Raw genomic sequence first — 55541 nt, forward strand, 5'->3', positions numbered from 1 at the left:
CGGCATCGACAATCCGCTGTTCTATCGCGACAACACCATGATGCTGCTCGGCGACGCCAAGAAGGTCACCGAGAACATCGTCAAGGCGATGTAGCGCGGAGGCAAGCGGGCCATTGCCAAAGCGACGCGCGAGCAGCGCGTCGTATGGCACACCGCTCACTGGGCGGCGTGCGGCCGGCGCGCCTCCCGCGAGGTCATGAAATTGCTGCGGAGCCGGTGCAAAGCCCTGACGGGGGCCGGGCCGTGTCATCATGACCATCGTCAAGTGGATCGCCATCCTGCTCGTGACCGTCTATTGCGCCGGTCTCCTCGTGCTGTATGTCAGGCAGCGCGAGATGCTGTTTCCGATCCCGCCCGTCGGTCGAACCGCGCCGGATGCCGCAGGCCTCCCTGAGGCCGAAGAGCACGTCCTGACCACCTCTGATGGCGAGAAGGTCATCGTCTGGCACGTGCCGGCGAGGCCCGGCCGCCCCGTGATCCTGTATTTCCCAGGCAATGGCGATTATCTCGCCGGTCGCGTCAGCCGTTTCAAGGCCATGACGGCGGACGGCACCGGCCTCGTCGCGCTGTCCTATCGCGGCTATGCCGGCTCGAGCGGGGCGCCGAGCGAGGCGGGCCTGCTGCGCGATGCCGCGGCCGCCTACGCCTTCACCACTGCGCGCTACGCGGCGGAACGAATCGCCGCCTGGGGCTTTTCGCTCGGGACAGGCGTGGCGGTCGCGATCGCCTCGGAGCATCGTGTTGGAAAACTCATCCTGGAAGCGCCCTATACATCGACGGCCGACATTGCAGCATCATCGTTCTGGTTCGTTCCGGTGCGTCTGCTGATGCGCGATCCCTTTCATTCCGACGAGCGCATCCCGCGCGTCACTGTGCCGCTATTGGTGATGCATGGCACCAATGACCTTGCCATTTCGATCGTGTTCGGAGAGCGTCTGTTCGCGCTTGCGCATGAACCGAAGCAGTTCGTTCGCTTTGCAGGCGGTGGACACGACAATCTCGATGCGTTCGGTGCGATTGAAACGGCGAGGCGATTCATTGCTTCCTAGACGACTTGTCGTTCGGCGCGCGAGCGGGTTCATCGCCGCGATCCTCGTCGTGTTGTTGCCACAGCACGCATGGGCTGCGACCGGGCTCGACGGCGCGGCGATGGGCTGGCCCTATGCGCTTCCCTTTGCCGGCCTGCTGCTGTCGATTGCGCTCGGCCCGCTGCTATTTGCACGATTCTGGCACCATCATTACGGCAAGATCGCCGCAGCCTGGTCGCTGCTGGCACTCGCCTCGCTCGTCATCTTGGCCGGGAGCACGGCGACGCTGGCGGCGCTCGTTCACGCCATGCTCGCCGAATATCTCGGTTTTATCGTGCTGCTGTTCTCGCTCTATGTCGTGGCTGGGGGCATTCTCGTGACGGGCGACATCAAGGCGACACCGGCGGCCAACGCCGGCATCCTTGCGCTCGGCACCGTGATGGCGAGCGTCGTCGGCACCACGGGAGCGGCCATGATCCTGATCCGCCCTCTGATCCGCGCCAACCGGCCGCGGCGCTACAACGCCCATGTCGTCATCTTCTTCATCATCCTGGTCGCCAATGTCGGTGGTGCGCTGAGCCCGCTCGGCGATCCCCCGCTGTTCGTCGGCTTCCTGCACGGTGTCGACTTCTTCTGGACCACGCGGACCATCTGGCTGCAGACGGCGATCGTTGCCGGACTGCTGCTCGCGATCTTCGTCGTCATCGACGTCTGGCGCTTCCGTCGCGAACCTTTGTTCAGCGCCGCCGGCGCCGCGAAGCCGGTCCGGATCCGCGGCCTCGTCAACCTGGTGCTGATCGCAGCCATCGTCGCGAGCCTGCTGGCGTCGGCGATGTGGAAGCCCGGCATCGCCTTGGACATTCTCGGAACCAGGCTGGAGCTGGAAGACATCGCCCGCAACGCGGCGCTGCTGGCCATAGCGGCTCTGTCGGTGTGGTTGACGCCGGACGAGCACAGGCAGGCCAACGGCTTCACCTGGGAGCCGATCCGCGAGGTCGCGAAGCTGTTCGCCGGCATTTTTGTCGCGATCATCCCGGTCATCGCCATGCTCGATGCCGGCCATCACGGCGCGTTCGCCTGGCTGTTGTCGGCCGTGACGGCGCCGGACGGCACGCCGCGCGAGGTTGCCTATTTCTGGTTCACCGGTCTGATGTCGGCGTTCCTCGACAATGCGCCGACCTATCTGTTGTTCTTCGAGCTCGCCGGCGGCGACCCGCAGGTGCTGATGCACGAACTCTCGGGCACGCTCGCCTCCATTTCCATGGGCGCAGTCTACATGGGCGCGCTCACCTATATCGGCAATGCGCCGAATTTCATGGTGAGCAGCATCGCCAGCGAGAACGGCATCAAGATGCCGAGCTTCTTCGGTTATTTCGTGCGCGCCAGCGCGGTGCTGATCCCGCTATTCGTGCTGCTGACGCTGCTGCCGTTCGCTCCGATCCTGCGCTGGCATTGAATCCGCCACCCGATTTGCTACTGCTCGCCCAAGATGCGATGAATTTGCGCGAAGCAATTGGAGCCGGTGGATGAGCGCGCACAATCCGATGCCTCGGTCGGCCTGGATCTTTCCGGCGCTGGCCGTGCTGCTGTTCGCGGCCGTCAGCGCGACGGACTACGTGTTCACGCTGTCGTTCGGCGGGCTCGTCTTCGCCCTCGTGCTCCTCGTCATCCTGTTCGGCACGGTGTTTGCCGCGGTCCATCATGCCGAAGTGATCGCCGAGCGGGTCGGCGAACCCTACGGCACGCTGGTGCTGACACTCGCGGTGACCATCATCGAGGTGGCGCTGATCACCACGATCATGCTGGGCGACAAGCCGGCCCCGGAACTGGCGCGCGACACCGTGTTCGCCGTGGTCATGATCGTCTGCAATGGCCTCGTCGGGCTCTGCATCTTCATCGGCGGCCTGCGCTATCGCGAGCAGGGTTTTCAGCTCTCCGGCGCCAACGTTTATCTCAGCGTGCTGTTCGCGCTCGCGACCATCACCCTGATCATGCCGAACTACACGACCACCACGCCGGGCCCCGTCTATTCGGCGGCTCAACTCGGCTTCGTCGACGTGGTCACACTCGCGCTGTATGGGGTGTTTCTCTACACCCAGACCGTGCTGCACAAGGATTACTTCGTTCACGACCGGGCGGGCGGCGGGAGCGGGGAGGCGCATCTGTCGGGGAGGACCTTGGCGCTCAGCGTCGTGCTGCTGCTGATTGCGCTGCTGGCGGTCGTGCTGCTGGCCAAGAAATTCTCGCTGGTGGTCGATGCGGTCGCGGCCAGGATCGGCGCGCCGCCTGCCTTTGCCGGACTTCTGGTCGCGCTCCTGATCCTGCTGCCGGAAGGCGTCGCAGCCGTCTCGGCGGCTCGCAAAAACGACCTTCAGAAGAGCATCAACCTCGCGCTCGGCTCGTCGCTCGCCACCATCGGGCTGACCATCCCGGCCGTCGGTGTCGCCACCTATGCACTCGACAAGGAGCTCACGCTCGGCCTCAGCGGCCAGGGCAGCGTGCTTTTGCTCCTGACCTTCTTTTTGAGCATGCTGACCTTCGGTACGGGCAGGACCAATGTCCTGTTCGGGCTGGTCCATATGGTGGTATTTGCCGTCTACGTGTTCATGGTTTTCGTGCCCTGAACCGGTTTTCCGGATATGCCCCAGGAGAGTTCCGATGCTTGCCGCCGAGTCCGAGGTTCAGGTCGACAATGAGCAGGTTCGGGTGACCGAGTGGCGGCTTGCGCCAAACAGCGCCACCGGGCATCACACCCACGGCATGGACTACGTCATTGTTCCCGTGGTCGCAGGGGAAATGACCATCGTGGCACCCAATGGCGAGCGGTCCAAGGCGCAGCTTGCGGCCGGAAAATCCTATTTTCGCAAGGCCGGCGTCCAGCACGATGTGCTTAACGAAACCGCAACCGAGATCGTGTTCCTTGAGGTTGAGCTGAAGTCGTAAATCCGGCGTACCCCTTTGCCATTGATCCGTCGCAGTTGATCCCTCACTATGCCTCAAAGTTCCCGCATCAGATCGCGCGGGGAGTGGCCGGAATGCTGAAATACATCGCTAAAATCTCGATGGACATCTTCCCCTCGGTGCTCGCAACGATCATCGGGGCATACATCGTTAATCATTACATCAACGCGAAGCCGGCGGCGGATGCACCCGCGGCCGTGATGGCGCCTGCCGACGCTGGCAAGAACGGCAAGCCCGCCGATCTGGCCAACCTGCCCGCGCCGGGCGTCAAGGCCAAGGGCATTTCCGAGAAGAAGGTGGCGGACAAGCCGGCGACCGAGAAGGCTGGCGATCAGCCCGCCGCGGAGCCAAAGACTTCTACGGTGGACGTCGCACCGGCCGAGGCCGCCCCGCGCGGCAAGCCGTCCGCGCGCGAGAAGGCAGTCGCCAAGTCCACCCCGGCCGTCAGTGCACCCGTTCCCGCCACCCCGGTGGTGGAGGCCAATTCGGCGCCGGCTGCTGCCGCACCGACCGCAACCCCCGACGCCAACGATCTCGTGCGCGCCGCGATCGAGCGCCTGCGCAAGTCGCCTGAGGGTAAAGCCGTTGAGGCCAAGTCGGTTGAGACCAAGTCTTCGGAAGCCAAGGCGCCCGAGAAGACTCAGGAGCCTGCGGTGCGCGAAGCCGCCCGCAGCCCGGAGGCTCCGCGTATCATCCCCTTGGATCAGTCAACGGTGCGTCCGTTGCCGCCGCCGATCACGGTCTCGACGCCCGCAGCCGAGGCCTATGGCGATGGCGGCTCGTCGCAGGCGAACCCGCCCTACACGGCCTCGGTCGGCAACGAGAACCCGAATCGGCTGACGCCGCCGGCTGACATTCCTGTCCCGATGATCGCGCCCCCGCTCGATCTGCGCGCCGATGCCGGCGCGTCCATGCCGCGGCCGAAGACCAATGTCGCCGACGACATGCTGTCGGGCGTCAAGTCCATGTTCCACTCCGTTCTGCCGAAGGGCGTCACCCCGGATTAAGACGGCGCCTGCGGCTTCGCCAGAATCGTCAGCCGCCGACGCGGGCGAGGCCGCTGCGGGCGGCATCGTCGCGTGGACGAAGCGAGACCGCCTTGGTGTAGGACGCCGCCGCCTTGGTCCTGTCGCCCAGCCGTTCATAGGCCTGGCCGCGTATGGTCCAAACTTGGGCATTGTGGGGATCGGCCTCGGAAGCCTCATCCAGATCGGCCGCGGCCTCCTTGGCCTTGCCGAGGGCGAGATAACTGTTGGCGCGGCCGAGCAGCGGCTCGACCTTCTGCGGGTTAAGGCCGCTCGCCGCGCTGAAATCGGCGATCGCGAAATCGTGCTGGTTCTTGCCCTGGTAGATCAGGGCGCGGCCATAGAGCGCCTGCGCATTGTAGGGATCGAGTCCGACCGCGTGATTGAATTCATCGAGCGCGGCCGCCGTCTCGCCGGACTTTGCCAAGGCTTGGGCCTTTGCCGTATGGGCCTGGGCTTCGCTGACATTGCCGGCGCTGACCACATTCTCGGCGGTCGTGGCCGCCTTGGGTGCCTCCTGCGGCTTTTCCTTCTCCGGCGTCAGCGATCCCAGGTCGAAGGAGCAGCCGCACAGCGAAATCCCCATCAAGGCCAGCGCAAATGGCTGCAGCAAGATCTGGCGTAACCGCGCCAAGCCGCGCTTGGGGAAAGGGGAGGCCATCTACGGTTCGCTCGCGCTAGTGCCGCATCGGGAGTGCCCCATCCCAGGAAGGCACCGCTCACAAAACAATAACGCGGGCCAGGGGCCCGCGTCATCGAAAACTGAAATCTCTCAAGTCCGGTAAATCAGCGCGGTCCGCGCGGACCGGCACTTGCGCCAGCACCCGGGCCGCCGCGACCGCCACGATCACCGCCAGGGCCAGCGCCGAACACCGGCTTCGGCTTCATCGGCAGCAGGCCTTCGCGCTGCAGCTTCTTGCGGGCCAGCTTGCGTGCGCGACGCACGGCTTCGGCCTTTTCGCGGGCCTTCTTCTCGGAGGGCTTTTCGTAGTGACCGCGGAGCTTCATCTCGCGGAAAATACCCTCGCGCTGCATCTTCTTCTTCAGCGCCTTGAGGGCTTGATCGACATTGTTATCGCGGACGAGAACCTGCACGCGGCATCCTCTTCAGTGGATCGGATTTGAATTCTGGTAAGTCAAAGGGGATGGCGAAACGCACAAGCCCTTAACCTTGAGGGCGCGGATGTATCAGACAAAACCTGGGATGTCCACCGGCCAAGCGGGTTTTCGGGCCAAGTTCAGCCATTAAATGAGGCAAAATACCTCTGTGCGGCCCTGATTTGGGAGATTTGACGCCAAGGGTGGGGCCGTTTCCGGAGCTTTGTTCCGGAATCTTTGAAAGCAGGGGACGACACATGGATATGAAGAAATACGCGGCCGAAGCTATCGGCACCTTTTGGCTCACATTCGCAGGTTGCGGAAGTGCTGTGATCGCAGCCGGCTTTCCGCAGGTCGGCATCGGTCTGGTCGGTGTCTCCCTCGCATTCGGGCTGAGCGTGGTCACCATGGCCTATGCGATCGGCCACATCTCCGGCTGCCATCTCAATCCGGCCGTCACTGTCGGCCTTGCTGCCGGCGGACGTTTTCCGGCCGGACAGATCCTGCCTTATGTGATCGCGCAGGTGGCCGGCGCGATCGTGGCCGCGTGGCTTCTCTACGTCATCGCAAGCGGAGCGCCCGGCTTCGACGTCAGTAAAGGGTTCGCGTCCAACGGCTACGACGCCCATTCTCCCGGCCAGTACAGCATGATCGTGTGCTTCCTCACCGAGGTGGTGATGACCATGATGTTCCTGTTCATCATCATGGGCGCCACCCACGGCCGCGCGCCCGTGGGCTTTGCGCCGCTGGCGATCGGGCTCGCGCTGGTGATGATCCATCTCGTCAGCATCCCCGTCACCAACACCTCGGTGAACCCGGCGCGCAGCACGGGCCCCGCATTGTTCGTCGGCGGCTGGGCGCTGTCGCAGCTCTGGTTGTTCTGGGTTGCGCCACTGATCGGCGGCGCGCTGGGCGGAGTGATCTATCGCTGGCTCAGCGACGAACCCACCGGCGTCGTCGCGGGCGCAAAGACGGCGTAATCGCAAAGCGGGATCGCGGCATACGCCGCGGTCCCGTTACTTGCCGGTCGTGGGTCGCACTTCGGTGACGTGGCCCATCTTGCGGCCGGGACGCGGCGCGCCCTTGCCGTAAATGTGCACGGTCGCGCCCGGCACGCTCAGCCAGTTCTCATACTCGTTGATCTCGTCGCCGATCAGATTGGTCATGGTGACGACTTCGCCGTGGCGCACGGGCTTGCCGAGAGGCCAGCCGGCAATGGCGCGAATGTGCTGCTCGAACTGCGAGACGGACGCACCGTCGAGCGTCCAGTGTCCGGAATTGTGCACGCGCGGAGCGATCTCGTTGACCAGCACCTTGGGTCCGGTGCCGTTGGCGAGCACGAACATCTCGACGGCAAGCACGCCGACATAATCGAGCGCGCCCGCGATCTTGCCGGCGATGCTGCGCGCTTCCTCGGCGAGCACATCCGGGATCCGCGCGGGCGCACGGGAGATCTTCAGGATGTGGTCGCGGTGCTCGTTTTCGGTGACGTCGAAACACTCGACCTGGCCTGTGGCCGAGCGGGCGGCGATCACGGAAATCTCACGCTCGTACGGCACGAAGGCTTCCAGGATGGCCGATTTGGTGGCGAGACTGGTCCACACTTTCGCGATGTCGTCGCCCTCGCGGATGATGGCCTGGCCCTTGCCGTCATAGCCGAAGCGACGGGTCTTCAGCACTGCCGGAAGGCCGATCCTGGCGATCGCCTCGCGCAATGACGGGACCGAGGTGACGTCGGCATAGGCCGCGGTGCCGATGCCGAGCCGGGTCACGAAATCCTTTTCGGCGAGTCGGTCCTGGGTGGTCTCGAGAATCTTGCGGTTGGGCAGCACCGGGCGGCGCGCATCCAGCACCATCGCGGCCGCGGACGGCACGTTCTCGAATTCGTAGGTGATGACGTCGACGTCGTTGGCGAACAGCTCGAGTGCTTCGACATCGGCATATTCGGCGCAGGTCGCATTCAGGACGACGTCGAAGGCCGGTGAGTCCGGATCCGGCGAGAACACCTGGCAGCGCAGGCCGAGCCGTGCCGCCGCCATAGCCAGCATCCGCCCCAATTGTCCGCCGCCGAGAATGCCAATGGTGTCGCCGGGCTTCAGCTTCACCTGCTTTGCGTCAGTCACGCCTTGTCCTCCGGGCGCTCGGCCACGGCCTCGGTCTGCGCCTTGCGCCAGGCGGCGAGGCGGTCGGACAAGGCCGGGTCGGACAAGGCCAGCACGGCAGCCGCCAGCAGCGCCGCATTGATGGCGCCGGCCTTGCCGATCGCGAGGGTGCCGACCGGGATGCCCGCGGGCATCTGAACGATCGAATAGAGCGAATCGATGCCTTTGAGTGTCCTCGATTCGACGGGAACGCCGAACACGGGCAGTTCCGTCAGCGCCGCCGCCATGCCGGGCAGGTGGGCTGCGCCGCCCGCGCCGGCGATGATGACCTTGTAACCGGCCGTCTTGGCGCCTTTGGCGAACGTAAACAGCCGGTCGGGGGTGCGGTGGGCCGAAACGATACGGGTATCGGCGGCAACGCCGAGCCCTGCGAGCGTGTCGGCGGCATGCCGCATCGTGTCCCAGTCCGACTGGCTTCCCATGATGATGGCGATCGGCGCGGTCATGACGTGAATTGTGCTCGAAAAACAGGAAGATAGGCCAGATTAGCGGTTCCGGCCGGTGGCTCGCAAGGCGGTGGCAAGGAGAAGGGAATGCACTATCCTGTCTTGGTGAATCCCCGCAAGCCTTCATTGAGCAGGATGCCCATGAAGAAACCAAAAAGGGCGAGCGCTGCGAAGGCCAAAAAGGGCCCGAAAACCAGCGCCGCTCGCTCCAAAGTTGCTCTTAAGCGTCCGGTCAAGCGTCCGACCAGACCGTCGCGACGCGGAGCGTCTGCCGATGACGGCGCCAAAGCGGTCATCAAGACGGCCATCAACGCGACCATCCGTGACCTCCGGAGCAAGCTGAAGGGGGCGCTGCGGCGGGTCGCGGAGCTCGAGGCGGCCGCCGACACCGACTTCCTGCTCGAAATTCCGAACCGGCGCGGCTTCGAACGCGAGCTCGGACGCGCCGTCGCCTACATGAAGCGCTACCGCGCCAGCGGCGCTCTGATCGTGCTCGACGTCGATCGGCTGAAGCCGATCAACGATTCCTTCGGCCATGCGGCCGGCGACGAGGTGCTGAAGGCGATTGCCACCACGCTGACGCGGCAGATCCGCGCCTCCGACGTGGTCGGCCGGCTCGGCGGCGACGAGTTCGCGCTGCTGCTCTGGAATCTCAGCGAGACCGACGCCAAGGCGAAGGCCGCGGCCTTCGAGCAGGCCGTCGACGACTTGTCCTTTGTCTTTCGCGGCCAGCACGTGAGCGCGGGCGCTTCCGCCGGCGTGGCCCTGCTCGGGGTACAGTCCGACGCCGCGCGCGCCCTGGAAGAGGCCGATGCCGCGATGTATGTGCGCAAGGCGCACCGGCGGCACGAGCCGCGCATCAGGCTCGTCAGCAGCTAGTTAAAGCGTGCCGAGGTCTTTCGGTACGTTGCCGAAGCTGCGGAGCAGTTTGGCGTCACCGAATTCGCCGGTCATGGGATCACCGCTGCGGCTGAATGCGACGGCGCCGGTGTGGCCGGCGCCGTGCGACATAACCTCGGCGCGCCGTAACGCGGCCGCCGCGGTCTGGCATTCCTCGGCCGCACCTGCGACCGGCGATCCGTCCTCGTCGGTCAGGAAAGGTAATGCAACGTAATAGGTGACATCGGACATGGTCGGCTCCGATAGCTGACAGCTCAGGCTGCGCTGCTCTTGCTCCGCATCTTGCTGCGTGAGGTCTCCGGAATGCAGCCGGCGGAAATGGCCGCCTGCAATTCCTCCAGCTCGGCCTCCAGATATTCATTGGCCATGATCAGCGCCTTGATGGTGCTGCGCAGATTGCCGTCGCACATCGCGATCGCCTGATCGCAGGCTTGTTCATAATGGCTGTTGTCGAGAAGGGCGGTTGCCGACATCTGCGTTTTCCTTGGACGGTTTTCCTGGGGGCGTTGGCGCCCAAATGTTCTTATTTTGTTCCTTTCGAGTCAAGCGGATTCACGTGCGGCGAGCTGCCGTAAAGCTCTCCTCCTGTGGATCAGGCGATGATGTCGGGCGTGATCTGGTCTTCGATGAACGCGATACGGTCACGCAACAACAGCTTGCGTTTCTTCAACCGCTGTAACCGCAACAGGTCGGGGGCGGGCGATTGATGCAGTGCATCGATCGCCACATCGAGATCTCGGTGTTCCTGGTGCAACCGGGCGAGCTCGGATTCGAGTTCGCGCGCATCTTCATTGGTCATGTCTGCGGTGGCCGAAAAACCGATAGGCGTGAGATTAAGGCTGTGGATGCCCTGTGGAAACTATCGTCCTTGCGCGCCGTGATCGCAAGCGATCTCGGGCTGTCGCGCGCCGATCTCCCGCGAGATATTTCTGCGGTCGCTCCGGCGTTGCGCAAGCGCATTGATATCACGGATTTTTCCCGCGTGGTTCCCTTACTCACGCTTCGTTACATATGAATTTTTAAAAATGACACTGCGACGACTGATATCCATCGACAGAACGAATCGGTGATGTACACTTCCTCGTCCGGTCGAATCCAAGGTTCACCCCTACCGAGGAGGTTTCGAATGACAATTCAGGCACATCTGGTTGAATTGGAACGGAAGCATAAAACTCTCGAAAACGAATTGCACGAAGCTCTCGTGCACCTTTCAACAGACGACCTGCAAATTGTTGAGTTGAAGCGCCGGAAGTTGATGGTCAAGGACCAGATCGAGCGTCTCAGGCACGGCGACACGCTCCACTAGTAACCCCCGTAACAGCGTAGAGTTGATCGCACCCTTTCAGGCAGGGATGGGAGTCTTTGCGCTCATCCCTGCTGCAAGGCGCGCACCGTGTAAGGATTTGTGCGGCTCTAGCTTCTTGTCTGGACGCGGTTCTTTACGCGCAACTGGAATCCACTTCGCTTTAAACCACTAGACATTTGCGAGCTCGGCGACGTGATCCGCGATCGCGAGCGATGACGTCAATCCGGGCGACTCGATGCCGAACAGATTGATCAGGCCTTCGACGCCGTGATCGCGCGGGCCTTGCATCAAGAAATCCTGCGTAGCCACCGCCGGCGGCACGATCTTCGGGCGGATGCCCGAATAGCTCGGCATGAGCGCGCCGTCAGGCAGCGTCGGCCAGTATTTGCGGATCGCCGGGTAGAAGCGCTCGGCGCGTGACGGATCGACCTCATAATCGATGGTCTCGATCCACTCGACGTCAGGGCCGAAACGTGCCTGCCCGGCCATGTCCAGCGTCAGATGCACCCCTAGCCCGCCGGGCTCGGGCACCGGATAGATCAGGCGCGAGAACGGCGCCCTGGCATTGCAGCTGAAGTAGTTTCCCTTGGCGAGGTAGGCCGTCGGGATCCGTTCCAGCGGCATGCCCTCGATGTTGCGCGCCACCGTGGTCGCCGAGAGCCCGGCGGCGTTGACGAGGAGGCTGCATTGCAGCGTCATCGGCGCTTCGCCGCCCGCCTCGATTTCAATGACGCCGGCGCTGGCCTTGGCACGGATCAGCGGGGTGTGAAACGCGAAGGCCGCGCCCGCGTCCTCGGCTTCGCCGCGCAGCGAGAGCATGTAGGCGTGGCTGTCTATGATGCCAGTCGACGGCGACAGCAGCGCGGCGTCGCAGGCGAGCGCCGGCTCAAGCGCACATGCCGCATCGCCCGTGAGCAACTGCATGTCGAGCACGCCGTTGGCCTCGGCATGCGCCTTGATCGATTGCAGCTTCTCGGTCTCTTTCGGATTGGTCGCGACGATCAGCTTGCCGCTATTCCTGTGCGGGATGCCGCGCTCGGAACAGTAACGGTAGAGCGCGTGCTTGCCGTCGACGCACATGCGCGCCATCCAGCTTCCGGCGCGGTAGTAGATGCCGGCATGGATCACCTCGCTGTTGCGCGAGGAGGTGATGGTGCCGATGGCCTCGGCTTCCTCGAGCACGATCACCTCGCGCCCGGCTTGCGCCAGCTTGCGAGCCACCGCGAGCCCGATCACGCCGGCTCCGACGACGACGCAGTCGACCCTATCCATGGTAGTGCAGGACGTCCGCTCGAAGCGACGATGGCCTCACGCCTGGGGAGGGCGGCGCGGGGGCGTTTTCCGTTAACGAAGCATTTATCATGTCAGGGCAATTGCCGTATTTGATGCCACATTTTTTCGTTGCGCGTACAGGCGTTTACCCGATCCAAACCCGCGAGGCCAGACAATCCGACGTTGAAATCGCGGGTGGCTGATGGCTGAGAAGAACTGGCACGCGGGCAGCGCGCTTCCGATTGCGGTGCAGGCCGTCGTGTGCCTGGCCGCAGCGGTGACGCCTGCGCGCGCCTTTGCCCTCTCCGACAGCTTCACTCCTCCGAGCTATCTCGGCCACCTCGATCCCAACGTGATCTGGGAAGCCCTGATCGCGGGCATCGTGATCTGCTCGTTCCTCGTCGCGATCGCGCTGTGGATCCATTCCTCGTTGCGCCGGACCAAGCGTCTGCAGCTGCGGCGCAATGCCTTCGTCTCCTCCGCGATGAACAATCTCAACCAGGGCGTGGTGATGACGGATGCGCAGCGGCGCATCATCTTCTGCAACGACCGCTATATCGAGATTTACGGCCTGGCGCGGTCGGATCTCTGGGCCGACATGAACGGCTACGAACTCCTTGAGCTGCGACGCAAGCGCGGTGTGCTCGGGGGCGCCTCCAACGACGAGTTCTATGAGAAGGCGGCAAGCACCAACGGCTTGATCACCGAACTGCCGGACGGGCGGGCCATCCTGGTGAAATATTTCGTGCTGCCCAATGGCGGCTCGGTGACGACGCATCTGGACGTCAGCGAGCAGCGCAGGCTGTCGCGGCAGCTCGCCTCCACCAAGCAGTTCCTGGAAACATTGCTGGACCACGTGCCGGCCTGCGTGGCCGCGAAGAACATCGAGGATGGTCGCTACATCTTCGCCAACAGCGCTTATGAGCGGTTCTGGGGCTTCTCGCGCGACCATGTCGTCGGCAAGAACGCGCGCGAGCTGTTTGCGCCTGTCTCGGCGGACAGCATCGAGGCGACCGACCGGGCGGCACTCGATTCGCAGGACGGCCAGTTTCGCAACGAATTCGAGGTCGACCGCGCCGGTGAGCGGCGCATGGTTGCTTCGATCCGGATCGTGGTCCGCAACGAGAGCAACAAGCCCGAATTCCTGATGCTCGTGTTCGAGGACATCACCGATCGCCGCTCGCTGTCGAAGGAGCTGGAGAGCACGAAGAAGTTCCTGGAGCTCGTGGTCGACAACATCCCGGTGGCCCTGATCGTCGAGCAGGTCAAGGACGGCCGCTACCTGCTCGCCAACCGCAGCGCGGAGACGATCCTCAACCGCAGGCGCGAGGAAGCCACGGGCCTGACCGCGTCCGACATCTTCAATCCCAAGGAAGCCAAGCTGATCATTGCGCGCGACGAAGCCGCGATCAAGAAGCGCGGGATGATCACCGAAGAGCACCCGATCTCCACCAAGGACGGGCTGCGGCTGTTTCTCACCCGCCGCGCTACCGTGCTGAGCGACACCGGCGAGCCGCAATATCTGATCAAGACCCACGAGGACGTCACCGATCGCCGGCAGACCGAGTCGCGCATGGCGCACATGGCCTATCACGACGGCCTCACCGATTTGCCGAACCGCGCCGCTTTCCTGCAGGCGTTGACCCAGATGATCGAGGCCTGCGAGGGCACCGGCGAAGAGTTCGCGGTTCTGTGCGTCGATCTCGACGGCCTCAAGGAGGTCAATGACGTCTTCGGTCATGCGCACGGCGACAAGCTCCTGGTCGAGGTGGCCCAGCGGCTCCAGGACTCCGCGCGCGGCGGCGTGGTGGCGCGCCTGTCTGGCGACGAGTTCGGCCTGATCATCGACGGTAAGCAGCCGGATGCAGGTCTCGCGCTGGCGCAGCAGATCGGTGATGCCGTCGCCAAGGAATTCCAGATCGACGGCCGCCCGGTTCGCGCCGGCGTCACCACCGGCATGTCGATCTTCCCGCACAACGGCGCCGACGCCGCCTCGCTGCTCGCCAACGCCGGCGCGGCGCTGTTCCGCGCCAAGCAGAAATCGCGCGGCACGATCAGCCTGTTCCAGCCGGAGATGGACCAGCAGATCCGCGATCGCCGCGTGCTGCACCAGGATCTCTCGATGGCGATCAAGAACGGCGAGCTCTCGCTCGCCTTCCAGCCGCAGGGAGCAGCGGGCCACAGCGTCGCCGAGAGCGAGATCATCGGCTTCGAGGCGCTGGCGCGCTGGCAGCATCCGGTGCGCGGCCAGGTTTCCCCGGCCGAATTCATCCCGATCGCGGAGGAAAGCGGCCTGATCGTCGAGATGGGCGAGTGGATCCTGCGCGAGGCCTGCCGCGAGGCCGCCTCCTGGCCGACGCCGCTTCAGATCGCGGTCAACCTGTCGCCGGCGCAGTTCATGCACGGCGACGTGGTCGGGCTCGTCCATTCCATCCTGCTCGAGACGGGTCTTGCCCCCGGCCGGCTCGAGCTCGAGATCACCGAGGGCGTGCTGATCGAGGACTTCGATCGCGGCCTTGCGCTGCTGCGCCGGCTCAAGGCGCTCGGCGTGCGCATTTCCATGGACGATTTCGGCAGCGGTTATTCCTCGCTGAGCTATCTCCAGGCGTTCCCGTTCGACAAGATCAAGATCGACCGCGCCTTCATCATCAATCTCGGCCGCAACCCGCAATCGGCGGCGATCGTTCGCGCGGTGATCGATCTCGGCCATGGCCTGGAAATGTCGATCGTCGCCGAGGGCGTCGAGACGCTGGAACAACTCGCCTTCCTCGCCGCGGAAGGCTGTGACGGCGTGCAGGGCTATTTGCTCGGCAAGCCCCTGCCGATCGGAAAATATGCCGGCCTCGTCGGCCGCGCCGACGTCATGGAGCTTGCGCTCAAGACCGGTTAAAGCGTTTTCGAGCGAAGTGGCTGCCGGTTCGCGTCAAGAAAACGCGCCAAACTAGAATCCAGAGCCCCGTTCCGATTTCATCGGAACGGAAATGGCTCTAGTGAGGGTGGGCGCTTCTTTCGCTCCCATTCGACGGCTTTATGGCGGATTACGATTTTGCGATCATCGGCGGCGGCCTGAACGGTGTCAGCCTCGCGCGCGATGCCGCCGGCCGCGGCCTGCGGGTCATCCTGTTGGAGCAGGGCGATCTGGGCGGTGCGGCGTCCTCGGCAACACCGCGGCTGATCCACGGCGATCTCTCGGTCCTGGAACGGCGCGGCTTCCGACGGGTGCGCCGAGCGTTGGCCGAGCGCCGGACCTGGCTGCGGATCGCGCCGCATCTGGTTCGGCCGATGCGCTTCGTGATCCCGGCGCATTCCGACGAGCGCCCACCATGGCTGCTGCGCGTTGGCCTATTCCTCTACGACAGCCTCACCGGCCGGAGCGGCCTGCCTGCAACGGCGACCCTCGACATCACGCATCATCCGGTCGGCAACGCGCTGAAACGACCGTTCGGCACGGCCTTCGAATATTCGGACTGCGTCGTCGACGATTCCCGACTGGTGGTGCTCACGGCACTGGATGCGGCCGAGCGCGGCGCCGTGATTCGGACTGGAGCGCGCTGTGTGCGTGCCGATCGAACCGATACATGGCGGCTCGCGGTGGTCGACCGCGGCCATCGTCGCACGATCACGGCCCGGGCACTGGCTAACGCCACCGGCGGCTGGACGTCGATGGTCGCCGAGACCGTGCTGCGGCAGCCGCAACCCGCCATGGTGGCGACGCAGATGAGCCAGATCATCGTCCCGCGGTTGTTTGATTCCGATAACGTCTACGTCTTCCAGAACAGCGATGGCCGGCTGATCTTCGCGAGTCCTATCGAGCGCGATTTCACCCTGATCGGAACAGTCACGCACGATTTCACCGGCGATCCCGCGATCGTCGCGATGCCGGGGGCCGATGTCGGCTATCTCTGCGAAGCGGCGAGCCGCTATTTCCGCGAGCGCGTTGCCCCGACCGACGTGGTGCGCGCGGTCTCCGGCGTCAACCTGACGCTGGCGTCCGCGCGCGGGCGTGACGGCACGACGCTGTTCGACGCGCGGCGGCGCAAGGCGCCGCTGATCACGATGTTTGGCGGTGACGTCACCACCTCGCGCCTGCGGGCGGAGCGCGCGGTGACGAAGCTGACGCCGTTCTATCCGATGTCGCTGCCCTGGACCGCAGGCGCGGCGCTACCGGGCGGAGATTTTGCCTGGGATCGTTTCGACACCAAGGTCGATCTTGCGCGCGACCGTTGGCGCTTTCTGTCGGAGACGCAGGCCCAACGCCTCGTCGCGGCCTATGGCTCGCGGCTATCGGCTGTGCTTGCCGAGGCGAAGACCCGGGACGATCTCGGCGCCGCCTTCGGTCCCGAGCTGACGGGCGCCGAGGTGCGATATCTCATGACCCACGAATGGGCGCGTTTTCCCGAGGACATCCTGTGGCGCCGCTCCAAGCTGGGCTTGACCATGCCGGAGGCTGACCGCGATGCGCTGGCGGCGTTCATGGCGGGTGTGGGCTAGTCAGTGGTAGCCCGGATGGAGCGAAGCGCAATCCGGGAAAGTCTCACCGCTGACAGACCGTCCCGGATTACGCTGGCGCTCCATCCGGGCTACGGGGCTGTAGTGGACGCTACTCCCGAACCGGTTGAGCTGGGGACGATCGGCCGCTAGCGTGCGGCGGGATTGGGGTTGGCAGGGACCATGACTGACGAGTTGCCCAGAACAGATGCGGCTGCGGCTGCGGTTGGAGAGACGCAGTTCGCGGCCGGCGAGCCGCTGCTGCGCATCGAGGGCGTCGCCAAGACGTTCGGGACGTTCCGGGCCGTCGACGGCGTGTCGCTCGACATCAAAGCCGGCGAGTTCTTTGCACTGCTCGGGCCCAGCGGCTGCGGCAAGACCACGCTTCTGCGCATGCTCGCCGGTTTCGAAGCGCCGGATCAAGGGCGCATCCTGCTCGGCGGCAAGGACATCGCGCAGGCGCTACCGCATGAGCGGCCGATCAACATGATGTTCCAGAACTACGCGCTGTTTCCGCACCTGTCGGTGCGCGACAACATCGCCTTCGGCCTGAAGCGCGCCGGCATGGCGCGCGCCGACATCGCCACGCGCGTTGCGGAGATGGTTGCGCTTGTGAAGCTCGATGGGCTCGAGAAGCGCAAGCCCGACCAGCTCTCCGGTGGCCAGCGTCAGCGCGTGGCGTTGGCGCGCGCGCTGGCGCGGCGCCCGCAGCTGCTTCTGCTCGATGAGCCGCTCGCGGCCCTGGACAAGAAGCTGCGCGAAAACACCCAAGGCGAGCTGATGGAGCTGCAGCGCGGGCTCGGCATGACCTTCATCATCGTCACCCACGACCAGGAAGAGGCGATGACGATGGCGAGCCGGATCGGCGTGATGAGGGACGGCAAGCTCGCGCAGGTCGCCAGTCCGCGCGAACTCTACGAGGCGCCACGCTCGCGCTGGATCGCGGAGTTTGTCGGCGACGTCAACCTGTTCGACGCCGAGTCCAAATTGCGCGACGGTCATCGTCTGGTCATCGGCACGCGCGATGCGGGCGCGCTGGTGGTGGCGGAGCCGCGCGAGCCGTTCGGCGAGGGCAGATTATCGGTTGCGATTCGCCCCGAGAAGGTCAAGCTGTCGCGCCGTGGTCCGGTGCGGGAAGCCGGTCATGAAACGGCGATCAACCAGCTGGACGGCGTGATCGCCGACATCTGCTATCTCGGCGGCACCACCACTTACAAGGTGAAGCTGGACGCCGGCGGGATGCTGCAGGCTTCGGTCGCCAACAGCGCGCGCCTCGATGTCGACGCCTACAGCCTGAACCAGCCTGTCGTCGCCTGGTTCACGCCCGACGACTGCGTGGTGCTGCCGTCATGAGCGCGCGCCGCATTTTTGCGCGACCCGCTCGCCTTGCCGCGATCGCGCCCTATGTCTGGATGGTGCTGTTCTTCCTGGTGCCGTTCGGCTTCGTGCTGAAGATCAGCCTGTCGCAGACGGCGATCGCGCAGCCGCCTTACGAGCCGGTGTTCGACCTGATGGCGGGATGGGGGGCGCTGAAGGCCGCCTTTGCCGCGCTGTCGATCGACAATTTCAGGCTGCTCGTCTCCGACGATATTTACGTGTTCGCCTATGTGCGTAGCCTCACCGTCGCCGTCACCGCGACCGCGCTGTTGCTCCTGATCGGTTATCCCATCGCCTACGGCATGGCGCGGCTGCCGACGCGCTGGCAGGCCGTGGCGATGGTGCTGGTGATCGTGCCGTTCTGGACCTCGTTCCTGATCCGCATCTATGCCTGGATCAACATCCTCCAGCATGACGGCCTGCTCAACCAGATCCTGCTTGCGTTGCATCTCGTCAGCCAGCCGGTGGTGTGGCTCTCCACCGACAGCGCGATGTATATCGGCATCGTCTATTCCTACCTGCCGTTCATGATCCTGCCGCTCTATGCCACGCTCGCCAAAATGGAGCCGGTGCTGGAGGAGGCCGCCTCCGATCTCGGCGCACCGCGCTGGCAGGTGTTCTGGCTCGTCACCTTCCCGCTGTCGCTGCCCGGCGTCGGCGCCGGCGTGCTGCTGTGCTTCATCCCCATCGTCGGCGAGTTCGTCATTCCGGATCTCCTGGCCGGCTCCAATGCGCTGATGATCGGTCAGACCCTGTGGCTCGAATTCTTCACCAACAAGGACTGGCCGGTCGCCTCCGCCGCTGCCATCGTGTTGTTGGTGGTGCTGCTGGTCCCGCTGCTGCTGTACGAACGGCTGCAGAAGCGGCAGCTGGAACAGGGGCGGTGAGGCGATGCGCAAGGTCTCCCGCCTGTCCCGCTTCAACGTCGTCTCGCTCGCGCTGGGTCTGGCTTTCCTCTATCTGCCGATCCTGATCCTCGTGATCTATTCCTTCAACGCCTCGCGGCTGGTGACGGTGTGGGGTGGCTGGTCGCTGCGCTGGTATCACGAGTTCTTCAATGACCGCGCCATGATCGAGGCGGCCTGGATGAGCCTGCGCGTCGCGGTTTCGTCGGCGACCATTGCGACCCTGATCGGCACGCTCGCCGCCGTGGCGCTGTCGCGCGGCGAGCGGTTTCGCGGCCGCACCCTGTTCTCCGGCATGCTCTATGCGCCGCTGGTGATGCCGGAGGTGATCACCGGATTGTCGCTGCTGCTGCTGTTCGTGGCGCTGAACGCCGAGCGCGGCTTCTGGACGGTGACGATCGCCCACACCACGCTGACGATGTGCTTCGTCGCCGTCGTCGTGCAGTCCCGCCTCGGCTCGCTCGACCGCTCCTTGGAAGAGGCCGCGATGGACCTCGGCTGCGACCCCGTGCGGGCGTTCGTGGCCGTGACGCTGCCGCTGATTGCGCCCGCGATCGTCGCGGGCTGGATGCTCGCCTTCACGCTGTCGCTGGACGATCTCGTGATCGCGAGCTTCACCACCGGCCCGGGCTCCGCGACGCTGCCGATCCGGATCTATTCAGAGGTACGGCTGGGCGTGAAGCCCGAGATCAACGCGATCTGCACGCTGGTGATCGCCTTGATCGCGATCGTCATCGTGATCGCCTCGCTCGCCTCGAAATTGTCGAGCTCGCAGGGCGAAAGCGCGGCGCCGCTTTGAGAGGGGAGGCATTGTGATATTCACCTACCAGGTCCTCGTCCATACGCCACTCTGGGTCTGGACGTTGTTCGCCTATCTGGTCTGGCAGGGCATCAAGGCGATGCAGCCGCGCAGGACGCCGATCTGGCGCGCGCTGATCGTGCCGGCCGTGTTCATCGTCTGGGGCGTCTCACGGATCGGCTTTGGACATCAGGACGGCACATGGCCGCTGATCGCCTGGATCGCGGCGGCACTGGCGCTACTGCCGCTCGGCGTCCTGACGCCGCGTCCGTTCGATGTCGATCACACGACCGGGGAGATCATTCGTCCCGGCAGCGCGTTTGCGCTGGTCCGCAACCTCGTCGTGTTCTCTCTGCAGTACACGGTTGGCGTGATCTCGGCGATCGATGCGGGCGATCGCGCGGTGGCCTTCATCGCCGGCCGCGCCATTTCGGGCGCGACCGCCGGCTATTTCCTCGGCTCGACGGTCGCGCTTCTGATCGCATATCGCAGCAAGCGCGCGGCCGATGTTTAGGACTTCACCGCACCCGCCGTGAGCCCGCCCACCATGTAGCGGCGGAAGGCGTAGTAGATGGCGGCCGGCGGCAGCGCGTAGATGAAGCCGGTCGTCATCAACAGCTCCCACGGCGAGTCGTCGGCGGCGAGGAAGTTGCCGAGCGCGACAGGGAGGGTGATCTCGCGATCGTTTGAGAGCAGCAGGAACGCGTAGAGATATTCGTTCCAGGCGAGCAGCACCGCATAGGTGCCGATCGCGACCAGCGAGGGCATCATCAGCGGCAAGTAGACCAGGCGGAAGATCTGGAGAGTCGTCGCGCCGTCCATCACCGCGGCCTCGTCCAGCTCGACCGGCAGCTTGTCGGAGGCCTGCTTGAGCACCCAGATCGCATAAGGGCTCGCGATCGTCACCATGGCCAGGATCAGCGACCAATGATTGTTGAGCAGGCCGTAATTGCCCATGGTGCGATACATCGGCACCGCGAGGAACGCTGCCGGGATGAAATAGGTGAACAGCGCGAGGTTCATCACGATGCGCCCGCCGGGCACGCGCAACCGCGAGATCGAGAACGCAGCCGCGGTTGCGATGACGAGCGTGAGCACGCCGACGGCTGCCGCGATCACCAGCGAATTCCAGAACTGCACGTAGAAGTCCCGCAGGAAGTAATGCTGCTGCTTGAACACGATTTCGAAGTTGTGCAGCGTCGGATGATCCGGCCACAGCTTGCCCGAGAACGCGTCCTCCTTCGGCGAGATCGCGAACAGGAACATGTGATAGATCGGTATCATCGTCCAGAGCAGGACGGGAATGCCGATCAGGAGCAGCCGCGCCTCGGTCGCGACGTCACGGAGAGAGGGAAGCTTCATCGCGACAACCGTTTCATCATGAAGTACATCAGCGGCAGGACGAACGGTATCGCGCAGACGATGGAGGCCATCGCGAGCGAGAGCTGGTCGAGCCGGAGATAGCGAATGCCGAGCGTCGACAACACGTGCGTGAGGTCGGCCGGGCCGCCGCCGGTGAGCAGATAGACGCTGTTGAAGTCGCCGAGCGTCCAGATCATCGAGAGCAGCGTGCAGGTGATGTAGAGCATCTGCAGCGACGGCCAGGTGATGTAGCGGAATTTCTGCCACCAGCTGGCGCCGTCGACCTCGGCGGCCTCGAACAGATCTTGCGCGATCGCAAGCCGTCCGGTCATCAGGATCAGCGTCCAGAACGGCAGCGATTTCCAGATGTGGACGCCGATTGCCATGGTCAGCGCCACGGTCGGGTCGTTCAGCCAGTTCGGGCCGTCATCACCGGTCAAGTTGAAGATGAGGTGGTTGACCATGCCCCATTCGGGGTTGAACATGAAGCGCACCGACAGGATGGTCGGAATTGACGGCACTGCCCAGGGCAGGATGAAGACCACCGAGAGCCATTTGATCCAGGTGCGCTGCTGCGCGAAGAAGCCGGACAAAAACAGCGCGATCAGCATCTTGATGTTGATGCCGATGACCAGGAAGATCAGCGTGTTGACGGCGGCGCGCGCGAAGATCGGGTCGTTATAGAGCGCGACATAATTCGACGGGGCCCGCGCCAGCCATAGCCCGTAACAGACGGGGTAGACGACGAAGGCAAGGAAAACGAGCAAATAGGGTGCGAGCAGCACGATGCCCCAGATTTGCGTCGGGGTCAGCCGCGACGACAAGGGCGGTGCGGGGATCGACTGATCACCAGAGAGCGTAATCGCCATTCTTTTTGGACTCTTCAAAGAGTTGCCGGCCGCGAAACGCGGCCGGTACTGTTCTTATACCTTCACCCGCTGGGCGGGGCGAGGGGATGATGACTTAACCCGCGACCTGCTTGATGCGGGCGATCAGTTCGTCGACGGCCTTGTCGACCGGAACCTTCTCGCTCACCACCCGGTTCATCGCCTTGGCCCACACGTTCTCGTTGTTGAGAATCGTGAACTTCCAGTTCTTGGTGAAATCGAACGGCGCGGTGCCGCCCGTGAACTGGGCGTACACCGCCTTGCGGTGCTTGTCGGCCTGCCAGAACGGGCTGGCCTGGCTTTCCTTCGTCACCGGGAACCAGCGGCCGAGCGCGCCCTCGATATAGGGGCGAACGTTCTCTTCCTGGAGCAGGAAGCTGATGAACTGCTTGGCCTCGGCCTTGTTCTTGGCAACGCTGAAGACCAGCCCGGTCTTGACGTCGGAGCGGTAGCGGATGGTCGACCCATCCGGCGCCTTGGGGAAGGACGCCGTGATGATGTCCTGCTCATAAGCCTTCTTGCCGGCGTCGCGCTGCTCTTGCGTGAGCGCCTGGTTCTGCGAGTCCTCATACCACTTAGCCGCGATCGAGATCGTGAAGTTGTGGGTCATCACGATGGTCTTGTTGTGGAACGCGACGTTGTTGTCCGGATCCTTCCAGGTCGTGGAGGACGGTGGCGTGCAGCCCTTGATATAAGTGTCGGTGTAGTCCTTCATGGCCTTGATCAGGTTCTCGCGGACCGTGGGATCGTCGACCGTGAGCTTGCCGTCGTCGTCGACCAGCTTGACGTGGTAGGCATCCATGAAGGTGTAGAACGACTGGAAGGCGTCGGTGGATTCTACGCCCATCGGCTGGCCGACGGCGTAGATGCGCTGGCCAGTGGCTTTGCGGATTCCCGGTTGCACCTTGTCGCACCAGAACGTCCAGTACCCCGCCCAGTCGGTCGGAATGTCGCTCTGCTTGAAGCCGGCCTTCTCCAGCATGTCGTTCCAGATCTGGACGTGCATGCTCTGCTGCTTCAGCGGGAAGCCGTAATAGGCCTTCTTCTTGGTGACGTCGTTATAGAGGATCGAGGCGTCCAGCGTGTTCTGCACGAACCGGCCCTTGATCGGCTCCATGACGTCGGTGAGATCCTCGAGCTTGCCCTCGTAGGCCCACTTGCCCTGGGCCTGCACGTCATAAGAGTCGGAATAGGCGACGTCGGGCACGGTGCCGGCATCGAGCGCGGCGACCGTCTTCGGAATCATGTCCTGGATCGCGTACTGCGACAATTCGACCTTGATTCCGGTCTTGGCTTCGAACTTCTTGATCGTCTCGAGCAGCGCGTCGTCTTCGGAGCGGTAGAAGCCCTTGCCCCACCAGACCGTAATCGTCTTCTGCTGCGCAAATGCGGGTGCAGCGGCTGCAAACAGCCCGGCCGCAGCGACCGCCAGTGATACTGCGCCAATAACCTTGGATTTCACGTTTTTCTCCCTCAAACGGCCGGTGTTTTTAACCGGTCGTATAAAACACTAGCGCATGGCCGCTATCCGATCTAGCGGCTTCTTGTCAGACATAGGTCGTGGGGTGTCGGGCGAGAGGAGATGCTTAATGTGCGGCATCGATCCAATCGCCGCATCAATTCGCCCTGATCAATTCGCGTGAGGTCTCAGGGCCCGAGCTGACATGCAAATACGCCAAACTGTCTCTTTAGCGGGTCCGACGGCTGGCATTGAAGGCCTTCGATCGGCTGTCCCCTGCGATCGATCGGACACCAAGAGGCGTCGGTACTGGTCCAGTTGATGCCACGATCAAAAAACGTCGGTGCATCGAATCTCGCCTCGATCACCATTTTTCCTTCCACATTCATGAAGCCCCAATGCCCGCCCGATTGGGCCGGGACCAAGCCATCCTCGAGGCGAATGCCCATCCGTCCCTCTCGCGGTTTGATTAGCCAGGAGCCATGGGCATCAAGGATGCCGCGTTTACCCCCCTCGAATGCCATGGCCATATCAGGCCTGATGTGGCAGATGCGTTCGAAAGGCTGCTTGGTGATCCATGCACCGGTCGAGGCATCGATGATGCCGTTCCTGTCGTCCAGCCGCGCTAGAACCGAACCATTCGGCAAGCCTGGAGAGATCGCATCGAGCGTGGGTTCTATGGCCCAGGTGATGTCAGTTCTCAACAATCCGAATTTGTCCCCAAAACCGGCGACAGCAAGAGAGCCGACGAAAGGGCCGGCACGGTCAAACCGCTGTGCCGTCATCGGCATGAGATCGGCTGCCGCATAGGCAAATTTACCGCTGATCTTGAGGATATAAGGTCCGTCGCAGGTCACCGGCCTCGATAGCTCACCCTCCTGCGGCTCGATCGACTTGCCATTCTCATCAAGAATTCGCGGCTGCCTGTCGATCTCCCCGACAATGCGTCCATTGGCGCATCGCCCGACCGAAAAATCGAATAGGGGCGGGACAATGACCTTGGCGTTTTCATCGAGATAGCCATGCTTCTTCTCGTTCTGAATGTCCCACGACCATGGCGCAGTCCCCTTCAGAGATATGTTTTCGTATTGGGGCTGGACGACCCATTCGCCGGTGCGATCTACCAGGCCCCATCGGCCGTTCAGGCGGGCTGGGGTAAATTTCGCGCCGTGTACAAATTGATGGACGTTCTCGAATTTCGGCTCGATCTTGAGGCGTCCCGCGCGATCAATGAAACCCCAATGGTCATCGACCTTTGCGGGGGCCATCCCATCAACAAACGAACCAAGCTGCTGGAATTTTGGTTCGATCTCCCAGCTTCCGTCGGGACGTATCACACCCCATCCGGAATCGACCCTCGCCAGCATGAGCGCCGTGCCTTCGGTGTCAAAAGGCAGGATCGCGTTGAGAGACGGCGGAACAAGCCAGGCGCCGGAGCGGTCCACGAGGCCCCATTTGCCTGTCGCAGTGACCGCTCTGCTGTCGGCGATCGCGCCGACGAACTCGAAAATCCCATGGCTGAACTGCTCCGTGCCCGCGATGCCTCCTGACGTGGTCCGGCCCTCGGTGGCAAAGAAGACCTTCTCGGTGAAGGGAATGACGTAGCCAAACTTCGGCTCGAGCGCGGTGTTGCCGTCGAGGTCGATCAGACCGGATCGGCCGCCGACGTCGATCTGCGCAAATCCGTGCGAGAAGCGATCTGCAATCGGATATTGCGGCTTTGCGATCACATGACCGCTTGTGTCGACATAGCCATAGCGACCATTCGATCGCACCAGCGCGCGCCCTTCATGGAAGGTATCGACCCAATCGTATTCGGCCGGCACAGCAAGCGTGCCGTCGCGGTTCACCGCGCCGCAAAGCCCATCAGGAAATCCGCACGAGGGCAGTGGGAACGAAGGGGGCAGGCCGAAGCCGTTTGTGCCCCTGTTCGCACGAGCCACCGCGGCGTCGAAAATGACCTTCCCGGCAGGAAGGAGAAGAGCGGAGGGGCGATCAACAGACTCCGGTCGTGAAACGTCTTGCGCATGCGAGGCGCTCGCGACGGTGACCAGCGCGAGTGCCGCAATAACGGCGGCCACCCGGCATCTTCCAAAGCTTCCCATTGGGCGATGTCTCCTCCTGCTTCAACCTCAGGTATGAGACCATCGTGGCGAAATACGGACGGCTCTTATGCGTTGGCGGAGGCGTTCCGCGTCCGCGATCCGCTCAGGACTAGTTCGACTTCGCGCCTTCCTTGGCGTTCTCCGCTGTCGGCGCTTCGGCGGGTGCGGGACGTTTTCCAGTGCCGGTGATGCGCTCGATCGCGGAGCGCACCGCGTCGCCCGGCTTGCGGTCTTTCAGCATGTCGAGCAGGGGCGCAGAGGCCGGCGAGCGGCGGATCAGGCTTTCCGGATCGGGGAAGACGAGGGGGTCGTCCCAGGGGCCCTGCACCACGAAGGGCAATTCGAACCCCGACGCGCTGTTGAGGCTGGCCACGCCCTTCATGTCGTATTCGCGCGTCGGCACCGAGGCGGTGCCGGTCATCGTGATCTTCGCCGCCGGTCCTTCGACGCGGATGTCCTCGGCGGTGGCGACGCCGTCGGAGAACTTCACCGCGATGGTGAGATTGTCGTAAGGGGTCGAGCCGTTGCGGAAATTGCCGCCGCCGGACAGCGGCCGCCGCTCGAGCCGCTTCAGTAGCTGCTCGGCATTGAAGCCCGCGATCGCGCCATCATGCCCGGTCACGGTGGCGCTGCCGTCGAGCGACTGCACGAGGCCGAACGGGCTCGAGCCGGACGCGAGGAGCGAGACGTTGATGTTGCCGCGCCCGGACAGCTTGTTGATACCGAACAGCTCGGAGGCGCAGGCCTGAAGGTCGACGTCGGTGAACTGGAATTGCGCCTTGATGTCGGCCACGGTGTCGGAGCGCGCGATGCCGAACGAGCCCTTGGCGATGCCGCCATAGACCTGGGCCTCGCCGACCGAGAGCGCCAGCGTGCCGTTGCGCAGATTCGCGCCGATCGCGGTGCGGCCGAGTTTCGACGCCCCGACCGTCAGCTTGGCGGCCGACAGGCGCATGTCGAGGTCGGTGGTCGACAAGGCGTTGAGATCGAACAGCTGCCTGTTCCAGTCGCGCGCGCCGCTCGCGAGCAGGCGGAAGGTCGAGATATAGGGTGTGAAGTCGAGCGCGTCGGCTGCGAGCGTCGCCTGCAGCGTCTGCCGGCCGTTATTGGCGTAGGTCATCACGCCCTCGGCGGTGTTGCCGTCGAGCTCGACATTGACATTGGTGAGCGCGATCGACGCGCCGACGACATTGGCCCGCGCCTTCAACGCGAAGCGGCCGAAGCCGCCGCTGGCGGGCTGCGGCTGGCCGGTCCAGCGTAGCGCGTTGCGCAAGGACGGGCTGTCGATGGTGAGCGTGCCCTCCATCATCGGGCTGGTGCGGTTGGCGACGCTGCCGTCGAAGGCGAGCTTGAGCGGTGCGCTCGCGATCCGCGCCTTCAATCCCGAGCGCTCGCCGGAGAGCGCGGCGACGAAATCGGCAAAGCTGATCGAGCCGTCGACCCGTTCGCCGCGCCAGTCGAATTGTCCGGTCGCAGCGAAGGAGCGCGAGATCGATGGCCAGGCCAGCGAGAGGTCGATGTCCTCGAACTTCTCGGTGCCGTGCATGGCGGCGTCCTCGTAATCGAGCACGCCGTCCTGGATCCGGATCTCGGAGAACGACACTTGATTCTCGGCGCCGGGCTTCATGGTGCGCGCGATGGTCTGGATGAACGGCGTCCAGTTGCTTTCGCCGTCCGGCTTCAGGCTGACATGGATGCGCGGCCGCAGCAGCGTCAGGTCGGCGATCTCGAACCGTTGCAGCAGCAGCGGCAGCAGCCGCAGGTTCGCGGTGAGCACGTCGACATGGAGCGCGGGATCGCTGGTGCCGCCGCCCTTCAGGCCGACGTCATGGAAGGAGATGTAGCTTGCCGGCAGCACCGAGATGTCGATCGCGCCTGCGACATTGACCTCGAGCCCTGTGACGTCGCGGATCTGCGTTTCCACCGCCTTGCGCAGCGCGTCGCGGTTGATGAGCCATGAGGTCGCGATCAGGGCGATCAGCGCCACGCCGAGCAGCGCCGCGATCGGCGTCCCGAGGCGCTTCATTCCTTGGGCCATGGTCAATGGCATGTCCTGATCGAGTTGGTCGCTGGAGCCAGAAGGCGGGCCGGGAAACCTGCGCGCCCCACGCCCAAGACCTATTGTGTTAAGTGCCGCAACTTGATGGGTTTTCTTGTCGCTTTCAAGGCCGCGGGAACGGTTGCGCCCACGGCTTGGGCAGCTTCTATCACCCAGGGGCGGAGCGGAGAACCCCGTATCATTGACGGCTTCGGACGATTTCGCCTAATAATCGCCGCCACTAAGGCGCGACGCCTGCAAGCCGAAGGTTCACTCGAAGGTAATTTGCATGAACAAGGTCTATCCCGACGCTAAGTCGGCTCTCGAGGGCGTTCTGAAAGACGGCATGATGATCATGTCGGGCGGCTTCGGCCTTTGCGGTATCGCCGAGACGCTGTCGGACGCGATCCGCGACTCCGGCGTCAAGGACCTGACGGTGGTCTCAAACAATGCCGGCGTCGACGGCATTGGCCTCAGCCGCCTGCTCGAAACCCGTCAGATCAAGAAAATGATCTCGTCCTATGTCGGCGAGAACAAGCTGTTCGCCCAGCAATTCCTCGCCGGCGAGCTGGAACTCGAATTCAATCCGCAGGGCACGCTGGCCGAGCGCATCCGCGCCGGCGGTGCCGGCATTCCGGCCTTCTACACCAAGACCGGCGTCGGCACGCTGATCGCCGAAGGCAAGGAAGTGAAGGAATTCGACGGGCAGAAATACCTGATGGAGCGCGGCCTGTTCGCCGACCTCGCCATCGTCCACGCCTGGAAGGGCGACACCGCAGGTAACCTCATCTACCGCAAGACCGCGCGCAACTTTAACCCGATGATGGCGACGGCCGCCAAGGTCACGGTGGCCGAGGTCGAGCATCTGGTTCCGGCCGGCGAACTCGATCCCGACCACATCCACACACCCGGTCTTTTCGTCAAGCGCATCGTCGAGGTCGGAACGGCCAAGAAGCGCATCGAATTCCGCAACACCCGCCCGCGCACGGCAGCTTGAGATCAGGAGACTAAGATGGCCTGGACCCGTGAACAGATGGCTGCGCGCGCCGCGAAGGAACTGCGTGACGGCTATTACGTCAATCTCGGCATCGGCATCCCGACGCTGGTCTCGAATTACATCCCCGACGGCATGGACGTCAGCCTTCAGAGCGAGAACGGCATGCTCGGCATGGGCCCGTTCCCCTATGAGGGTGAAGAGGACGCCGATCTCATCAACGCCGGCAAGCAGACCGTCAGCGAGCTGCCGTCGACCTCGTACTTCTCGAGCGCGGATTCCTTCGGCATGATCCGTGGCGGCCACATGGATCTGTCGATCCTTGGCGCCATGCAGGTGGCCCAGAACGGCGATCTCGCCAACTGGATGATCCCCGGCAAGATGGTCAAGGGCATGGGCGGCGCGATGGATCTCGTCGCCGGCGTCAAGCGCGTGGTCGTGGTGATGGAGCATTCGGCCAAGGACGGTCCAAAGCTCCTGAAGCAGTGCAATTTGCCGCTGACCGGCGAGCGCGTGGTCGACATGGTCGTGACTGACCTGGCCGTCTTCACCATCGACAAGCACGGCAGCGGCGGCATGGCGCTGATCGAGCTCGCCGACGGCGTCTCGCTCGACGAGGTCAAGGCCAAGACCGAAGCCGAATTCCGCGTCGCACTGAAGAACACGTAAGGTTTTCGCGAAGGGGCGCGCATGACGATACGGTCTGCGCGTCCCGAAGACGCCGATTTCATCGCACAAACCATCCTGTCATCGCAGCGCGGCTACCGGCCGCGCGGCTGGTTCGACGTTGCGCTCGGTTGGCCTGAAACACAGTGCCGCGCTTTCATCGCGCGCGTCGCAGTCGCCCGCGCAGTGTCGATGTGGCACGTCTCGCAATTTCTGGTCGCCGAGATCGATGGCAAGCCTGCTGCCGCCTTGTGTGCGCTACCGGCGGCCGGCACGGGACCAGCGGCTTGGCGTGCGATCGAAGAAGTCGCAGCCGCGTCTGGGCTCGCCCCGGCAGAGCTGGAGGCCATTCGTCAACGCGCCGGCTACACGCGCGCCTGCTGGGTTCAGGGCGGCGAGGGCGATTGGATGATCGAGTATGTCGCGACTGATCCCGCCTATCGCGGCCGCGGCCTGGTGCAGTCACTGATCGCGCATGCGCTGGAGAAGGGGCGGGCAGCTGGATTTGCCCGGGCGACGATATCGTTCCTGATCGGCAACGAGCCCGCCGAGCGCGCTTATGCCAAGGCCGGCTTCGTCCTTGCCGAGGAGAAGCGCGATCCTGCCTTCGAGGCGATCATCGGTGCGCCGGGCTTTCGCATGTTCGCGCGGGCGATCTGAGCACGCCGCGCGTGCAGTGACGGTTGAGCGCCGGGCGCGCGCCGCAATTTCGTCATTGCGAGGAGCTCTTGCGACGAAGCAATCCAGACTGTCTCCGCAGAAAGATTCTGGATTGCTTCCGCCTTCGCCGAGGCTTCGGCGGACAAGTCGCTGCGCTCGCAATGACTGAATATGAGGCGCCGGCGTCGATCTTCCCTCGCGTTTAGATCCGCTACGACCTTGCTGCCCACGTCTTGCTCCACCGCGCCGACACGCTTGCGACCCAGGACGTTTCCTCTCGAACCAGGCGGAAGCCGAGATTGGCGGGAGGGGCGCCCTGTGCGCAGCCGCCCGCACGGGCGTCGCGGATGAAATCGGTGACATAGGCGCGGTGCGCGCCTTCGGCGACGCGCACACCGCAGTTCACGGTGGGACGGCCGGCATTGCCGGCTGCGTCGATCCGCGAGCGCACGAAGCAGGTCGAGGTCCACTCCCAGACATTGCCGGCGAGATCTTCGATGCTGTGCTCGTTCACACCGAACCTGCCAAACGGATAGGTCGTCGTGTCGAAGAGGTCGCGTTCGGATTCACGTTCATAGCGGCCGATCCAGCGGTTCGATGGATCTGTTGCGTCCACCGGAAGGCCGTCATCCCTGAATCGGGAGCCGGCCGCAAAGGCCCATTCCACGTCGCTCGGCAGGCGGTAACTGTGACCGGTCTTGCGCGAGAGCCAACCCGCATAAGCCTCGGCATCATGCCAGCTCACCTGCACCGCGGGTCGATCGGAGGCGATTGCCACGCCGCGATCAAGCGCGCGGCAAGCGCCCTCCTGCACGCAAATCTGATAGTCGGATGACGAGACCTGATGCCGCATGATGTACAGCGGCCTCTCGAAGCGCATCGCGCGCAGCGGCGCTTCCGCCTGCTGCCCGGCACGCGTGAAATCGCCGGCCTCGCGATAGGACAGGCTGCCTGGCGCGACCCTGACGATGGCGGGCTCCGTCGCAGCGCCGTGGGTCCCGATCTCCGACACGAGCGGCGCCACCGCGATCGGCCCTGCAAGCCCGGCGGCGCAGGCGAGCAGCAGTTTCAACTTGAATGCGATCAGCATGGTCGTTCCCCAAGGAAAAGGGGCCGGTCATTCACCGGCCCCTCGTCGCGTCTAGTTGGTGTTGGGGGCCGGGATATCGGCAGGGGCCTTCACCTGCGTCATCAAATCGTCGTTCCACTTGCCTTCGACCTTGAAGTGCGCGGTGGCGCCGAGGTCGGCGGCTTCGATCAGATTGTGCGTGACATAGGCGTAGATGCCGGGCTGCATGAACTTGTACAGCGCAGCTCCCGCCGAGCCGCCGCGGATGAACCACGTCTCAAGCCCGGTCTCCGGCGCGTTGGAGAACTTGCCGGTCTCCCAGACATAGTCGCCATGGCCGCCGATCAGATGCGGACGGCTGTCGCGATTGGCCTGCGAATGCACGATCAGCACGTTCTCGCCGACATTGGCGGTCAGCGCATTCTTGCCGGTGAGCGCGCCGACCTTGCCGTTGAACACGACATGAGAGGGGATCAGCTTCTTCATCACCTCTTCGGTGTCGGTGAAGGCTTCGCCCGGCGATTCATAGGACTTGAAATTGCCCTTGTCGTCGCGCGGCACGTACATGTCCTGCTCTCCGACATAGTAGATCTTGTCGTATTTCAGTGCGTGGCCCTTGCCGTCGTTGAGGCCGTCGCGCGGCAGCACCATCACGGCGCCGTTCATGCCGGAGACGACGTGCCAGGGGATCATCGGGCCGCCCGGTGCGCAATGGTAGACGAACACGCCGGTTTTGGTTGCCTTCCAGCGCAAGACGACCTGCTCGCCGGGATTGACCAGCGTGAGCGCGCCGCCGCCGAGCGCGCCGGTCGCGGAATGGAAGTCGATGTTGTGCGGCATGGAATTGGTTGCGGGATTGACCAGCGTCGTTTCGACGTAGTCGCCCTCGTGCACGACCATCATCGGACCCGGCATCGACCCGTTGAAGGTCATCGCCTGGAAGGTGGTGCCCTTCTCGTCGATGACGACCTTCTTCTCCTCGATCGTGAGTCGGAACTCTACGATCTTGGGACCCTGCTTGGTCGCTTGCTCATGCGCGTGCACGAACGGCGGAGCGACCAACTCGACCTTCTGGCGCGGCAGTTTGAGATCATCGGCAGCCAAGGCGGGTGTCGCCAGCATCAGGGCGGTTGCGGCGGCGCTGATCAATGCGGCTCGGCGGGTGAACATCGGAAGCATCCTTCATCTGAAATGGTTTTGATGACGGAATGCAGTGTGCGCCGATCGCGGCAAGTGTGTTTGTGCTGCGACAAGCTTTTGCCGAATTCGCCTCCGGTAAAATCCTTAGGAGTTTGTCGAAGATCGCATCGGCGATACGAAATACGTGACGACTCGCGACGTCAGTCGCGTCGGCCGCAAATCGTTCGCATGTTCAGCTGCGTTTATTGCGAATGGATTGTCGTCGATTAGAGCAACTGGATCGCAATCCAGACCGTGCCCCAAACCGCGAGCGACAGCGCGGCGAAGACGGCGGCCGTGATGACCATTACGCGTACCAGGTGGCTGGCGCCAACGGTGGGCGTCGTGGGGACGGGACGAAAATCGTCAAAGCGCGGGATATGGCCGCGAACGCCGGTGAGCCACAGAACGAGATCGAGCGCGAACGACGCCATAACCTGTCTCCAGAGGGCAACAATCAAATGTCACCATGGCTCTTATCCCGTGCTCGGACTTTGAGCGAGCGCAAGGTTTCGCACCCGAAAACGGGTAATTTGGTGCCATCCGGGATGCGCCGCCCCGCTGCGCAGCATTGATTGACGAATGGGTAAGATATGAGGGCCGATCTTGCGGCGAGCTACGGCGAAGAACGATTGCCGCGCTACACGAGCTACCCGACCGCACCGCATTTCTCGCCGGCGATCGGCGCGGGGGCCTACGCCCGCTGGCTGGCGGAGCTCCCGGCGGCGGCCAGCGCGTCGCTTTATCTGCACGTGCCGTTCTGCCGCGAGATGTGCTGGTATTGCGGCTGCCATACCCAGATCGTTCGTCGAGACGGTCTCATCGCGGCCTATCTGCGTACGCTGCGCAGCGAGATCGCGCAGGTGTCCGAGACGATCGGCCGGCGCATCAAGGTCGAGCACATCCATTTCGGCGGCGGCACGCCGACGATCATGGCGCCGGAGGCTTTTGCCGAGTTGATGGCGGCGATGCGGCAATCGTTCTTCGTGCTGCCGTCGGCCGAGATTGCAGTCGAGATCGATCCCCGCACGCTGACTTCCGACATGGTCGAGGCGATGCGGCTCTCCGGCGTCAATCGCGCGAGCCTGGGCGTGCAGAGCTTCGACCCTGTCGTGCAGCGCGCGATCAACCGGGTGCAGAGTTTTGAGCAGACGGCTTCCGTGGTCGACATGCTCCAGCACGCCGGCATCAAGGGGATCAACTTCGATCTGATCTACGGACTGCCGCACCAGACCGTTGCCTCGTGCCTGGATACGGTGCGACGTTCGCTCGAGCTTGGGTCCGACCGCTTCTCGGTGTTCGGCTACGCGCATGTGCCTGCTTTCAAGAAGCACCAGCGCATGATCAACGAGGCCGTGCTGCCCGACGGCCTTGCGCGCCACGACCAAGCCTGCGCGATCGCCAATGCGTTGAAGGAGGCCGGCTACGTGCAGATCGGGCTCGATCATTTCGCGCGACCCGGCGATTCCATGGCCGTGGCCTTCGAGCAACGCACGCTGCGGCGCAATTTTCAGGGCTACACCACCGACCAGGGCGAAGTTCTGCTCGGCTTCGGCGCGAGCGCGATCGGACATTTGCCGCAGGGCTATGTCCAGAACGAGGTGCAGATCGGCGCCTATGCGCAGAGCATCGCCGCCGGCCATTTGGCCACCGCGAAAGGCTATGGCCTCACCGACGACGACCGGCTGCGCGCCGACATCATCGAACGCATCATGTGCGAGTTCAGCGCCGATCTCGGCGATATCTGCGCGCGTCATGGCGCAGAGGCCGGGGCAATGCTGAAATCGGCGTCGCGTCTGAAGCCGCTGATTTCCGACGGCGTCGTGAGACTCGACGGCGACCGCATCGCGGTCGCAAAGGACTCGCGCTTTCTCGTGCGCAGCGTCGCGGCCGCGTTCGACGCGCATCTGGATCCCGCGAAGCAGTTGCACAGCCGGGCGGTGTAGTCCCGTCATTCCGGGGTGCGCCACTTGGCGCGAGCCCGGAATCCATTTCACCTCTTGGTCTGCTGCCCGATGGATTCCGGGCTCGCGCTTCGCGCGCCCCGGAATGACAAGCAGCTTGCGCTCCAACAAAGAAACCGCCGCCCGCTCTGCTATCGTGGTTTCGGAACGGAGTTGTTGTCCATGCCTTTTGGATCCGACGATCTGGTCGATGACATCATGCGCACGGCGCCGCACACGATCCGCGTGTTTCTCGCCTTCAGGATGGCCTGCGTGGGCTGTCCGATCGCAACCTTCCACACGGTCGATGACGCCTGCCGCGAGCATGGCATCGATCGCGACAAATTCCTCGCCGCGCTGTGTGACCGCGTGCCGGCGTGAACCGATCTGGAATTCGCGCGGGCTGCGCGCGGATTCCCGGGTGAGGGGCGCTTTCGCCGTAAGCGGAAGCGACCCTCACCCCTGGCCTTAAGCCGCGCCGCTGTCAGGGCTCCGCTCCGCCAGCACGACGATGCCATGCGGATCGCGCAGGATGATGCGCTGACGGCCGCTCTCGACCAGCCCCTGCTGTTCCCAGCCGCTCAGGATGCGGCTCACGGTGTGCAGCGTGGTGCCGGTCATCTGCGCGATGTCCTGGCGGCTGATCGGGAAATCGATCTCGATGCCGTGGTCGAGCTTCTTGCCGGATTGTTTGGCGAGGCGCAGCAGCGCATGCGCGACGCGCTGCTCGACCTGCTGGGTCGACATTTCCAGGATTCGGGTGTGGCTCTCCTGCAGCCGCGTGCCGACGGTCTGGAGCGTGTTGGCGGCAAGCGAGGGAAATCGCTCGACCAGTCGCGGCCAGGCCGAGGTCGGCCAGATCAGGGCGACGCTGTCGTCGACCGCGATCGCTGTGGCCGGATAGCGCGCGGCCCCGATCGCCATCGCGAGACCGAACGTCTCGCCCGGCGAGACGTAGCGCACCACGATCTGCTCGCCGCTCGGTGTGGTCTTGGCTGCGCGAACATGGCCGTGCAGCAGCAGGAAGAAGGATTGCGCGTCCGCACCCTGCTCGAAAATGGCGTTGTTCTTGGGATAGCGCACTGAGCGGGCCTCGCGCAGGATCTCCTCGAGGTCCTCCGGTTTGACACCCCCAAACAGCGGCAAATGCGCAACCAACGATGTGTCGACCTTGGCCATTCTGCCTCCTTGGCGCTGGAAGTGTGATGACACCTGCAATCGTCAGGGTGTTTGCGATAGCTCAAAAACGAGCCGGCCGGACGGCAGTATTTTTCCGGGCGACGATTTGAATCGACTGGAGTTGACCCATGGCTGGCGCCCGATCCCGCAACTTTGAGGGCTGGCCGCTGTTCGCGAACAGCTTTCGGCCCTTTTTCCTGCTTGCCGCGATCCAGGCAGGGCTTTCGATCCTGGCCTGGCTGCCGATGTTCTACGGCGAATTGTCGGTGAGCTCCGCTTTCGCGCCGCGCGATTGGCACGTCCATGAGATGCTCTACGGCTTCCTGCCGGCGGTGATCACGGGATTCCTGTTCACGGCGATTCCGAACTGGACCGGGCGGCTGCCGATCCAGGGGACGTCCCTGGGCGCGCTGCTCGCGGTCTGGCTCGCCGGGCGGGTCGCGGTGACGCTGTCCGCCGATATCGGCTGGGCGTTTGCGCTTGCCGTCGATGCCGCCTTCCTGACATTGGTCGTCGCCGCTGCAACGCGCGAGATCATCGCCGGCGGCAACTGGCGCAACCTGCCCGTCGTGGTGCTGGTACTGGTGCTGCTCGCCGGCAATGTCGGCTTCCATCTCGAAGCGCATTATGCGGGTGCGGCCGATGTCGGCATCCGCGTCGGCATCGGCGTGGTCGTGCTGATGATCTCGCTGATCGGCGGCCGCATCATCCCGAGCTTCACCCGCAACTGGCTGGTCAAGTTCAACCCCGGCCGCCTCCCGGTGCCATTCGGACGCTTTGACGGTGTGGTGATCGGGTGCAGCGCAATTGCGATCATCGCGTGGATTGTGGCGCCGTTGAGCACCCTCACCGGCGTGGCGATGGCGCTTGTCGGCGGGCTCCATCTGGTGCGGCTCGCACGCTGGGCCGGTGACCGCACCTTCCGCGAGAGGCTGCTCCTGATTCTCCATGTCGGCTATGTCTTCGTGCCGCTTGGCTTCCTCCTGCATGCTCTTGCCGTCTTCGGCGCGTTGCCGCCGAGCGCGGGCATCCACGCCTGGATGGCGGGCGCGGCCGGAACCATGACGGTCGCGGTGATGACCCGAGCGAGTCTCGGCCATACCGGACAGGCGCTGACGGCGTCGCCGGCGACACAAGCCATCTATGCCGCGATCATCGTCGCGGCGCTGGCGCGGGTCGCGGCGGTGGTTTGGCCTGCGCACAGCGATGGGTTACTGCACCTTGCCGCCTGCGGGTGGATCGTTGCGTTCCTCGGCTTTGCCATCGCGTTCGGCCCGCTGCTCGCCGGCAGCCCTCGCCGCGCCCTCGCCATCATGGGCGTGCCCGTCCCGGCACGCTGATTCAAGCTGCGGTCGCCACGGTCGACGATTTCAATGGCCTGACGCCTTTGCGCCATGCGGTGATGGTGCAGCCGAAATGGCCGCGGAACCAGCGGGCCATGGCGCTCTGCGCGGAGAAGCCGAGCTGCACGGCGATGTCGGCCAGCGGCCGGCCGGGATCATCGATCAGCTGGACCACGAGATCGGCGCGCTGCGCGTCGAGAATCGCCGAGAAGCTGGTGCCGGCTTCGGCGAGGTGCCGGTGGACGGTGCGGCGGGTGCAGGCGAGGTGCTCGGCGACGCGCTCGACCGTGCAGTCGCCGCCGGCGAGCAGGAGACGCACGACCTCGTCGACCTTCTCCTCCCAGCTTGCCGGCCGCGTCTCGATCGCCTCGATCCGCTTGCGCAGATAGCTCGCGATCAGCGGATGCGCGCTCGGGATCCGGCGCTCCATGTCGTGCGTCGACAACAGGATCGAATCGTCCTCCGCATTGAAAGTCACGCGGCAGCCGTAGAACTCGCGGTAGCGCTTGCGGTCGTGCGGCGGTGGGTAATGCAGGTGCACTTCCTGCGGCCGCCAATCGCTGCCGAACAGCGACTGGATGATGCGGTGGACGCTGCCGAGCGCCATGTCGATCGACTGGCGCGGCGCGGTCGGCTGTCGGCCGCGCAGGTGCAGCGTGACCGTCACGGTCTGCTTGTCGCGGGTGACGTCCAGCTTCATGCCGTCGTGATGGATCGGGATGAAGCGCGAGAAGGCTTCGATGGCTTCACCTACCGTCGCCTGTTCGCGCACGATCAAGCCGACCGCGCCGAAATTGGTCAGCCCGCCGCGCTCGGCAAGCCGCAAGCCGAAATCTTCGGCTCCGGACGCCTCTGCCGACAATTCGAGCAGACGTCGCAGGCCGGTGACGGCAATGGGCGTATCGGGCTTGTCGAGGCAGGCCAGCGGCAGCCTGACCTTGCGCATCATTTGTCTGGGGTCGAGCCCGACCGACCGGGCGACCTCCGGGTAATAGCTCAAGCCCGCGCTGCGAATGAGGTCGGTCATGCGAACCGTTCCTGCCAGCCATTCCCGCAGATGTCCCGAAATGTAAAGTTTATGTCCCGATCCGTCAAATCCAGGAACCGGGTGGAACATACATAAGTGAAACCGAAGCACGGGCGTGAATGCCGTGCATATGACGGCGCGGCGCGACGAGGCCCCGCTGCTGTCTCGGACCATTTGACCAAAAGACATTGCTGGATCGGAATTATGCCTGGGAACATGCTTTCCAAGGGTGAGGTATTCGTCATCGACACCGATGCCGCCTCCCGCGAACAACTTTCCACCGCGCTCCAACAGAGCGCATACAACGTGATCTGCTTCGCCGACGGCGCGTCTCTGCTCTCGGAGGCCAAGGCGCGGATGCCGGCCTGCGTGCTGCTGGAGATGCCGCCCGATCGCTCCGGTCTCGACGTGCTCAAGCGCCTGCGTGAGGAAAACTGCATGGCGCCGGTGCTGGTGACCGCGACAAACGGCAGCATCGCCATGGCGGTCGACGCCATCAGGAGCGGCGCGGCCGACTTCATCGAGAAGCCGTTCCGCACCCGCGACATCGTCGACCGGATCGGTGCTGCCATCGACGAGTTCGCACAGCCCGGCTCCAGCCGGCAGCGCTGGCTGCCCGGCTGCGAACCCCTGTCCGCGCGCGAAGGCGACGTGCTCGAGCATCTCGCCGCCGGCCTGACCAACAAGGAGATCGCCCGGCGCATGCATCTGAGCGCACGCACGGTCGAGGGCTATCGCGCAGGCATTCTGAGGAAGGCGGGCGCCAAGAACGTCACCGATCTGCTCCGCCGCATCTTCGGTCAGGGTTCGTCCGCTCAGGATTAAGGGCTCTGTCGCGGCCGACGACCCGTTCCGGGCCCCGCTGCCGCCGCGGCGGCGCCCCACGGAAACCTCAATCGAACCAGTTCCTTCCCTGCCGCGTCCAACCATGTTGGCGAGGCATTGGATCGCGCGTCCGGCTGGCGGCGGCGATGACTTGGAGGAGGGACTTGATGCGCATCACCGCAAGATGTTTGGCAACGACGAGCCTGGTTCTGGTGACCACGGCCTTCGCGTCGTCGTCATGGGCCGCCGAATTGGACGCCACATCGGCCATCAATACCGTCACGGTTTACCCTGATGGCGCGACCGTCACCCGCGTCATCGCGGTGGACCTGCCGTCTGGTGACTCGACGCTCATTGCCAAGGACTTCCCGCTTGGTCTCGACACCTCCTCGATCCGGGTGGAGGGTGAGGGGGGAGCGAAGCTCACCATCGGCACGATCGATGCGCGAACGCCGCGTGCGGCGCCGGTCAATCTGCCGGAGCTGGACAAACGCATCGAGGCGCTGAATGACCAGCGCGCCGACCTGCAAGGCGCGATCGACTCGGCCAATGCGCGGCGCAAATTCGCGGAGCATTTTGCGGAAGCATCGCCCGCCGGCATCGGCGACAAGGGCGAGGCGCGGCCGATTGCCGAATGGCGCACGGCCTTTGCCACCGTCGGCGAGGAAATTGCGAGCGCCGATACCGCCGTTCGCGACGCCACGCGCAAGATGCGCGAGATCGATCGGCAGATCGGCCAGCTCGAAGTCGAGCGCAAGGCCAAGCCGCCGAGCAAGCTCGAAATCCGCATGGACATCGCCGCGCCGGCAGCAACCAAGGCGACGTTGAGGGTCACCTACAATGTGCGCAATGCACGCTGGCTGCCGCTCTATGACGCCCGGCTCGACACCGGCGCGAAGGATCGCAAGCCGCAGCTCGAATTGGTTCGCCGTGCCGAAGTCACGCAATCGACCGGCGAGGACTGGTCCAACGTCACGCTCGGCGTCTCCACGGTCCGCATCGGCCGCGGCGGCAGCGCGCCGGAGCTGAATTCGCTGGTCGCGCAGTATCCGCAAGTGCCGAAGCCGCGGGCGCTGGGTTCGCTTTCGGATTCGGCAATGCCTGCGGCGGCGCCAATGCAGCGTAAGATGGAAGCTCCGGCTTATGCCAGCCGATCCAGGGAAGATCTTGCCGAACGCGCCGAAGAACAGCAGGCGGTCGCCGAGATCGGCGACTTCCAGGCCACCTACAAAATTCCCGGCCGCGTCAGCCTCGGGGCCGCCGAGGGCGCCAAGAGCCTGCGCATCGCCTCGATGACCGTGCCCGCCGATCTCATGGTGCGCGCGGCGCCGGTGATGGATCCCACCGCCTTCCTCGAAGCCAGCTTCAAGCAGGCCGACGACACGAGCCTGTTGCCAGGCAAGGTCGCAATCTATCGCGATGGAACCTTCGTCGGCCGCGGCAAGCTCTCGGCTTCGGCCAAGGACGATATCGTGCGGCTCGGCTTCGGCGCCGACGACAAGGTCAGGATCGAGCGCGCGGTGCTCAAGCGCAACGAAGGTTCGGCCGGTCTCCTGGTCACGACCTCGAAGACCGACGAGCGTTCGTTCAAGACCACAATCCGCAATGGTCACGACTTCCCGATCAAGGTCGCGATCGAGGATCAGTTGCCGGTCAGCGAGAACGAGGACATCCTCGTCGAGATGTTGCCTGCGACCACGCCGCCGACCGCAAGCAACATTCGCGACCGGCGCGGCGTCCTGGAATGGTCGTTCGACGCCAAGCCCGGCGAGGTCAAGGACATCAATTTCGCCTGGCGCATTCGCTGGCCGAAGGACAAGAGCATGGTGATCGTGCCGGCGGGTTGATGGGCGGCGCCGAAGTGCGATGCTGTCTTAGCTCGCGCTCGCTCACTCCCTGTCATGCCCCGCGAAGGCGGGGCATCCAGTACGCCGCGGCGTCACGATTCAATCGCTGGCGCCGCGGATTACTGGATCGCCCGGTCAAGCCGGGCGATGACTGTGTTGAAAGAGCGTCAGCTTACTTCGCCTTCAGGAAATCCGCGACATCGAGCAGCATGAACTCGTCGTCGTCGGCCTTGTTGGGATCGCGGCTGGACGAGAACGGCAGATTGTTGTCGTTGCCGACGATGATGTGGGTTTCGTCGACACGATCGACGTTCTCGATGGTGAAGAACGGGAAGGTGTAGACGCCATCATTGAGCGGCTTCTTCGCCTTGTTGTCGGGATCTCTGATCTTCAGGAGGTCGATGTAGCCGATCTTGCGCACGGGCTTGCCGACATTGGCGTCGGTGAGCTCGATCTTGTAGACGCGCTTGAACTTGGCGACGTCGGGGAAGCAGTTCTCGCCGCGGGTGCCTTGCGGGCAGGCCTTGTCGGGCGTGCCTTCGCCGTTGTCGCGCTCGATGATCAGACCGCTCGCCGGGTCGATCATATTGAAGTCGCCGATGGCATTGCCGTTCTGCTCGAAGACATACTGCCAGTAGCGGCCAGTGAACTTTTCCGCGGCGACGTCGAATTCGAGGATGCGCGAGGCTTCCTTGCCGTCGACCTTCTCCCAGTCTTTCTTGTCGGCGTCCCACAGCGGCCCCTCGAGCAGGCCGTAGAGAAACTTGCCGTCTTTCGAGGAGGCGAAGCCCTCATAACCCTTGGAGCGCCGCAGGTTGACGTTGGTGTAGGTCGCGCCCGGCGCGCCCGGGGTCGCCACCGCCCAATGATCCGGCGAGCGCACCGGCTTGCCGTCGGCAACCGTCTCGAACAGCCCGAGGATCTTGCCGGTCTTGTCGGCCTTCAGGATGTAGGGGCCGAACTCGTCGCCGATCCAGAAGGTGTCGCCGATGATCTGAAAGCCTTCGGTGTCGAAGTCGGAGCCGGTGAGATAGCGCCTCTCGGTGTCTTCATGCACGATGCGGAACGGCACGCGTCTGTCGGGATCGTGCAGGAACACGGTCTCCAGCCGCTCGATCTTGCCACCGGCCCAATCCATCTTGTAGCGGTTGAGGTACAGCATCGAATCCGGCGAATTGGCGCGCGCGCCCATGCCGTTGTCGGTGATGACCCAGAAGGTGCCGTCGCCCATCGACTTGATGCCGGAATGGCCTTGCAGCGGCTGGCCCTTGAACGGCAGCGACAAGCCGGTCGCCCGCTCATAGGACTTGCCCATCACCGTGCCGAGCGCGTCGACGCGCTTTCCGGTGGTGTATTTGCCTGAGGTCTTGAGATCGGCGGGCGCGTCAGCCGGCGCGTCGATGAACGTGGCGGCCGGCATCACGACGTGGCCGGCGAGCTTGGCGGGGAATTCGCCTTCGCTCTGCGCGAGCGCGGAGCTCGCGGTGAGAATGATCGTTGCGACGGTGCCAAGAAAAGTAGCGCGCATGTGCGTCTCCTGTTAACGGAGGCCGTCTTATGCGGACCGCGCATTGCAGTTTTGTGAAGCCGAGCCAAACGCCGCGGCCGACGGTCATTTTTTTAGCGGTGTTGGAATCTCAAAGCTGACGGTCTTGCTGTCGATGACGTGGTGCGTCGGATCTGCCAGCTCCAACAGGACCTTGTGGGGTCCTGGCTTCAGTCCGACCACGATCACGGTCTCGCCACTGGCATCGACAAAATGCCACGGTGCATCGTCGACCGTGATATGGACGTGGCCGATGCGCGGCGATACGTCGAGCGCGCCCTTGCCGAACACCGGCACGACGCGGAGATTCTCCGTGGTGTACTGGATGAAGACGAGACCCTGCGCCAACTGGTCGGCGAGCGGCGGATCGACGATCAACCGCGCAGGCGCCTCGTTTTCGATCGCGACCAGTGGCGATGGGCCGCGCACGTCTCTGGCGGTTTGGGCGACGGCAGCTGCTGCGAACAAGGTGGAGGCCGCCAGAACGGCCATGCAGTCGAGAGCGGCATACATGTCCGTTTCCTTCCCGACTGATCAGGCGATCTTGCGGGAGAGGAAGTTGCGGATCAATGGGACCATTTCGTCGAACTTGTCCTCGAGCGCGAAATGGCCGGTATTGATGAGGTGAAATTCCACCTGGGGCAGGTCGCGTTTGTAGGGATGGGCGCCATCGGCCGGGAAGATGAAATCGTTCTTGCCCCAGACGATCAGGGTCGGCGGCTTGTGCTTGCGGAAGTACGCCTGCACTGCGGGATACAGCGGCAAATTGGTCCGATAATCGTAGAACAGGTCCATCTGGATTTCGCTGTTGCCGGGGCGGTCGAGCAGTGCCTGATCCTGCACCCAGTTGTCGGGTGAAATCCGGCTGACATCGGACATGCCGTCGGTGTACTGGAATTTCGTCGTTTCCAGCGTCACCAGCTTCATCAATGCCTGCCGGCTGGCATCGGATCCGTCGGCCCAGTATTGCTTGATTGGATTCCAGAACTCCTTCAGCCCTTCATCATAGGCGTTGCCGTTCTGCACGATCAGGCCGCTGATGCGCTCTGGATTCTTGAGCGCCAGGCGCCAGCCCACGGGAGCTCCGTAATCCATGACATACATCGCATAGCGGGTGACGCCGAGCTGGTCGAGCAGGCCGCCGACAAGCTCGCCGAAACGGTCGAACGTGTACTTGAATGTCGCGCGCGGTGGCATCTCGCTCTGGCCGTAGCCGGGATAGTCGGGAGCGATCACATGGTACCTGTCGGCCAGTGCCGGGATCAGGTTGCGGAACATGTGCGAGGAGGTCGGGAAGCCGTGCAGCAACAGCACGACCGGCGCGTCCTTTGGACCCGCCTCGCGATAGAAGATCTTGATCCCGTCGACGGTCTTGGTTCGGTGATAGGTGACCGGATAGGCACCGGCGGCGTGTTCGTCGCGCTCCGGCTTCGCGGATGCCGCCGTGGAAGCAACTGCGACAGCCGCTCCGGACAACCCAAGAACGAGACGGCGACGATCGAGGAGCGATGGCTTGGATGTGGTCTCTACGATTTTCATGTCAATGTCCTTTCAATACGATGAGTTCGTCGACGGCCGAGAGGGATTTTTCAAACGCCCTGATAGACCAGCCGGGTGAAGAAGCCGGGATCGATCACAAATTGCCCCCATATCGCGTCGAACGCCGCGGTCGGCTTCGCCGCAACGGTTTCATCCCGCGTTCGTCCCTCCTTCTTGAGGCGCGCGACGTTGTCGCGGATCCCGACGAGCATGTCGCGAAAGGCCTGGAATTCGATTTTGTTGCCCACCGGCTTGCCATGCCCGGCGATGACGATCGTGTCCTTGTCCATCGCCGCGAGATTGGCGTCGCATGCAGCGATCATCCCGTCGATGCTGCCACCGGTCGAATAGTCGATGAACGGATAGATGCCGTTCCAGAACATGTCGGCGACATGAATGATATTGGCTTCTGCGAAGGTGACGGAGATGTCGCTGTCGGTGTGTGCGGGCCCGTAATACTTCAGGCCGATCGAGGTTCCGTTGAGCTTAAGCTCGCGGCTGTCGGCAAAGACTTCGCTGGGGATTCCGCCCGCGCCGAGCGGAAGGAAATTGTAGTCCCAGTCCTCGACCCGCTGCACTTCGGCAAGGTGTTTGCGGGTGTTTTCCTGCGCAATGATCTTGGCGCCGGCTGCATGCAGCCATTCGTTGCCATCGGCATGATCGAAATGCCAGTGGGTGTTGACGAGATGGGTGACGGGATCGGCGCCGAGATCAGCCAGCGCTTTGGTGAGTTGTGGACGTGAGACGCGGATGCCCGCATCGATCAGGACTTTGCCGTCGGGCCCGGTCAGCACGGCAATGTTGCCGCCGGAGCCTTCCAGCACGGTGATGTTGTTTCGGAGCTTGTGCGTGACAATCGGCGATACCGCAGCACTGTCCTTGATCAGGCTGACGATGCCTCGCGCTTCTGCGTAGGCTTGCCTCGGGCTAAGCCATCCCGAAGCGGCGGACGCTGCGGCGCCGACGCAACACAGGCAGAAACCGCGTCGGGATAACGACGGGAGCTTTGGCGAACGCATGCAATTTTCGCTTTCTCGAGCGACAATCGACGCCGCCAATGATCGACCCCGCTGTCACGATGGAGCGTGGGGCCAATGCAGCAAGCAGTCTATCACGATAGCACGATCGACTGCGCTTGCGCTGAGCCGCGAGTTACTCCTTTACCGCGCCGGTCAGCGACGACACGTAGTAATCGACGAAGAGCGAGTAGAAGATCGCAACCGGCAGCGAGCCGAGCAGTGATCCCGCCATCAGCGCGCCCCACTGGTAGACGTCGCCGGTGACGAGCTCGGTCAGGATCGCGACCGGCACCGTCTTGTTGGCGCCGCTCTGGATGAAGGCGAGTGCGTAGATGAACTCGTTCCAGGACAGCGTGAAGGAGAAGATGCCGGCCGAGATCAGGCCGGGCACCGCCAGCGGTAGCGTGATCCGGCGCAGGATCTGGAGCCGTGTGGCGCCATCCACCAGCGCGCATTCCTCGAGTTCGTAGGGGATCGACTTGAAATAGCCGATCAGGAGCCAGGTGCAGAACGGCACCAGGAAGGTCGGATAGACCAGGATCAGGGCAAGCGGGCTGTCGAACAGGCCGAACTGCACGACCACGGTTGCGAGCGGAATGAACAGAATCGACGGCGGCACGAGATAGGCGAGATAAATGCCGAGGCCCACATAGGGGCTGCCGCGGAAGCGCAAGCGTTCGATCGCATAGGCGGCAAGCGTGCTCGCGATCAGCGACAGCGTGGTCGCGCCGATCGCGACCAGCATCGTCGTCCACAGCCAGCGCGGATAGGCGGTGTCGAACAACAGGTGCTTGATGTGGGCCAGCGTCGGCGAGGAGATCCAGAACGGGTTGTGCTCCCGGTAGTTCATCAGCTCGGCGTTCGGCTTGAACGACGTGATCGCCATCCAGTAGAACGGAAACAGCAGGATCAGCACGAAGCAGCCGAGCGGCAGATAGATCATCATCAGTCGCCGCAGCCCGGAATCCCAGGCCATGGTGTCCGGCACAGCCTTCGCGTCGGCGACGGCCGGTTGCGCCACTGTATCAGTCATTGCTCTCTCCTTGCTGCCATTTGCGGCGCGCCAGGCCGAAATAAGAGAACAGCGTCGCGAACACCAGGAACGGGATCATCGACACCGCGATCGCCGCGCCCTCGCCGAGCTCGCCGCCGGCAATGCCGCGCTGGAAGGCAAGCGTGGCGAGCAGATGGGTCGAGTTGCCGGGGCCGCCACGGGTAATGGCGTAGACCAGCTGGAAGTCGGTGAAGGTGAAGATGATCGAGAAGGTCATGACGATGGCGAGGATCGGCATCATCATCGGGAAGGTGATGTAGCGGAAGCGCTGCCAGGCGCTGGCGCCATCCAGCATCGCCGCCTCGTAGAGCGAGGGCGAAATGGTCTGCAGGCCCGCCAGCAGCGAGATCGCAACGAAGGGAATGCCGCGCCAGATGTTGGCGGCGATTAGCGAGAAGCGCGCCGGCCAGGGCGAGCCGAGGAAGTCGATATTGCTCGTGCGCCAATGCAGCACATCGACCAGAAGGTAGGAGATGATCGAGAATTGCGGATCGTAGATCCACCAGAACGCCAGCGCCGAGAGCACCGTCGGCACGATCCAGGGCATCAGGATGATCGCACGCAACAGGCTCTTGAACGGAAAATGGTTGTTGAGCAGCAGCGCGAGCCAGAAGCCCAGCGCGAACTTCCCGAAGGTCGCGATCCCCGTGTAGACCACGCTGTAGAACACCGCGTTCCACCACAGGGAATCGGTGAGCAGATACTGGAAATTCTCGAAGCCCACGAAGACGCCTTTTCTGCCGATCGTGGTGTCGGTGAAGGCGAGCCAAATGCCGAGGCCGAGCGGATAGGTCAGGAACACCGTAAGGAGCCCGATCGCGGGTGCGAGGCACATCACGATCAGGAAGGGCTTGTAGTCGAACAGGCGCACCAGCCAGGAGGGCTGCCGTCGTGCGAGTACGGGGGAGGAGAGGGTGGTCACGGACATCGGTCAGGCGTCCTGTTTTAGGCTGTCACCACATCCGTCATTGCGAGCGAAGCGAAGCAATCCAGTCTGTCTCCGCAGTTACAGTCTGGATTGCTTCGTCGCTTCGCTCCTCGCAATGACGGTCGCTTTATCGTCCAGCGTTACTTCTGCCGCCGGAAGTACCGCTTGCAGCGCTGCTCGGCTTCCGCGGCCGCGGCTTCCGGCGTGGCAGCGCCGGTCGCGACGGACGCGAACATCTGAATCAGCACGTAGTCGGCGCTCACGGCACCGGTCGCAGTCGAGATCGGGCCCGCGTAACCGTCGTAATAAGTGCTGTTCATCGTGTCCTTGAACAGCTTCACCTTCGGGTCCTGCGACCACACGGCCGCTTCGGCATAGGCCGCGAGCGGCTGGGACCAGTAACCGGAGTTGGCGTTGAGCCAAGGCTCGTATTGGTCCTTTTCCAGCATGTATTGCAGGAAGGCCTTTGCGGCGTTGGGATACTGGCTGTGCTTGAACACCATGGCGTTCAGCGTCAGGCCCGCCATCGGCGACACCTTGGCCAAGCCCTTCGGCAGCAACTGATGCTCGCTGTCGTCGGCGATCGCCTTGGTCGCCGGATCGTTCTTCAGCGAAAAATAGAGCGAGACGCCGTTGGCGGTCAGCGCGATCTCCTGTGCGGCGTAGGCGCGATTGTTGCTGACGTCATTCCAGGACGTCGTGCCGGCGATGAAGGTCGGGTAGAGCTGCTTGACCCAGTTCAGCGCGGCGATCGTCTCCTTGCTGTTGATGATGACGTTGCCCTCTTCGTCCAGCAGGGCCGCGTTGTGCGACCATAGCGCCCAGCTTGCGAATCCGTTGCCGTCCCCCTTGGCATTGCCGAGGGCGAAGCCCGCCGGCTTGCCGGCCTTCTGGAGCTTCTGGCACAGGTCGAGGATTCCGGCATGGTCTTCCGGCACCTTGTCGAAGCCGACCGATTGCAGGATCGACTTGCGATAGATCACGGGACCCGCGGTGGCTCCGAACGGCAGCCCGATCCAAATGGGGCTCTTGTTCTTCTTGCCGTAGCGCTGCGCCAGCGGCAGCCAGCCGCCGTACCGTTTGCCGAGGTAGTCGGCCACATCGGTCAGCTCGATCAGCTTGTCGACGTAAATGTGCGGTGCGTCGGAGAAGCCGATGATGATGTCGGGACCGGCGCCGGAATTCGAGGTCACCGCGGTTTGCTGGTTGATGTCCTCCCAGCCGACGAAATCGACCTTGACCTCGACGCCGGTCTCCTTGGTGAATTTCGCCGCATTGGCGCGGAACACATCCTCGTCGGCCTGGACGAAACGTACCGGTCGCAGCATGCGCAGGGATGCGCCTTTCTCGATCGGCAGTTTCGGTGCGGGGACGTCCGCGGCCTTGATCGTGGATTGGGCATTCGCCGGAGCACCGGTTGCCGCGATTGTCGCAGCGGACAGGCCCAGCGCCAAGGCATCACGACGTGTGATGTCGTTCCTCATCGGTTCCTCCCTATGTTTTTCCCTTCCCGGCGTTGATCGCCGGTGAAGGGTCTTTCCGGTTGCCGGCGCGCCTTCGCGGCCGCCCGCCTAGCTGTTCGGGCCGCGGTCCATGCTGACAGGTTGCCAGCGGCGGAGCGCGGTGTCTTGCAGCACCGACGGATTGACGCAGCTTACCGGCCACATGCCCTGAAGCACCAGTGACAATTCGTAGCCCACCCGGCGCTTGCGCGCCTCGTCGAACCGTGCCGAGGCGGAGGCGACGTGGGCGGTCAGGGTCACATTCTCCATGCCGAGGATGGGGTTGTTGTGCGAGGGCGGCTCCTTCTCCAGCACGTCGAGGGCGGCATGGGCAATCCAGCCCTCCTGAAGCGCCTTGATCAAGCCTTCCTCGTCCACGGTGGCGCCGCGGCCCGTGTTGATGAAGACCGAGCCCTTCTTCATCTGCCGGAAGTGCTTCTCGGTGAGCATGTGATGCACCTCGGGTCGGGCGGGCGCGTGCATCGAGACGAAGTCGGATTGCGACAACACCTCGTTCAGCGTCGCCGGAATCACGCCGTGGTCGGACATCAGCGTTTCCTGGATGAAGGGATCGTAGGCCATCATCCGCAGGCCGAAGGGAGCTGCGCGCTTCGCAACTGCACGCGCGACGCGGCCGAACGAGATGAAGCCGAGCGTCTGGCCCATCAGCCGTGGAATCTTCGACAACGCCGGCCGGCCCTCGGCCCAGCGGCCGCTGCGCACCATCCGGTCCTGCTCGACCACCCGCCGGAAGCCCGCGAGCAGCAGCATCATGGCGTGGTCGGCGACCTCCTCGATGAAGGTGTCGGGGATGTTGGTGACGGGAATGCCGCGCGCGGTCGCGGCCTTGATGTCGACGCTATCGACGCCGACCGAGCCGAGCGTAATGACCTTGCAGGTCTCCAGCGCGTCGATGATGGTCCTGGTGATCGGGATACCCTTGGCGTAGATGGCGTCCGCTGTCTTCGCGGCGGCGATGAACCCGGCCTCGTCGGCCGGCGCCTCGACGATCTCGGCGTCGATCGGATCGAGCGCCTCACGCTCGTAGGAATAATCGCTGCTCGCGACCGTGAAGCTCGCGCCCTTCGGCGTCACCACCCTGTATTTCGGCATTTCCTGCTCCCGATTTGGTTTCTTGTTGTGACCCGGACTTTGCGCGAGTCTTTGCGTCTTTTACGCGAAATCGGGGCGGTTGCGTACAATCGGCGGTTGCCGTGGCGGCGATTGTGCGACGGCCCCGACGTTTCCTCCGTGCCTTTACGGGGCGCTCCGTAACAGGTTGCTAAGGGGTCGCCACTAAAAGTTGTTTCAATTGCGATCGATTCGCTCGTGCGTCCTTGTCCTTTTGTTGCCGGAGCCATCCCGTGAAATTGAGCAATCTGAAGATCGCCCCCAAGCTCGGCATTCTCGTCGGCGTCACCTTGTTCGGCCTGTGCATCTCCGGATTTCTCGCAGGCTATCTGATGAAGCGCGAGATGGTGAATGCACGCGTCGAGCAGACTAAGGCCATCGTCGAGGTTGCCCGCAACATGGCCCTCGCTCTCAAGAAACGAGTCGATGCCGGCGAGATGACGAAGGACGCGGCGATGGCCGAGTTTCGTCTGCTCGGCAACGCGATGACCTACGACAAGGGCGCGGGCTACCTCTTCGGCACTTCGTATGACGGCATCACGCAGCTTGCGCCCGACCCCAAGCAGGTCGGCCTGAACCGCATGAGCAATCTGACCAACGGTCGCAATCTTTCCAAGGAATGGATGGATGGCGTCAAGGCCAACGGCGAACTGCTGCTCTTCTACGAGTTCATGAAGCCGGGCCAGGAAACGCCGATCCGCAAGATCGGCTATGCGGTGGCGGTACCCGGCTTCGACATGTATCTCGGCACCGGCGGCTATCTCGACGATATCGACGCCAAGATGGTCCCGATCTACTGGCTGCTCGGGCTTGCCATGCTCGGCATCGTGGTCGTCGCGGGCAGCGTCGCTTGGGGGCTTGGCCGCAGCATCAGCCGTCCCTTGGCGCTGCTCGGCGCCCGCATGAAGGATCTCGCCGAGGGCAAGCTCGAGGGCGACATTCCCGGCGTCGGCCGCGGCGACGAGGTCGGCGCAATGGCGTCGACCGTCCAGATCTTCAAGGACAACGCACTGCGCATTCGCGACCTCGAGAAAACCGAAGCCGATGCCAAGGATCGTGTCGCGGCGGAACGTCGCAGCGCGATGGAGGGTATCGCCAGCGATTTCGAACGCAGCGTCAACGGCATCGTCCGCTCCGTCTCCTCGGCCGCGACGGGCATGCAAGCCACTGCGCAATCGATGACCGCGACCGCCAGCGACGCCTCTTCGCGTGCGGCGACCGTCGGCGCGGCCTCGCAGAGAGCGTCGGGCAATGTCGGCACGGTCGCCGCGGCTGCCGAAGAGCTGTCGAGCTCGGTTGCGGAAATCTCGCGCCAGGTCACCCGCTCGACCGAAGTGGCGAGCCGCGCCGTCAACGACGCCGAGCGCACCAATGCCACGGTGCAGGAACTCTCCACCGGCGCCGAGAAGATCGGCGAGGTGGTCAAGCTGATCCACTCGATCGCGGCGCAGACCAATCTGCTCGCCCTCAACGCCACCATCGAGGCGGCGCGTGCCGGTGAGTCCGGCCGCGGCTTCGCCGTCGTCGCTTCCGAGGTCAAGGCCCTCGCCAACCAGACCGCCAAGGCGACCGAGGAAATCTCCGCCCAGGTCGCGGCGATGCAGACTTCGACCAGCGATGCGGTCGCCGCCATCGGCGGCATCACCCAGACCATCGCCGAGATGAGCGAGATCACCGCGGGCATTTCCGCGTCGATCGAGCAGCAGGGCGAGGCGACCCGCGAAATCGCCCGCAACATCCAGTCGGTCGCGGCCGGATCGAACGAGATCAACGCCAATATCGGCAGCGTCACCTCGGCCGCGGAAGCGACCGGCACGGCGGCAAGCGACGTGCTCACCAACGCCCGCGAGCTCGACAGCCAGTCGGGCGCGCTGCGCAGCGCAGTCGACGGCTTCCTCGCCAAGGTGCGCGCGGCGTAAGGCTTGCACTGAATTCGTAGGGTGGGCAAAGACGCGAGGCGTCGTGCCCACCTTTTCTTTTTGAGTTCGCGGTAACTTCTCGGTGGGCACGCTTCGCTTTGCCCACCCTACGAGACCGCCCTACTGCTTCTCGATTCCCGCCTCGCGGATCAGCTTCTCCCACAACACGAGCTGTTCGTTCACGAACGTGCCGAGCTGTTCCGGCGTGCCTGAAAACGCGTCCATGCCGAGGGTGGCGAGCTGGGCCTTGATCTCCGGCTTCTCGACGATCTTCCGGATCTCGGCGTTGAGTCGCGTCACGATCTCCTTGGGCATGCCGGCGGGGCCGAAATAGCCCTGCCACGACGAGATGTCGAAGTCCGGCACGCCGGCCTCCTGCATCGAGGGCAGGTTCGGCACCAGCGACGAGCGGTCCTTTGTCGTGACGGCGAGGGCGCGTAGCGCGTTGCCCTGGACATGCGGCAGGCCGGTCAGGATGTCCACGAACATCATCGAGACGCGGCCGCCCATGACGTCGTTGAGCGCCGGCGGCGAGCTCTTGTAGGGCACGTGCAGGAGGTCGAGCCCGGCATTGTGCGCAAAGGTCGCGCCCGACACGATCGCCGAGGACGAGCCCGAGGCGTAGCTCAGCTTGCCCGGATTGGCCTTGCCGTAGGCGATGAGCTCGCCGACCGTCTTGGCCGGCACCTCCGGGTGGATCACTAGCATGAAGGGCAGGTCGCCGGTGCGCGCGATCGGGGTGAAGTCCTTGACCGGATCGTAGGTCAGGCTTTTGAGCAGATAGGGATTGGCCGAATGCGTGGTGTTGGTGGTCACCAGCAGCGTGTAGCCGTCCGGCGCGGCGCGCGCGACATAGGTGGCGGCGATCATGCCGTTGGCGCCCGCCTTGTTCTCGATGACGATGCCGACGCCGAGCGCCTGCGACAAATGCTGCGAGATCAGCCGCGTCGTGGTGTCGGTGCCGCTGCCGGCCGCGAACGGCAGCACCAGCGTGATGTTGCGGCTCGGATAATTGTCGGCCTGCGCAGCGGATGCGCCAGCGAGACAAAGGGCGGCCGTGCCGATGGCACGCAGGTTTCGGATCAACGCTGAAAGCATGTCTGGTCGTTCCCTCTTTTTTCGTTGGCGGGGAACCTAGCGTCTCCTCGTCGAAATCGGAAGGCGCGAGTTTGTCGCCTCGTCTCGCGGTGCGGAATTACTTCACCGCAGACCCTTGGCGCGAGGCGATCACGACGCCGGCGAGCACCAGCAGGTAGCCGATCAGGTGGAACGGCTGGATCTTTTCGCCGAGCAGCAGGATCGCCATCGCCGAACCGAACACCGGCACCAGATGGAAGAACGGCGCGGCGCGGTTCGGGCCGATCAGCGCCACGCCCCGGTTGAAGAACAGATAGGCCAGCGTCGAGGGAAAAATCAGGATGTAGCCCAGCGTCGCCAGCGTCACCCCGTCGAGTTGCAGAACGCGGCCGCTCCAGGCTTCCCAGATCGCGGTCGGCAGCAGCATCGTCGCGCCGCAGCAGGTGGTGAAGGAGAGAAATGAGAGTTGGTGGATCTTCGGTCGCCGCGGGATGAAGGCAGAGTAGATCCCGAACGCCACCAGCGAGGAGGCGAACATGATGTCGCCCCTGTTGAAGCTGATACTCGCGAGCGCGGCGAGATCGCCGCGCAGGATGATGATCAGCACGCCGAGAAGCGAGATCCCGATGCCGGCGAGCTGCGCACCGGTCAGCCGCACGCCGAACAGCACCAGCGACCACAGCGCCACGAACAGCGGTCCGGCCGACTGGATCAGCAGCGCGTTCAGCGCCTCCGTGTACTGCATCGCCCAGTACGAGATCGCGTTGTTGAAGGCAAAGCCCACCAGCGACAGGAACAGCATCAGCGGCAGGCTCTTGCGCAAGTTCGGCCAGTCGCCCTTCAGATGCGGCCAGGCGAACGGCAGCAGGATCAGGAACACGCCGAACCAGCGGATCGTGGTCACCGTCAGCGGCGGCACATGCGCACCGACGTGGCGCGCGAGCACGATGTTGCCGGCCCAGAACAGCGAGCTCAGGCTGAGCAGCAGATAAGGCTGGTTGTTGAGCCAGCTGGCCGGATTGGAGGCGGGTGGCGCGGGCGAAGCGATCGTCATTGGCGTTCGACGCGAGCTTGCGCCGGATTTAAGTCGTGACACAAGTCACGCGGCCGCAATGCTACAATGCAGGCATGACCAGAGGAGGCGGCATTGGCGGTTAATATGTTGAACATCGACGGCCTGGATCGGCTCGATCGGCATGCACCGGTGGTGATGTTGAACCTGATGCGCTTCCACGCACGCTCGGGCGACGGCGACGGTTCCGGCTGGGACGCCTATTTGCGCTACAGTGCGGTCACAGTGCCGATGATCAAGGCGCGCGGCGGCACGCTGCTCTGGACCGGCGACGCCAAGGCGGTCGCGCTCGGCCCGCAGCAGGGCAACGACTGGGATTTCGCGGCGCTGGTCTATTATCCCACGGTTGCGGCTTTCATCGACATGATGACGTCGGAGGCCTACGAGACCGAGGCCGATCCGCACCGCGTCAACGCCTGCGCCGAGCACGTCATCATTGCGACCAGCGAAGCGTACAGCAAGTTCAAGGTGAAGTAGCCTTGGCTGCCGCGCGGCACGGCGCTTTCCTTCTCCTACGACGGAGAAGGAGGACCTATGCCGCCTGCTTCCGTGACGCCACGAACACGCCGGCCAGCACCAGCGCGAAGCCGATGAAATGGAACGCCTGGGGGTGCTCGCCCAGAAACACCATTGCCATGATCGAGCCGAACACCGGCACGACATGGAAGAAGGGCGCGGCGCGGTTGGCGCCGATCAGCCGGACTCCGCGATTGAAGCAGAGATAGGCGAGCGTCGAGGGGAACACCGCGACATAGAACAGGGTCAGGAGGTTCGGCCCGTCGAGCTTCATCATGGGGCGCGCGGACAGCTCCCAGATCTCCAGCGGAATGAGACAGGCAGCACCGCAGCCGAACGTGAAGGCGAGGAACGACAGGCCGTGCATCGGCGGCCGCTTCAAGGTCAGCACCGAATAGAGCGCGAAGATGATCAGCGCGACGACGAAGATGAGGTCGCCCTTGTTGAAATCGATATTCGACAGCGTGGTGAAATCGCCATGCAGCAGGATGATCAGCACGCCGCACATCGACAGCAGCACGCCGAAGGCCTGCGCCGCGGTGAGCCTGATACCGAGGATGGCGAGCGACCACAGCGCCACGACCAGCGGCGCGGCTGACTGAAGTAGCAGCGTGTTGAGCGCCTGCGTATGCTCCAGCGCCCAATATTGCAGCGTGTTGAAGGCGCCGATGCCGGTGATCGAGAGCGTGACCATCAGGCCGAGCTTGCCGCGGATCGCGGGCCAGTCCTGCGCAAGGTGTTTCCAGGCGAACGGCAGCACCAGCAGGAAGGCGAAGAACCAGCGCAGGAACGACAGCGTCACCGGCGGGATGTGACCGGCGGCGAGCCGCCCGACGATGGCATTGCCGGCCCAGCACAGCGCGGTGATGCTGAGCAGAAGATAAGGCTGGTTGGCGATCCAGTTGTGGCCGGACGTGGCGGCGCCGGTGGCGGACATCGTGATTGTTGTGGCTCCGCGTCATGCGCCGAGCCTCCGGCCCGGTGGCACCCGGGCCAGTTCAAACCCGGCCCGTTCAAAGACACGGAAATCCGGCCGATATCAATGGCGCGAGGCGCATCGCGTCCATGCACGGCGGCGGCCGGAACCCGCTCAACGCTTCAGTCCGGCACGGATCGCAAACGGCTTCAACAGTTCGGCGCAGGCGAGATAGACGACCACCAGAAGCGCGATGCCGGCCATCATGAGCGGTGGCGGCGCAACAAAGCCGAACCAGGCGCCGACCGGCGTGAAAGGCACCACCATTGCGACCAGCAAGGCGACCAGCGATGAGACGGACAGCACCGGATCGGGCCAGCTGCGCCACGGTCGGCCGTTGGTGCGAATGATGAAGATCACGAGGATCTGCGTCGCCATGGACTCGATGAACCAGGCGGTGCGGAATTCGTCCGGCGACGCCTGAAACAGCATGATCAGGGCGCCGAAGGTGAGGAAGTCGAAGACCGAGGACAGCGGCCCCATGATCGCGGCGAAACGCACCAGCCGCGTCATGCTCCAGACCTGCGGCTGCGCGGTGGCCGCGCGCGAGACCTGGTCGAAGGGAATGCCGAGCTCGGAGAGATCGTAGAGCAGGTTGTTGAGCAGAATCTGCGTCGGCAGCATCGGCAGGAACGGCAGCGCCATCGAGGCGATCGCCATCGACAGCATGTTGCCGAAATTCGAGCTCGCGCCCATCCGGACATATTTCATGATGTTGGCGAAGGTGCGCCGGCCCTCTTCGACGCCGTCGGCGACGACTTCGAGATCCGAGGCGAGCAGGATGATGTCGGCGGCGGCCTGCGCCACGCCGGTCGCGCCTTCGACCGACAGGCCGATATCGGCGGCCTTCAGCGCCGGAGCGTCGTTGATGCCGTCGCCCAGGAAGCCGACCACAGCGCCGCCGGCCTGAAG

The 55541-nt window shown here is 63.9% G+C and carries 56 protein-coding genes (1 of these 56 running past the window's edge); 26 read left to right on the forward strand and 30 right to left on the reverse strand.

What is annotated here, in order from left to right; translation table 11 throughout:
* The 6 genes from ABIB91_RS08550 to ABIB91_RS08575 all read left to right on the forward strand — a co-directional run.
* A partial coding sequence (locus ABIB91_RS08550) for an NAD(P)(+) transhydrogenase (Re/Si-specific) subunit beta (protein WP_354160523.1) occupies positions 1 to 94 on the forward strand: 94 nt, incomplete at its 5' end.
* Positions 95 to 251: 157 nt separating this feature from the next.
* Positions 252 to 1049 carry an alpha/beta hydrolase gene (locus tag ABIB91_RS08555; protein ID WP_007596276.1) on the forward strand — a complete coding sequence of 266 codons (798 nt, stop codon included), beginning with the start codon at positions 252 to 254 and terminating at the stop codon, positions 1047 to 1049.
* Positions 1003 to 2484: a sodium:proton antiporter gene (locus ABIB91_RS08560; protein WP_354160010.1), complete on the forward strand. Its 1482-nt coding sequence runs from the start codon at positions 1003 to 1005 to the stop codon at positions 2482 to 2484. The genes ABIB91_RS08555 and ABIB91_RS08560 overlap by 47 nt, the downstream gene beginning before the upstream one ends.
* A gap of 70 nt (positions 2485 to 2554) precedes the next feature.
* Positions 2555 to 3652, forward strand: a complete 1098-nt coding sequence (locus ABIB91_RS08565; protein ID WP_354160012.1) for a calcium:cation antiporter — start codon at positions 2555 to 2557, stop codon at positions 3650 to 3652.
* A gap of 34 nt (positions 3653 to 3686) precedes the next feature.
* Positions 3687 to 3971, forward strand: coding sequence for a cupin domain-containing protein (locus tag ABIB91_RS08570; protein WP_007596270.1), 285 nt, complete (start codon positions 3687 to 3689; stop codon positions 3969 to 3971).
* 92 nt (positions 3972 to 4063) lie between these two features.
* Positions 4064 to 4996, forward strand: coding sequence for a hypothetical protein (locus ABIB91_RS08575; RefSeq protein WP_354160014.1), 933 nt, complete (start codon positions 4064 to 4066; stop codon positions 4994 to 4996).
* A gap of 28 nt (positions 4997 to 5024) precedes the next feature.
* Here ABIB91_RS08575 and ABIB91_RS08580 read toward each other — a convergent pair whose 3' ends face one another.
* The gene (locus tag ABIB91_RS08580) at positions 5025 to 5675 is read right to left on the reverse strand and encodes a tetratricopeptide repeat protein (RefSeq protein WP_007596267.1); all 651 of its coding nucleotides are present in this window, start codon (positions 5673 to 5675) and stop codon (positions 5025 to 5027) included.
* A 125-nt stretch (positions 5676 to 5800) separates the two neighbouring features.
* Positions 5801 to 6109, reverse strand: a complete 309-nt coding sequence (gene rpsU / locus ABIB91_RS08585) for a 30S ribosomal protein S21 (RefSeq protein WP_007596265.1) — start codon at positions 6107 to 6109, stop codon at positions 5801 to 5803.
* A 260-nt stretch (positions 6110 to 6369) separates the two neighbouring features.
* Here rpsU and aqpZ point away from each other — a divergent pair, with 260 nt between their 5' ends.
* Positions 6370 to 7092 carry an aquaporin Z gene (gene aqpZ / locus ABIB91_RS08590; RefSeq protein WP_007596263.1) on the forward strand — a complete coding sequence of 241 codons (723 nt, stop codon included), beginning with the start codon at positions 6370 to 6372 and terminating at the stop codon, positions 7090 to 7092.
* Positions 7093 to 7128: 36 nt separating this feature from the next.
* On the opposite strand, the gene ABIB91_RS08595 is transcribed toward aqpZ, so the two are convergent.
* Entirely contained in the window at positions 7129 to 8235 is a 1107-nt protein-coding gene (locus ABIB91_RS08595) for a 5-(carboxyamino)imidazole ribonucleotide synthase (protein ID WP_219681688.1), read from the reverse strand.
* Entirely contained in the window at positions 8232 to 8720 is a 489-nt protein-coding gene (purE, locus tag ABIB91_RS08600; protein WP_354160017.1) for a 5-(carboxyamino)imidazole ribonucleotide mutase, read from the reverse strand. Before purE ends, ABIB91_RS08595 begins: the two co-directional genes overlap by 4 nt.
* 141 nt (positions 8721 to 8861) lie before the next feature.
* Between purE and ABIB91_RS08605 the strand changes: the two genes are divergently transcribed.
* Positions 8862 to 9599: a GGDEF domain-containing protein gene (locus ABIB91_RS08605; protein ID WP_354160019.1), complete on the forward strand. Its 738-nt coding sequence runs from the start codon at positions 8862 to 8864 to the stop codon at positions 9597 to 9599.
* Here the strand turns inward: ABIB91_RS08605 and ABIB91_RS08610 are convergent, their stop codons facing one another.
* The 3 genes from ABIB91_RS08610 to ABIB91_RS08620 form a co-directional block, all read right to left on the reverse strand.
* On the reverse strand, positions 9600 to 9851 hold the full coding sequence (locus ABIB91_RS08610; RefSeq protein ID WP_007596257.1) for a hypothetical protein: 252 nt from the start codon (positions 9849 to 9851) through the stop codon (positions 9600 to 9602).
* Positions 9852 to 9874: 23 nt separating this feature from the next.
* Positions 9875 to 10093, reverse strand: a complete 219-nt coding sequence (locus ABIB91_RS08615; protein WP_007596256.1) for a hypothetical protein — start codon at positions 10091 to 10093, stop codon at positions 9875 to 9877.
* A gap of 119 nt (positions 10094 to 10212) precedes the next feature.
* Positions 10213 to 10419, reverse strand: coding sequence for a YdcH family protein (locus tag ABIB91_RS08620; RefSeq protein ID WP_007596255.1), 207 nt, complete (start codon positions 10417 to 10419; stop codon positions 10213 to 10215).
* A gap of 69 nt (positions 10420 to 10488) precedes the next feature.
* On the opposite strand from ABIB91_RS08620, the gene ABIB91_RS08625 reads away from it, so the two are divergent.
* The gene (locus ABIB91_RS08625) at positions 10489 to 10635 is read left to right on the forward strand and encodes a hypothetical protein (RefSeq protein ID WP_240543946.1); all 147 of its coding nucleotides are present in this window, start codon (positions 10489 to 10491) and stop codon (positions 10633 to 10635) included.
* A 111-nt stretch (positions 10636 to 10746) separates the two neighbouring features.
* Positions 10747 to 10926 carry a YdcH family protein gene (locus ABIB91_RS08630; protein ID WP_007596254.1) on the forward strand — a complete coding sequence of 60 codons (180 nt, stop codon included), beginning with the start codon at positions 10747 to 10749 and terminating at the stop codon, positions 10924 to 10926.
* Positions 10927 to 11094: 168 nt separating this feature from the next.
* Here the strand turns inward: ABIB91_RS08630 and ABIB91_RS08635 are convergent, their stop codons facing one another.
* Positions 11095 to 12198, reverse strand: a complete 1104-nt coding sequence (locus ABIB91_RS08635) for an NAD(P)/FAD-dependent oxidoreductase (protein WP_354160022.1) — start codon at positions 12196 to 12198, stop codon at positions 11095 to 11097.
* Between the two features lie 202 nt (positions 12199 to 12400).
* On the opposite strand from ABIB91_RS08635, the gene ABIB91_RS08640 reads away from it, so the two are divergent.
* The 6 genes from ABIB91_RS08640 to ABIB91_RS08665 all read left to right on the forward strand — a co-directional run bounded on the left by ABIB91_RS08640 (position 12401) and on the right by ABIB91_RS08665 (position 20281).
* Positions 12401 to 15088 (forward strand): sensor domain-containing protein, encoded by a 2688-nt coding sequence (locus ABIB91_RS08640; protein ID WP_354160024.1) that lies wholly within the window; start codon positions 12401 to 12403, stop codon positions 15086 to 15088.
* A 140-nt stretch (positions 15089 to 15228) separates the two neighbouring features.
* Positions 15229 to 16689, forward strand: coding sequence for a glycerol-3-phosphate dehydrogenase (locus ABIB91_RS08645; protein ID WP_354160026.1), 1461 nt, complete (start codon positions 15229 to 15231; stop codon positions 16687 to 16689).
* Positions 16690 to 16869: 180 nt separating this feature from the next.
* Entirely contained in the window at positions 16870 to 18039 is a 1170-nt protein-coding gene (locus ABIB91_RS08650) for an ABC transporter ATP-binding protein (protein WP_354160028.1), read from the forward strand.
* Positions 18036 to 18950, forward strand: coding sequence for an ABC transporter permease (locus ABIB91_RS08655; protein ID WP_354127181.1), 915 nt, complete (start codon positions 18036 to 18038; stop codon positions 18948 to 18950). Before ABIB91_RS08650 ends, ABIB91_RS08655 begins: the two co-directional genes overlap by 4 nt.
* A gap of 4 nt (positions 18951 to 18954) precedes the next feature.
* Entirely contained in the window at positions 18955 to 19767 is an 813-nt protein-coding gene (locus tag ABIB91_RS08660; RefSeq protein WP_354160031.1) for an ABC transporter permease, read from the forward strand.
* A gap of 13 nt (positions 19768 to 19780) precedes the next feature.
* Entirely contained in the window at positions 19781 to 20281 is a 501-nt protein-coding gene (locus ABIB91_RS08665) for a DUF6622 family protein (protein WP_354160033.1), read from the forward strand.
* Here the strand turns inward: ABIB91_RS08665 and ABIB91_RS08670 are convergent.
* The 5 genes from ABIB91_RS08670 to ABIB91_RS08690 form a co-directional block, all read right to left on the reverse strand.
* Positions 20278 to 21129 carry a carbohydrate ABC transporter permease gene (locus tag ABIB91_RS08670; RefSeq protein ID WP_007596245.1) on the reverse strand — a complete coding sequence of 284 codons (852 nt, stop codon included), beginning with the start codon at positions 21127 to 21129 and terminating at the stop codon, positions 20278 to 20280. The two genes, ABIB91_RS08665 and ABIB91_RS08670, sit on opposite strands and share 4 nt — an antisense overlap.
* On the reverse strand, positions 21126 to 21998 hold the full coding sequence (locus ABIB91_RS08675) for a carbohydrate ABC transporter permease (protein ID WP_007596244.1): 873 nt from the start codon (positions 21996 to 21998) through the stop codon (positions 21126 to 21128). The genes ABIB91_RS08670 and ABIB91_RS08675 overlap by 4 nt, the downstream gene beginning before the upstream one ends.
* 94 nt (positions 21999 to 22092) lie before the next feature.
* Positions 22093 to 23478 carry an ABC transporter substrate-binding protein gene (locus ABIB91_RS08680; protein WP_354160035.1) on the reverse strand — a complete coding sequence of 462 codons (1386 nt, stop codon included), beginning with the start codon at positions 23476 to 23478 and terminating at the stop codon, positions 22093 to 22095.
* A 185-nt stretch (positions 23479 to 23663) separates the two neighbouring features.
* A complete protein-coding gene (locus tag ABIB91_RS08685) occupies positions 23664 to 25580 on the reverse strand; it encodes a WG repeat-containing protein (RefSeq protein WP_354160037.1) in 1917 nt (638 codons plus the stop codon).
* Between the two features lie 109 nt (positions 25581 to 25689).
* A complete protein-coding gene (locus tag ABIB91_RS08690; RefSeq protein WP_354160525.1) occupies positions 25690 to 27618 on the reverse strand; it encodes an AsmA family protein in 1929 nt (642 codons plus the stop codon).
* A gap of 289 nt (positions 27619 to 27907) precedes the next feature.
* On the opposite strand from ABIB91_RS08690, the gene ABIB91_RS08695 reads away from it, so the two are divergent.
* Genes ABIB91_RS08695 through ABIB91_RS08705 form a run of 3 tightly spaced genes read left to right on the forward strand, consistent with a single transcriptional unit; the run spans position 27908 to position 29938 of the window.
* Entirely contained in the window at positions 27908 to 28615 is a 708-nt protein-coding gene (locus ABIB91_RS08695) for a CoA transferase subunit A (RefSeq protein ID WP_007596238.1), read from the forward strand.
* 15 nt (positions 28616 to 28630) lie between these two features.
* Positions 28631 to 29281, forward strand: a complete 651-nt coding sequence (locus ABIB91_RS08700; protein WP_007596236.1) for a CoA transferase subunit B — start codon at positions 28631 to 28633, stop codon at positions 29279 to 29281.
* Between the two features lie 21 nt (positions 29282 to 29302).
* Positions 29303 to 29938, forward strand: coding sequence for a GNAT family N-acetyltransferase (locus ABIB91_RS08705; RefSeq protein ID WP_354160040.1), 636 nt, complete (start codon positions 29303 to 29305; stop codon positions 29936 to 29938).
* Positions 29939 to 30149: 211 nt separating this feature from the next.
* Here ABIB91_RS08705 and ABIB91_RS08710 read toward each other — a convergent pair whose 3' ends face one another.
* From ABIB91_RS08710 to ABIB91_RS08720, 3 genes are all read right to left on the reverse strand, one after another.
* Positions 30150 to 31028, reverse strand: a complete 879-nt coding sequence (locus tag ABIB91_RS08710; protein ID WP_354160042.1) for an SUMF1/EgtB/PvdO family nonheme iron enzyme — start codon at positions 31026 to 31028, stop codon at positions 30150 to 30152.
* A 51-nt stretch (positions 31029 to 31079) separates the two neighbouring features.
* A complete protein-coding gene (gene nirK, locus ABIB91_RS08715; RefSeq protein ID WP_007596231.1) occupies positions 31080 to 32177 on the reverse strand; it encodes a copper-containing nitrite reductase in 1098 nt (365 codons plus the stop codon).
* A gap of 236 nt (positions 32178 to 32413) precedes the next feature.
* Positions 32414 to 32620, reverse strand: coding sequence for a hypothetical protein (locus ABIB91_RS08720; protein ID WP_219681678.1), 207 nt, complete (start codon positions 32618 to 32620; stop codon positions 32414 to 32416).
* 159 nt (positions 32621 to 32779) lie between these two features.
* Here ABIB91_RS08720 and hemN point away from each other — a divergent pair, with 159 nt between their 5' ends.
* Together hemN and ABIB91_RS08730 are read left to right on the forward strand one after the other, a co-directional pair.
* Positions 32780 to 34132 carry an oxygen-independent coproporphyrinogen III oxidase gene (hemN, locus tag ABIB91_RS08725; protein WP_354160045.1) on the forward strand — a complete coding sequence of 451 codons (1353 nt, stop codon included), beginning with the start codon at positions 32780 to 32782 and terminating at the stop codon, positions 34130 to 34132.
* A 180-nt stretch (positions 34133 to 34312) separates the two neighbouring features.
* Positions 34313 to 34510, forward strand: a complete 198-nt coding sequence (locus ABIB91_RS08730) for a DUF1858 domain-containing protein (protein WP_007596228.1) — start codon at positions 34313 to 34315, stop codon at positions 34508 to 34510.
* Between the two features lie 87 nt (positions 34511 to 34597).
* Here ABIB91_RS08730 and ABIB91_RS08735 read toward each other — a convergent pair whose 3' ends face one another.
* Positions 34598 to 35308, reverse strand: a complete 711-nt coding sequence (locus ABIB91_RS08735) for a Crp/Fnr family transcriptional regulator (protein WP_354160047.1) — start codon at positions 35306 to 35308, stop codon at positions 34598 to 34600.
* Positions 35309 to 35436: 128 nt separating this feature from the next.
* Between ABIB91_RS08735 and ABIB91_RS08740 the strand changes: the two genes are divergently transcribed.
* Positions 35437 to 36648 carry an NnrS family protein gene (locus ABIB91_RS08740; protein ID WP_354160049.1) on the forward strand — a complete coding sequence of 404 codons (1212 nt, stop codon included), beginning with the start codon at positions 35437 to 35439 and terminating at the stop codon, positions 36646 to 36648.
* 1 nt (position 36649) lies between these two features.
* On the opposite strand, the gene ABIB91_RS08745 is transcribed toward ABIB91_RS08740, so the two are convergent.
* A complete protein-coding gene (locus tag ABIB91_RS08745) occupies positions 36650 to 37678 on the reverse strand; it encodes an AraC family transcriptional regulator (protein ID WP_354160051.1) in 1029 nt (342 codons plus the stop codon).
* Between the two features lie 204 nt (positions 37679 to 37882).
* Between ABIB91_RS08745 and ABIB91_RS08750 the strand changes: the two genes are divergently transcribed.
* Complete coding sequence (locus ABIB91_RS08750) at positions 37883 to 38503, forward strand: response regulator transcription factor (RefSeq protein ID WP_354160053.1); 621 nt, start codon at positions 37883 to 37885, stop codon at positions 38501 to 38503.
* Positions 38504 to 38670: 167 nt separating this feature from the next.
* Positions 38671 to 40350, forward strand: a complete 1680-nt coding sequence (locus ABIB91_RS08755; protein WP_354160055.1) for a mucoidy inhibitor MuiA family protein — start codon at positions 38671 to 38673, stop codon at positions 40348 to 40350.
* Positions 40351 to 40522: 172 nt separating this feature from the next.
* On the opposite strand, the gene ABIB91_RS08760 is transcribed toward ABIB91_RS08755, so the two are convergent.
* The 8 genes from ABIB91_RS08760 to ABIB91_RS08795 form a co-directional block, all read right to left on the reverse strand.
* Entirely contained in the window at positions 40523 to 41878 is a 1356-nt protein-coding gene (locus ABIB91_RS08760) for an esterase-like activity of phytase family protein (RefSeq protein ID WP_354160057.1), read from the reverse strand.
* 84 nt (positions 41879 to 41962) lie between these two features.
* Positions 41963 to 42409: a DUF6130 family protein gene (locus ABIB91_RS08765; protein ID WP_354160059.1), complete on the reverse strand. Its 447-nt coding sequence runs from the start codon at positions 42407 to 42409 to the stop codon at positions 41963 to 41965.
* 21 nt (positions 42410 to 42430) lie between these two features.
* Positions 42431 to 43435, reverse strand: coding sequence for an alpha/beta fold hydrolase (locus ABIB91_RS08770; protein WP_354160061.1), 1005 nt, complete (start codon positions 43433 to 43435; stop codon positions 42431 to 42433).
* Between the two features lie 50 nt (positions 43436 to 43485).
* Positions 43486 to 44454 carry an MBL fold metallo-hydrolase gene (locus ABIB91_RS08775; RefSeq protein WP_354160063.1) on the reverse strand — a complete coding sequence of 323 codons (969 nt, stop codon included), beginning with the start codon at positions 44452 to 44454 and terminating at the stop codon, positions 43486 to 43488.
* A 133-nt stretch (positions 44455 to 44587) separates the two neighbouring features.
* The gene (locus ABIB91_RS08780; RefSeq protein ID WP_219681670.1) at positions 44588 to 45487 is read right to left on the reverse strand and encodes a carbohydrate ABC transporter permease; all 900 of its coding nucleotides are present in this window, start codon (positions 45485 to 45487) and stop codon (positions 44588 to 44590) included.
* A complete protein-coding gene (locus ABIB91_RS08785) occupies positions 45480 to 46436 on the reverse strand; it encodes a carbohydrate ABC transporter permease (protein ID WP_007596214.1) in 957 nt (318 codons plus the stop codon). Before ABIB91_RS08785 ends, ABIB91_RS08780 begins: the two co-directional genes overlap by 8 nt.
* Positions 46437 to 46576: 140 nt before the next feature.
* The gene (locus tag ABIB91_RS08790) at positions 46577 to 47920 is read right to left on the reverse strand and encodes an ABC transporter substrate-binding protein (protein ID WP_354160065.1); all 1344 of its coding nucleotides are present in this window, start codon (positions 47918 to 47920) and stop codon (positions 46577 to 46579) included.
* An 87-nt stretch (positions 47921 to 48007) separates the two neighbouring features.
* Positions 48008 to 49051, reverse strand: coding sequence for a C-terminal binding protein (locus ABIB91_RS08795; RefSeq protein WP_354160067.1), 1044 nt, complete (start codon positions 49049 to 49051; stop codon positions 48008 to 48010).
* A 251-nt stretch (positions 49052 to 49302) separates the two neighbouring features.
* On the opposite strand from ABIB91_RS08795, the gene ABIB91_RS08800 reads away from it, so the two are divergent.
* Positions 49303 to 50988, forward strand: coding sequence for a methyl-accepting chemotaxis protein (locus ABIB91_RS08800; protein WP_354160069.1), 1686 nt, complete (start codon positions 49303 to 49305; stop codon positions 50986 to 50988).
* Between the two features lie 120 nt (positions 50989 to 51108).
* Here ABIB91_RS08800 and ABIB91_RS08805 read toward each other — a convergent pair whose 3' ends face one another.
* Both ABIB91_RS08805 and ABIB91_RS08810 read right to left on the reverse strand, forming a co-directional pair.
* Entirely contained in the window at positions 51109 to 52086 is a 978-nt protein-coding gene (locus ABIB91_RS08805; RefSeq protein WP_354160071.1) for a Bug family tripartite tricarboxylate transporter substrate binding protein, read from the reverse strand.
* A 97-nt stretch (positions 52087 to 52183) separates the two neighbouring features.
* Complete coding sequence (locus ABIB91_RS08810) at positions 52184 to 53119, reverse strand: DMT family transporter (RefSeq protein WP_354160073.1); 936 nt, start codon at positions 53117 to 53119, stop codon at positions 52184 to 52186.
* Between the two features lie 105 nt (positions 53120 to 53224).
* Here ABIB91_RS08810 and ABIB91_RS08815 point away from each other — a divergent pair, with 105 nt between their 5' ends.
* Complete coding sequence (locus tag ABIB91_RS08815) at positions 53225 to 53614, forward strand: DUF1330 domain-containing protein (protein ID WP_007596202.1); 390 nt, start codon at positions 53225 to 53227, stop codon at positions 53612 to 53614.
* A gap of 55 nt (positions 53615 to 53669) precedes the next feature.
* Here ABIB91_RS08815 and ABIB91_RS08820 read toward each other — a convergent pair whose 3' ends face one another.
* Both ABIB91_RS08820 and mgtA read right to left on the reverse strand, forming a co-directional pair.
* Entirely contained in the window at positions 53670 to 54590 is a 921-nt protein-coding gene (locus tag ABIB91_RS08820; protein ID WP_354160075.1) for a DMT family transporter, read from the reverse strand.
* Positions 54591 to 54743: 153 nt separating this feature from the next.
* Positions 54744 to 55541, reverse strand: the final stretch of a protein-coding gene (gene mgtA, locus ABIB91_RS08825; protein ID WP_354160077.1) for a magnesium-translocating P-type ATPase. 1701 nt of this gene lie beyond the right edge of the window; 798 of the gene's 2499 nt are visible here — the last part of the coding sequence; the start codon falls outside the window, past its right edge; the stop codon is at positions 54744 to 54746.

The organism is Bradyrhizobium sp. JR4.3, from assembly GCF_040547695.1.
Lineage (GTDB): Bacteria > Pseudomonadota > Alphaproteobacteria > Rhizobiales > Xanthobacteraceae > Bradyrhizobium > Bradyrhizobium canariense.

Excerpts from the sequence above, each read along its gene's own strand:
- ABIB91_RS08555 (WP_007596276.1), top strand. The coding sequence starts at position 252 with ATGACCATCGTCAAGTGGATCGCCATCCTGCTCGTGACCGTCTATTGC.
- ABIB91_RS08560 (WP_354160010.1), top strand. The coding sequence starts at position 1,003 with ATGCGTTCGGTGCGATTGAAACGGCGAGGCGATTCATTGCTTCCTAGA.
- ABIB91_RS08565 (WP_354160012.1), top strand. The coding sequence starts at position 2,555 with ATGAGCGCGCACAATCCGATGCCTCGGTCGGCCTGGATCTTTCCGGCG.
- ABIB91_RS08570 (WP_007596270.1), top strand. The coding sequence starts at position 3,687 with ATGCTTGCCGCCGAGTCCGAGGTTCAGGTCGACAATGAGCAGGTTCGG.
- ABIB91_RS08575 (WP_354160014.1), top strand. The coding sequence starts at position 4,064 with ATGCTGAAATACATCGCTAAAATCTCGATGGACATCTTCCCCTCGGTG.
- ABIB91_RS08580 (WP_007596267.1), bottom strand. The coding sequence starts at position 5,675 with ATGGCCTCCCCTTTCCCCAAGCGCGGCTTGGCGCGGTTACGCCAGATC.
- aqpZ (WP_007596263.1), top strand. The coding sequence starts at position 6,370 with ATGGATATGAAGAAATACGCGGCCGAAGCTATCGGCACCTTTTGGCTC.
- purE (WP_354160017.1), bottom strand. The coding sequence starts at position 8,720 with ATGACCGCGCCGATCGCCATCATCATGGGAAGCCAGTCGGACTGGGAC.
- ABIB91_RS08605 (WP_354160019.1), top strand. The coding sequence starts at position 8,862 with ATGAAGAAACCAAAAAGGGCGAGCGCTGCGAAGGCCAAAAAGGGCCCG.
- ABIB91_RS08610 (WP_007596257.1), bottom strand. The coding sequence starts at position 9,851 with ATGTCCGATGTCACCTATTACGTTGCATTACCTTTCCTGACCGACGAG.
- ABIB91_RS08615 (WP_007596256.1), bottom strand. The coding sequence starts at position 10,093 with ATGTCGGCAACCGCCCTTCTCGACAACAGCCATTATGAACAAGCCTGC.
- ABIB91_RS08620 (WP_007596255.1), bottom strand. The coding sequence starts at position 10,419 with ATGACCAATGAAGATGCGCGCGAACTCGAATCCGAGCTCGCCCGGTTG.
- ABIB91_RS08630 (WP_007596254.1), top strand. The coding sequence starts at position 10,747 with ATGACAATTCAGGCACATCTGGTTGAATTGGAACGGAAGCATAAAACT.
- ABIB91_RS08635 (WP_354160022.1), bottom strand. The coding sequence starts at position 12,198 with ATGGATAGGGTCGACTGCGTCGTCGTCGGAGCCGGCGTGATCGGGCTC.
- ABIB91_RS08640 (WP_354160024.1), top strand. The coding sequence starts at position 12,401 with ATGGCTGAGAAGAACTGGCACGCGGGCAGCGCGCTTCCGATTGCGGTG.
- ABIB91_RS08645 (WP_354160026.1), top strand. The coding sequence starts at position 15,229 with ATGGCGGATTACGATTTTGCGATCATCGGCGGCGGCCTGAACGGTGTC.
- ABIB91_RS08650 (WP_354160028.1), top strand. The coding sequence starts at position 16,870 with ATGACTGACGAGTTGCCCAGAACAGATGCGGCTGCGGCTGCGGTTGGA.
- ABIB91_RS08655 (WP_354127181.1), top strand. The coding sequence starts at position 18,036 with ATGAGCGCGCGCCGCATTTTTGCGCGACCCGCTCGCCTTGCCGCGATC.
- ABIB91_RS08660 (WP_354160031.1), top strand. The coding sequence starts at position 18,955 with ATGCGCAAGGTCTCCCGCCTGTCCCGCTTCAACGTCGTCTCGCTCGCG.
- ABIB91_RS08670 (WP_007596245.1), bottom strand. The coding sequence starts at position 21,129 with ATGAAGCTTCCCTCTCTCCGTGACGTCGCGACCGAGGCGCGGCTGCTC.
- ABIB91_RS08675 (WP_007596244.1), bottom strand. The coding sequence starts at position 21,998 with ATGGCGATTACGCTCTCTGGTGATCAGTCGATCCCCGCACCGCCCTTG.
- ABIB91_RS08685 (WP_354160037.1), bottom strand. The coding sequence starts at position 25,580 with ATGGGAAGCTTTGGAAGATGCCGGGTGGCCGCCGTTATTGCGGCACTC.
- ABIB91_RS08690 (WP_354160525.1), bottom strand. The coding sequence starts at position 27,618 with ATGGCCCAAGGAATGAAGCGCCTCGGGACGCCGATCGCGGCGCTGCTC.
- ABIB91_RS08695 (WP_007596238.1), top strand. The coding sequence starts at position 27,908 with ATGAACAAGGTCTATCCCGACGCTAAGTCGGCTCTCGAGGGCGTTCTG.
- ABIB91_RS08700 (WP_007596236.1), top strand. The coding sequence starts at position 28,631 with ATGGCCTGGACCCGTGAACAGATGGCTGCGCGCGCCGCGAAGGAACTG.
- ABIB91_RS08705 (WP_354160040.1), top strand. The coding sequence starts at position 29,303 with ATGACGATACGGTCTGCGCGTCCCGAAGACGCCGATTTCATCGCACAA.
- ABIB91_RS08710 (WP_354160042.1), bottom strand. The coding sequence starts at position 31,028 with ATGCTGATCGCATTCAAGTTGAAACTGCTGCTCGCCTGCGCCGCCGGG.
- nirK (WP_007596231.1), bottom strand. The coding sequence starts at position 32,177 with ATGTTCACCCGCCGAGCCGCATTGATCAGCGCCGCCGCAACCGCCCTG.
- ABIB91_RS08720 (WP_219681678.1), bottom strand. The coding sequence starts at position 32,620 with ATGGCGTCGTTCGCGCTCGATCTCGTTCTGTGGCTCACCGGCGTTCGC.
- hemN (WP_354160045.1), top strand. The coding sequence starts at position 32,780 with ATGAGGGCCGATCTTGCGGCGAGCTACGGCGAAGAACGATTGCCGCGC.
- ABIB91_RS08730 (WP_007596228.1), top strand. The coding sequence starts at position 34,313 with ATGCCTTTTGGATCCGACGATCTGGTCGATGACATCATGCGCACGGCG.
- ABIB91_RS08735 (WP_354160047.1), bottom strand. The coding sequence starts at position 35,308 with ATGGCCAAGGTCGACACATCGTTGGTTGCGCATTTGCCGCTGTTTGGG.
- ABIB91_RS08740 (WP_354160049.1), top strand. The coding sequence starts at position 35,437 with ATGGCTGGCGCCCGATCCCGCAACTTTGAGGGCTGGCCGCTGTTCGCG.
- ABIB91_RS08745 (WP_354160051.1), bottom strand. The coding sequence starts at position 37,678 with ATGACCGACCTCATTCGCAGCGCGGGCTTGAGCTATTACCCGGAGGTC.
- ABIB91_RS08750 (WP_354160053.1), top strand. The coding sequence starts at position 37,883 with ATGCCTGGGAACATGCTTTCCAAGGGTGAGGTATTCGTCATCGACACC.
- ABIB91_RS08755 (WP_354160055.1), top strand. The coding sequence starts at position 38,671 with ATGCGCATCACCGCAAGATGTTTGGCAACGACGAGCCTGGTTCTGGTG.
- ABIB91_RS08760 (WP_354160057.1), bottom strand. The coding sequence starts at position 41,878 with ATGCGCGCTACTTTTCTTGGCACCGTCGCAACGATCATTCTCACCGCG.
- ABIB91_RS08765 (WP_354160059.1), bottom strand. The coding sequence starts at position 42,409 with ATGTATGCCGCTCTCGACTGCATGGCCGTTCTGGCGGCCTCCACCTTG.
- ABIB91_RS08770 (WP_354160061.1), bottom strand. The coding sequence starts at position 43,435 with ATGAAAATCGTAGAGACCACATCCAAGCCATCGCTCCTCGATCGTCGC.
- ABIB91_RS08775 (WP_354160063.1), bottom strand. The coding sequence starts at position 44,454 with ATGCGTTCGCCAAAGCTCCCGTCGTTATCCCGACGCGGTTTCTGCCTG.
- ABIB91_RS08780 (WP_219681670.1), bottom strand. The coding sequence starts at position 45,487 with ATGACTGATACAGTGGCGCAACCGGCCGTCGCCGACGCGAAGGCTGTG.
- ABIB91_RS08785 (WP_007596214.1), bottom strand. The coding sequence starts at position 46,436 with ATGTCCGTGACCACCCTCTCCTCCCCCGTACTCGCACGACGGCAGCCC.
- ABIB91_RS08790 (WP_354160065.1), bottom strand. The coding sequence starts at position 47,920 with ATGAGGAACGACATCACACGTCGTGATGCCTTGGCGCTGGGCCTGTCC.
- ABIB91_RS08795 (WP_354160067.1), bottom strand. The coding sequence starts at position 49,051 with ATGCCGAAATACAGGGTGGTGACGCCGAAGGGCGCGAGCTTCACGGTC.
- ABIB91_RS08805 (WP_354160071.1), bottom strand. The coding sequence starts at position 52,086 with ATGCTTTCAGCGTTGATCCGAAACCTGCGTGCCATCGGCACGGCCGCC.
- ABIB91_RS08810 (WP_354160073.1), bottom strand. The coding sequence starts at position 53,119 with ATGACGATCGCTTCGCCCGCGCCACCCGCCTCCAATCCGGCCAGCTGG.
- ABIB91_RS08815 (WP_007596202.1), top strand. The coding sequence starts at position 53,225 with ATGTTGAACATCGACGGCCTGGATCGGCTCGATCGGCATGCACCGGTG.
- ABIB91_RS08820 (WP_354160075.1), bottom strand. The coding sequence starts at position 54,590 with ATGTCCGCCACCGGCGCCGCCACGTCCGGCCACAACTGGATCGCCAAC.